Source organism: Streptomyces sp. NPDC004051, from assembly GCF_053604275.1.
Genome location: NZ_JBSGHG010000042.1, coordinates 1 through 56757, shown reverse-complemented (window position 1 = coordinate 56757; position 56757 = coordinate 1). Strand labels below are relative to the sequence as shown.

General features: G+C 71.1%; 51 protein-coding genes and 2 pseudogenes (1 of these 53 only partly in view). 22 read left to right on the top strand and 31 right to left on the bottom strand.

Annotation, left to right across the window (positions count from 1 at the left end):
- On the bottom strand, positions 1 to 534 hold the 5' end (the start) of the coding sequence (locus ACWEQO_RS30080) for an ABC transporter family substrate-binding protein (protein ID WP_452985924.1). The gene continues 1914 nt to the left of window position 1, outside the view; 534 of the gene's 2448 nt are visible here — the first part of the coding sequence; its start codon is at positions 532 to 534; its stop codon lies beyond the left edge, outside the window.
- Between the two features lie 302 nt (positions 535 to 836).
- Here ACWEQO_RS30080 and ACWEQO_RS30075 point away from each other — a divergent pair, with 302 nt between their 5' ends.
- The 4 genes from ACWEQO_RS30075 to ACWEQO_RS30060 are packed head-to-tail and all read left to right on the top strand — an operon-like array spanning position 837 to position 4792.
- Positions 837 to 1130 carry a hypothetical protein gene (locus ACWEQO_RS30075; RefSeq protein WP_109376825.1) on the top strand — a complete coding sequence of 98 codons (294 nt, stop codon included), beginning with the start codon at positions 837 to 839 and terminating at the stop codon, positions 1128 to 1130.
- Positions 1131 to 1178: 48 nt separating this feature from the next.
- Positions 1179 to 2015 (top strand): hypothetical protein, encoded by an 837-nt coding sequence (locus ACWEQO_RS30070; RefSeq protein WP_452985923.1) that lies wholly within the window; start codon positions 1179 to 1181, stop codon positions 2013 to 2015.
- Between the two features lie 18 nt (positions 2016 to 2033).
- The gene (locus ACWEQO_RS30065; RefSeq protein WP_361451849.1) at positions 2034 to 4001 is read left to right on the top strand and encodes a fumarate reductase/succinate dehydrogenase flavoprotein subunit; all 1968 of its coding nucleotides are present in this window, start codon (positions 2034 to 2036) and stop codon (positions 3999 to 4001) included.
- Entirely contained in the window at positions 3998 to 4792 is a 795-nt protein-coding gene (locus ACWEQO_RS30060; RefSeq protein ID WP_452985922.1) for a succinate dehydrogenase/fumarate reductase iron-sulfur subunit, read from the top strand. The genes ACWEQO_RS30065 and ACWEQO_RS30060 overlap by 4 nt, the downstream gene beginning before the upstream one ends.
- 43 nt (positions 4793 to 4835) lie before the next feature.
- Here the strand turns inward: ACWEQO_RS30060 and ACWEQO_RS30055 are convergent, their stop codons facing one another.
- From ACWEQO_RS30055 to ACWEQO_RS30030, 6 genes are all read right to left on the bottom strand, one after another.
- Positions 4836 to 5393 (bottom strand): GNAT family N-acetyltransferase, encoded by a 558-nt coding sequence (locus tag ACWEQO_RS30055; RefSeq protein ID WP_452985921.1) that lies wholly within the window; start codon positions 5391 to 5393, stop codon positions 4836 to 4838.
- A gap of 43 nt (positions 5394 to 5436) precedes the next feature.
- Positions 5437 to 8232, bottom strand: a complete 2796-nt coding sequence (locus ACWEQO_RS30050) for a SpoIIE family protein phosphatase (protein WP_452985920.1) — start codon at positions 8230 to 8232, stop codon at positions 5437 to 5439.
- 292 nt (positions 8233 to 8524) lie between these two features.
- Positions 8525 to 8932, bottom strand: a complete 408-nt coding sequence (locus ACWEQO_RS30045; protein ID WP_361451882.1) for an ATP-binding protein — start codon at positions 8930 to 8932, stop codon at positions 8525 to 8527.
- 141 nt (positions 8933 to 9073) lie between these two features.
- A complete protein-coding gene (locus ACWEQO_RS30040) occupies positions 9074 to 11716 on the bottom strand; it encodes a multicopper oxidase domain-containing protein (protein WP_452985919.1) in 2643 nt (880 codons plus the stop codon).
- A 128-nt stretch (positions 11717 to 11844) separates the two neighbouring features.
- Positions 11845 to 12990 carry a hypothetical protein gene (locus ACWEQO_RS30035; protein WP_452985918.1) on the bottom strand — a complete coding sequence of 382 codons (1146 nt, stop codon included), beginning with the start codon at positions 12988 to 12990 and terminating at the stop codon, positions 11845 to 11847.
- Positions 12987 to 13715 (bottom strand): helix-turn-helix transcriptional regulator, encoded by a 729-nt coding sequence (locus ACWEQO_RS30030; RefSeq protein ID WP_361451831.1) that lies wholly within the window; start codon positions 13713 to 13715, stop codon positions 12987 to 12989. Before ACWEQO_RS30030 ends, ACWEQO_RS30035 begins: the two co-directional genes overlap by 4 nt.
- Before the next feature lie 88 nt (positions 13716 to 13803).
- Between ACWEQO_RS30030 and ACWEQO_RS30025 the strand changes: the two genes are divergently transcribed.
- Positions 13804 to 14595 carry a DUF2249 domain-containing protein gene (locus ACWEQO_RS30025; protein WP_452985917.1) on the top strand — a complete coding sequence of 264 codons (792 nt, stop codon included), beginning with the start codon at positions 13804 to 13806 and terminating at the stop codon, positions 14593 to 14595.
- Between the two features lie 117 nt (positions 14596 to 14712).
- On the opposite strand, the gene ACWEQO_RS30020 is transcribed toward ACWEQO_RS30025, so the two are convergent.
- The 7 genes from ACWEQO_RS30020 to ACWEQO_RS29990 all read right to left on the bottom strand — a co-directional run bounded on the left by ACWEQO_RS30020 (position 14713) and on the right by ACWEQO_RS29990 (position 22266).
- Positions 14713 to 15126 (bottom strand): NUDIX hydrolase, encoded by a 414-nt coding sequence (locus ACWEQO_RS30020; protein WP_361451825.1) that lies wholly within the window; start codon positions 15124 to 15126, stop codon positions 14713 to 14715.
- Positions 15127 to 15196: 70 nt separating this feature from the next.
- Positions 15197 to 15385: an SPOR domain-containing protein gene (locus ACWEQO_RS30015; protein WP_361451822.1), complete on the bottom strand. Its 189-nt coding sequence runs from the start codon at positions 15383 to 15385 to the stop codon at positions 15197 to 15199.
- A gap of 404 nt (positions 15386 to 15789) precedes the next feature.
- Positions 15790 to 16542, bottom strand: coding sequence for a GntR family transcriptional regulator (locus ACWEQO_RS30010; RefSeq protein ID WP_361451819.1), 753 nt, complete (start codon positions 16540 to 16542; stop codon positions 15790 to 15792).
- 147 nt (positions 16543 to 16689) lie between these two features.
- Positions 16690 to 17970, bottom strand: a complete 1281-nt coding sequence (locus tag ACWEQO_RS30005; RefSeq protein ID WP_452985916.1) for a DUF4190 domain-containing protein — start codon at positions 17968 to 17970, stop codon at positions 16690 to 16692.
- Between the two features lie 284 nt (positions 17971 to 18254).
- Positions 18255 to 19838, bottom strand: coding sequence for a S8 family peptidase (locus ACWEQO_RS30000; protein ID WP_361451814.1), 1584 nt, complete (start codon positions 19836 to 19838; stop codon positions 18255 to 18257).
- A 489-nt stretch (positions 19839 to 20327) separates the two neighbouring features.
- Positions 20328 to 21218 carry an SDR family oxidoreductase gene (locus ACWEQO_RS29995; RefSeq protein ID WP_361451811.1) on the bottom strand — a complete coding sequence of 297 codons (891 nt, stop codon included), beginning with the start codon at positions 21216 to 21218 and terminating at the stop codon, positions 20328 to 20330.
- Positions 21219 to 21285: 67 nt separating this feature from the next.
- The gene (locus tag ACWEQO_RS29990; RefSeq protein ID WP_361451808.1) at positions 21286 to 22266 is read right to left on the bottom strand and encodes an SDR family NAD(P)-dependent oxidoreductase; all 981 of its coding nucleotides are present in this window, start codon (positions 22264 to 22266) and stop codon (positions 21286 to 21288) included.
- Positions 22267 to 22514: 248 nt separating this feature from the next.
- Between ACWEQO_RS29990 and ACWEQO_RS29985 the strand changes: the two genes are divergently transcribed.
- Positions 22515 to 22841 carry a plasmid stabilization protein gene (locus ACWEQO_RS29985; protein WP_361451805.1) on the top strand — a complete coding sequence of 109 codons (327 nt, stop codon included), beginning with the start codon at positions 22515 to 22517 and terminating at the stop codon, positions 22839 to 22841.
- Between the two features lie 45 nt (positions 22842 to 22886).
- Here the strand turns inward: ACWEQO_RS29985 and ACWEQO_RS29980 are convergent, their stop codons facing one another.
- The 3 genes from ACWEQO_RS29980 to ACWEQO_RS29970 form a co-directional block, all read right to left on the bottom strand.
- Positions 22887 to 24050 (bottom strand): FUSC family protein, encoded by a 1164-nt coding sequence (locus ACWEQO_RS29980; protein WP_452985915.1) that lies wholly within the window; start codon positions 24048 to 24050, stop codon positions 22887 to 22889.
- Entirely contained in the window at positions 23990 to 24400 is a 411-nt protein-coding gene (locus tag ACWEQO_RS29975) for a helix-turn-helix domain-containing protein (RefSeq protein ID WP_452985914.1), read from the bottom strand. The genes ACWEQO_RS29980 and ACWEQO_RS29975 overlap by 61 nt, the downstream gene beginning before the upstream one ends.
- Positions 24401 to 24547: 147 nt before the next feature.
- Positions 24548 to 26740: a DEAD/DEAH box helicase gene (locus tag ACWEQO_RS29970; protein WP_452985913.1), complete on the bottom strand. Its 2193-nt coding sequence runs from the start codon at positions 26738 to 26740 to the stop codon at positions 24548 to 24550.
- A gap of 166 nt (positions 26741 to 26906) precedes the next feature.
- Between ACWEQO_RS29970 and ACWEQO_RS29965 the strand changes: the two genes are divergently transcribed.
- From ACWEQO_RS29965 to ACWEQO_RS29950, 4 genes are read left to right on the top strand one after another with little or no spacing between them, the layout of a single operon-like run.
- A complete protein-coding gene (locus tag ACWEQO_RS29965; RefSeq protein WP_452985912.1) occupies positions 26907 to 27464 on the top strand; it encodes a gas vesicle protein in 558 nt (185 codons plus the stop codon).
- On the top strand, positions 27454 to 28386 hold the full coding sequence (locus tag ACWEQO_RS29960) for a gas vesicle protein (protein WP_452985911.1): 933 nt from the start codon (positions 27454 to 27456) through the stop codon (positions 28384 to 28386). The genes ACWEQO_RS29965 and ACWEQO_RS29960 overlap by 11 nt, the downstream gene beginning before the upstream one ends.
- 37 nt (positions 28387 to 28423) lie before the next feature.
- Positions 28424 to 28738, top strand: coding sequence for a gas vesicle protein K (locus tag ACWEQO_RS29955; protein WP_361451787.1), 315 nt, complete (start codon positions 28424 to 28426; stop codon positions 28736 to 28738).
- Entirely contained in the window at positions 28735 to 29580 is an 846-nt protein-coding gene (locus tag ACWEQO_RS29950; protein WP_452985910.1) for a GvpL/GvpF family gas vesicle protein, read from the top strand. The genes ACWEQO_RS29955 and ACWEQO_RS29950 overlap by 4 nt, the downstream gene beginning before the upstream one ends.
- A 127-nt stretch (positions 29581 to 29707) precedes the next feature.
- Here the strand turns inward: ACWEQO_RS29950 and ACWEQO_RS29945 are convergent.
- A pseudogene (locus tag ACWEQO_RS29945) lies at positions 29708 to 29920 on the bottom strand (DNA-binding protein); the annotation flags it as partial.
- Between the two features lie 542 nt (positions 29921 to 30462).
- Here ACWEQO_RS29945 and ACWEQO_RS29940 point away from each other — a divergent pair.
- The 6 genes and pseudogenes from ACWEQO_RS29940 (at position 30463) to ACWEQO_RS29915 (ending at position 33466) form a co-directional block, all read left to right on the top strand.
- On the top strand, positions 30463 to 31020 hold the full coding sequence (locus ACWEQO_RS29940; protein ID WP_452985909.1) for a DUF6932 family protein: 558 nt from the start codon (positions 30463 to 30465) through the stop codon (positions 31018 to 31020).
- Entirely contained in the window at positions 31017 to 32006 is a 990-nt protein-coding gene (locus ACWEQO_RS29935; RefSeq protein ID WP_452985908.1) for a hypothetical protein, read from the top strand. The genes ACWEQO_RS29940 and ACWEQO_RS29935 overlap by 4 nt, the downstream gene beginning before the upstream one ends.
- A gap of 71 nt (positions 32007 to 32077) precedes the next feature.
- Positions 32078 to 32206 carry a hypothetical protein gene (locus ACWEQO_RS29930; protein ID WP_361451775.1) on the top strand — a complete coding sequence of 43 codons (129 nt, stop codon included), beginning with the start codon at positions 32078 to 32080 and terminating at the stop codon, positions 32204 to 32206.
- Positions 32207 to 32388: 182 nt separating this feature from the next.
- A pseudogene (locus ACWEQO_RS29925) lies at positions 32389 to 32565 on the top strand (CPCC family cysteine-rich protein); the annotation flags it as partial.
- A gap of 79 nt (positions 32566 to 32644) precedes the next feature.
- Positions 32645 to 32839 carry a hypothetical protein gene (locus ACWEQO_RS29920; protein ID WP_452985926.1) on the top strand — a complete coding sequence of 65 codons (195 nt, stop codon included), beginning with the start codon at positions 32645 to 32647 and terminating at the stop codon, positions 32837 to 32839.
- Between the two features lie 6 nt (positions 32840 to 32845).
- A complete protein-coding gene (locus tag ACWEQO_RS29915) occupies positions 32846 to 33466 on the top strand; it encodes a DUF6000 family protein (protein ID WP_452985907.1) in 621 nt (206 codons plus the stop codon).
- Between the two features lie 160 nt (positions 33467 to 33626).
- Here the strand turns inward: ACWEQO_RS29915 and ACWEQO_RS29910 are convergent, their stop codons facing one another.
- On the bottom strand, positions 33627 to 34199 hold the full coding sequence (locus ACWEQO_RS29910) for a DUF4240 domain-containing protein (RefSeq protein ID WP_361451769.1): 573 nt from the start codon (positions 34197 to 34199) through the stop codon (positions 33627 to 33629).
- Positions 34200 to 34324: 125 nt separating this feature from the next.
- Entirely contained in the window at positions 34325 to 35596 is a 1272-nt protein-coding gene (locus ACWEQO_RS29905; RefSeq protein WP_452985906.1) for an acyltransferase family protein, read from the bottom strand.
- Positions 35597 to 35929: 333 nt separating this feature from the next.
- Here ACWEQO_RS29905 and ACWEQO_RS29900 point away from each other — a divergent pair, with 333 nt between their 5' ends.
- A complete protein-coding gene (locus tag ACWEQO_RS29900; protein ID WP_452985905.1) occupies positions 35930 to 39706 on the top strand; it encodes an nSTAND1 domain-containing NTPase in 3777 nt (1258 codons plus the stop codon).
- A 158-nt stretch (positions 39707 to 39864) separates the two neighbouring features.
- Here ACWEQO_RS29900 and ACWEQO_RS29895 read toward each other — a convergent pair whose 3' ends face one another.
- The 11 genes from ACWEQO_RS29895 to ACWEQO_RS29845 all read right to left on the bottom strand — a co-directional run bounded on the left by ACWEQO_RS29895 (position 39865) and on the right by ACWEQO_RS29845 (position 52228).
- The gene (locus ACWEQO_RS29895) at positions 39865 to 40623 is read right to left on the bottom strand and encodes a hypothetical protein (RefSeq protein ID WP_452985904.1); all 759 of its coding nucleotides are present in this window, start codon (positions 40621 to 40623) and stop codon (positions 39865 to 39867) included.
- 16 nt (positions 40624 to 40639) lie between these two features.
- On the bottom strand, positions 40640 to 40915 hold the full coding sequence (locus ACWEQO_RS29890; RefSeq protein WP_279334138.1) for a hypothetical protein: 276 nt from the start codon (positions 40913 to 40915) through the stop codon (positions 40640 to 40642).
- Between the two features lie 693 nt (positions 40916 to 41608).
- Complete coding sequence (locus tag ACWEQO_RS29885; RefSeq protein WP_452985903.1) at positions 41609 to 43012, bottom strand: M16 family metallopeptidase; 1404 nt, start codon at positions 43010 to 43012, stop codon at positions 41609 to 41611.
- Positions 43009 to 44250 (bottom strand): M16 family metallopeptidase, encoded by a 1242-nt coding sequence (locus ACWEQO_RS29880; protein ID WP_361451754.1) that lies wholly within the window; start codon positions 44248 to 44250, stop codon positions 43009 to 43011. The genes ACWEQO_RS29885 and ACWEQO_RS29880 overlap by 4 nt, the downstream gene beginning before the upstream one ends.
- 73 nt (positions 44251 to 44323) lie before the next feature.
- Positions 44324 to 45808: an MFS transporter gene (locus tag ACWEQO_RS29875; protein WP_452985902.1), complete on the bottom strand. Its 1485-nt coding sequence runs from the start codon at positions 45806 to 45808 to the stop codon at positions 44324 to 44326.
- Positions 45793 to 46842, bottom strand: a complete 1050-nt coding sequence (locus tag ACWEQO_RS29870) for a ThiF family adenylyltransferase (protein WP_361451748.1) — start codon at positions 46840 to 46842, stop codon at positions 45793 to 45795. Before ACWEQO_RS29870 ends, ACWEQO_RS29875 begins: the two co-directional genes overlap by 16 nt.
- Positions 46843 to 46844: 2 nt before the next feature.
- Positions 46845 to 47594 (bottom strand): 2OG-Fe(II) oxygenase, encoded by a 750-nt coding sequence (locus ACWEQO_RS29865; protein ID WP_452985901.1) that lies wholly within the window; start codon positions 47592 to 47594, stop codon positions 46845 to 46847.
- Between the two features lie 87 nt (positions 47595 to 47681).
- The gene (locus tag ACWEQO_RS29860) at positions 47682 to 49655 is read right to left on the bottom strand and encodes a B12-binding domain-containing radical SAM protein (protein ID WP_452985900.1); all 1974 of its coding nucleotides are present in this window, start codon (positions 49653 to 49655) and stop codon (positions 47682 to 47684) included.
- Positions 49648 to 50412: a hypothetical protein gene (locus tag ACWEQO_RS29855; protein ID WP_452985899.1), complete on the bottom strand. Its 765-nt coding sequence runs from the start codon at positions 50410 to 50412 to the stop codon at positions 49648 to 49650. The genes ACWEQO_RS29860 and ACWEQO_RS29855 overlap by 8 nt, the downstream gene beginning before the upstream one ends.
- Entirely contained in the window at positions 50409 to 51995 is a 1587-nt protein-coding gene (locus tag ACWEQO_RS29850; protein ID WP_361451736.1) for an ABC transporter substrate-binding protein, read from the bottom strand. Before ACWEQO_RS29850 ends, ACWEQO_RS29855 begins: the two co-directional genes overlap by 4 nt.
- Positions 51996 to 52078: 83 nt before the next feature.
- The gene (locus ACWEQO_RS29845) at positions 52079 to 52228 is read right to left on the bottom strand and encodes a hypothetical protein (RefSeq protein WP_361451733.1); all 150 of its coding nucleotides are present in this window, start codon (positions 52226 to 52228) and stop codon (positions 52079 to 52081) included.
- Between the two features lie 202 nt (positions 52229 to 52430).
- Here ACWEQO_RS29845 and ACWEQO_RS29840 point away from each other — a divergent pair, with 202 nt between their 5' ends.
- The 5 genes from ACWEQO_RS29840 to ACWEQO_RS29820 all read left to right on the top strand — a co-directional run bounded on the left by ACWEQO_RS29840 (position 52431) and on the right by ACWEQO_RS29820 (position 56455).
- Positions 52431 to 54071: an ABC-F family ATP-binding cassette domain-containing protein gene (locus ACWEQO_RS29840; protein WP_452985898.1), complete on the top strand. Its 1641-nt coding sequence runs from the start codon at positions 52431 to 52433 to the stop codon at positions 54069 to 54071.
- 632 nt (positions 54072 to 54703) lie between these two features.
- Entirely contained in the window at positions 54704 to 55090 is a 387-nt protein-coding gene (locus ACWEQO_RS29835; protein ID WP_403041903.1) for a CPCC family cysteine-rich protein, read from the top strand.
- On the top strand, positions 55087 to 55818 hold the full coding sequence (locus tag ACWEQO_RS29830) for a HEAT repeat domain-containing protein (protein WP_452985897.1): 732 nt from the start codon (positions 55087 to 55089) through the stop codon (positions 55816 to 55818). The genes ACWEQO_RS29835 and ACWEQO_RS29830 overlap by 4 nt, the downstream gene beginning before the upstream one ends.
- Before the next feature lie 3 nt (positions 55819 to 55821).
- The gene (locus ACWEQO_RS29825; RefSeq protein ID WP_452985896.1) at positions 55822 to 56145 is read left to right on the top strand and encodes a DUF6000 family protein; all 324 of its coding nucleotides are present in this window, start codon (positions 55822 to 55824) and stop codon (positions 56143 to 56145) included.
- On the top strand, positions 56102 to 56455 hold the full coding sequence (locus ACWEQO_RS29820; RefSeq protein WP_452985925.1) for a DUF6000 family protein: 354 nt from the start codon (positions 56102 to 56104) through the stop codon (positions 56453 to 56455). The genes ACWEQO_RS29825 and ACWEQO_RS29820 overlap by 44 nt, the downstream gene beginning before the upstream one ends.
- Positions 56456 to 56757: the final 302 nt, after the last annotated feature.

Below are 56757 nucleotides of genomic sequence, written 5' to 3'. Positions count from 1 at the left end.
GTCGTCCTTGCCGCGCTCGATCTTCTCGATGCGGTCGTAGCCGGCGTTGCGGGCGGTCCAGTAGGCGGTGTCCTCGCCGGACAGCGCACGCCACTGGGCGGCGAAGTCGGCGGCGCCGATCTCGCGGCCGTCGCTCCAGACGGCCTGCTGGTTGAGCCGGTAGAGGACGACCTGTTTGGGCTCGGTCTCGACGACCTCGGCGGACTCCAGGTAGTCGGCGTTGCGCACCGGGCGTCCCCGTTCGTCCATCCGGTACATCGACGGCAGGACGGCCTGCGCGATCCGGGTGGTGGTGGCGTCGGCGTCCGACTGGAAGGTGTTCAGGGTGTCCGGGACGGTGTCCACCGCCCAGCGCAGGGTGCCGCCGTCGGCGACCGCCGTGCGGTCGGCGCGTGCGACGTCCCCGGTGGCGAGGGGCCGGCCTGCCGGGTCGTCGGAGCTGCATCCGGCCAGAGCGGGCACCACGAGAACGCCCGCGGTGAGGAAGACGACCGAGCGCATGACCGCGCGCGGGGCGACGCCGTCGTGGGACATCTCTGGTTACCTCCGGGAAGCCGCGGACGCTATGATCACTTTTGTCAGTATTTCTGGTGTTCATCTGATGTATGTGGCCACTGAAGAGGAAAGGGTTCTGCAACCGAGAGCGACACGGCGACCACGAGCGGGAAGCTCACCCGTACGGCGTAGCGCACCGCGCAATGCACCCCTGCGCCTCGGCCAATCGGCGCACATCCCTTCACAGCGCAAGGTGTGACGCGCGACACTCGCAGGCGCACGAACGTCGCCGCCTTGGGCCTGAAGGACCTCGAAGGACCCGCGGGAAGTGAGGGCAAGTCATGTCCGTGCACGACGAACTGGCATCCGTCCAGCGCAGCCTCGACGACCTGATCCGGTCGGTGGGGCGCCTGGAGAAGCAGCTCGGCAGCGGTGGCCTGGAGATGCGCCGCGTCCGATCCGACACCAACCACCTGCGGGAGAGCGTCGCCCTGCTGCGGGAGACGGCCACGGCCGGGACCACCGCGCCGAAGCGGCCCGACCTCGTCACCATCTCCGACACGCCGTACGACCCCTCCCTGTGGGTGGACTCGGACGACGAGGGCCTCGGCGTCCGCGACCGCCGCGCCCCCTGATCCCCCACCGGACCCGCAGCGCCCCCTGACCCCTACCGGAGCGGACAAGTGGCCACTGGTACGGAACCCCCCGCCACCGAACCCCATCCCCGACGCACCGGTGTGCGCACCGGCAGCCGCGCCGCGATCGCCGCTCCTCATCTGCGGACCGACCGCTGGTGGCTGGCCCCGGCCGCCACCGCGGCCGGTCTGCTGGCCTTCGTCGTCTACTCGACCTGGCGGGCCTTCGCGAACGCCGACTACTACGCGGCGCCGTACGTCTCGCCGTTCTACTCCCCGTGCCTCGCGGAGAACTGCGAGACGATGCGCGCCGGACCCAACTGGGAGCTGTTCGGCGGCTGGTGGGGCATCTCACCGGCGATCATCATCCTGATCTTCCCGCTCGGCTTCCGCCTGACCTGCTACTACTACCGCAAGGCCTACTACCGGGGCTTCTGGGCCGCCCCGCCGGCCTGCGCGGTCGCCGAGCCGCACCGGAAGTACTCCGGGGAGACCCGCTTCCCGCTGATCCTGCAGAACGTCCACCGGTACTTCTTCTACGCGGCGCTCCTGGTCGCCGGGGTGCTGACCTACGACACCGTCCTCGCCTTCCGCGACGAGCACTACGCGTGGGGCCACATGGGGCTCGGCACCCTCGTCTTCCTGGTCAACATCGTGTTGATCTGGGCGTACACCATCTCCTGTCACTCCTGCCGGCACATCGTCGGCGGAAAGCTCAAGCACTTCTCGAAACATCCCGTGCGCTACCGGATGTGGCAGTGGGTGAGCCGGCTGAACGCCCGGCACATGCAGCTCGCCTGGGCGTCGCTGGTGAGCGTGGCGGTCGCCGACCTCTACGTCTATCTCCTCGCGTCCGGCGCCTTCGACGATCCGCGCTTCTTCTGATGAGTGGGGCCTTCTGACATGACCGTGGTCGACCGGCAGGAATGGGACGTCGTCGTGGTCGGTGCGGGCGGCGCCGGACTGCGCGCCGCCATCGAGGCACGCGAGCGGGGGGCGCGGACGGCGGTGATCTGCAAGTCGCTGTTCGGCAAGGCGCACACCGTGATGGCCGAGGGCGGCATCGCCGCCGCCATGGCCAACGCCAACGAGCACGACACCTGGCAGGTCCACTTCCGCGACACCATGCGCGGCGGGAAGTTCCTCAACCAGTGGCGGATGGCCGAGCTGCACGCCCAGGAGGCGCCGCAGCGGGTGTGGGAGCTGGAGACCTGGGGCGCGCTGTTCGACCGGACGAAGGACGGCCGGATCTCGCAGCGCAACTTCGGCGGCCACGAGTACCCCCGCCTCGCCCACGTCGGCGACCGCACCGGCCTGGAACTGATCCGCACCCTCCAGCAGAGGATCGTCGCGCTCCAGCAGGAGGACTTCCGGGAGACCGGGGAGTACGAGTCCCGGCTGAAGGTCTTCCAGGAGTGCACGGTCACCCGCGTCCTCAAGGACGGGCCCCACGTCTCCGGCGTCTTCGGCTACGAGCGGGAGTCCGGCCGTTTCTTCGTGCTGGAGGCGCCCGCCGTGGTCCTCGCGACGGGCGGCATCGGCAAGTCGTTCAAGGTGACCTCGAACTCGTGGGAGTACACCGGGGACGGCCACGCGCTGGCACTGCTGGCCGGGGCCCCGCTGCTCAACATGGAGTTCGTGCAGTTCCATCCGACGGGCATGGTCTGGCCGCCGTCGGTGAAGGGCATCCTGGTCACCGAGTCGGTGCGCGGCGACGGCGGGGTGCTGCGCAACTCCGAGGGCAAGCGGTTCATGTTCGACTACGTGCCGGACGTCTTCAAGGAGAAGTACGCCGAGTCCGAGGAGGAGGGCGACCGCTGGTACGACGACCCGGACCGCAACCGGCGTCCCCCCGAGCTGCTCCCCCGCGACGAGGTGGCCCGCGCGATCAACGCCGAGGTGAAGGCGGGCCGCGGCTCCCCGCACGGCGGGGTCTTCCTGGACGTGTCCACCCGGATGTCCGCCGACGTCATCAAGCGCCGGCTGCCGTCGATGTACCACCAGTTCAAGGAGCTGGCGGACGTCGACATCACGGCGGAGGCGATGGAGGTCGGGCCGACCTGCCACTACGTGATGGGCGGCATCGCCGTCGACTCCGACACGGCGGCGACGCGCGGGGTGCCGGGGCTGTTCGCGGCCGGTGAGGTGGCCGGCGGGATGCACGGCTCCAACCGGCTGGGCGGGAACTCCCTGTCCGACCTGCTGGTGTTCGGGCGCCGGGCGGGCTGGCACGCGGCCGAGCACGCGGGGGCGTACACCGCCGGGCGGGGTGCCGGGGCAGGCGCAGGGCGGCCCCGGGTGGACGAGGCCCAGGTCGACGCCGCGGCGGCGGAGGCCCTGCGCCCCTTCTCCGCCGAGGCCGGGGAGGGGACGCAGGACCCGGCGGCCGCTCCGGAGAACCCGTACACCCTGCACCAGGAACTCCAGCAGACGATGAACGACCTGGTCGGCATCATCCGCCGGGAGCACGAGATGGAGGAGGCCCTGCACAAGCTCGCCGAGCTGCGGGGGCGGGCGCGCCGGGCCGGGGTCGAGGGGCACCGGCAGTTCAACCCGGGCTGGCACCTCGCCCTGGACCTGCGGAACATGCTGCTGGTCAGCGAGTGCGTGGCACGGGCCGCGCGGGAGCGCACCGAGTCCCGCGGCGGGCACACCCGCGAGGACCACTCCACGATGGAACGCGCCTGGCGCAACGTCAATCTGCTGTGTGCGATGACCGATCCCACCGGCGGCATCGCGGCCACCGCCCCGGAGCGCGGCCAGATCACCCTGACCCGGGAGACCACCGAACCCATCCGCCCCGACCTGCTCGCCCTCTTCGAGAAGGAGGAGCTGGTCAAGTACCTCGCCGAAGAGGAGCTGTACGAGTGAGCAGCTATGAGGCCCGCTTCAAGGTGTGGCGGGGGGATGTCGAGGGCGGGGGCCTGGAGGACTTCCGGGTCGAGGTGAACGACGGCGAGGTGGTCCTCGACATCGTCCACCGGCTCCAGGCCACCCAGGCCCCCGATCTGGCCGTGCGCTGGAACTGCAAGGCCGGCAAGTGCGGTTCGTGCTCGGCGGAGATCAACGGGCGTCCCCGGCTGCTGTGCATGACCCGGATGTCGGTGTTCGACCGGGACGAGACGATCACGGTGACCCCGCTGCGGGCCTTCCCGGTGATCCGCGACCTGGTGACCGACGTCGGCTTCAACTACACGAAGGCCCGCCAGGTGCCGGCCTTCGTACCGCCCGAGGGCCTCGGGCCCGGCGAGTACCGGATGACGCAGGAGGACGTGGAGCGCTCCCAGGAGTTCCGCAAGTGCATCGAGTGCTTCCTGTGCCAGGACGTCTGCCACGTGGTCCGCGACCACGAGGAGAACAAGCAGGCGTTCGCGGGGCCGCGGTTCCTGATGCGGGTGGCGGAGCTGGACATGCATCCGCTGGACGCCGCCGAGGAGACCGGCCTGGACCGCAGGGCCACGGCCCAGGACGAACACGGCCTCGGCTACTGCAACATCACCAAGTGCTGCACGGAGGTGTGCCCCGAAGGCATCAAGATCACGGACAACGCGCTGATCCCGCTGAAGGAGCGGGCGGTCGACCGCAAGTACGACCCGCTGGTCTGGCTCGGCGACAGGATCCGGCGCCGGTCCGCCGCCGGTCCGCCCGGGCCGCGCGGCTGATCTCGGGGAGGAGGACGGCGGCAGAGGGCCCTCGGCCGCCGTTTCAAGCGACGGCGGGCGCGTGCCGTTCGTGTACGTGCCCGTCCAGGGGGAAGGCGGGTGGTGCGGCCGGGAGGACACCGGTCGGTGCGAAACCGGCCTTCTCGGCGACGCGGCAGGACGCCACGTTGTCGGCCTGGTGCACCAGCTCCAGGCGGGTCAGGCCTTCCCGGACGAAGGCCTCGAACGCCCAGTCGGTCAGCGCCGTCAGAGCCCGGTGGGCCACTCCCCGGCCGCGGGCGTGTGCCGCGGTCCAGTAACCCACCTCGGCCGAACCCGAGCCTCTGGCCGCGTACTTGAGGACGACGTTGCCGACGAGCCGCGGCGTGGATCCGGGAACTCCCGTCTCCCGCACGGCGAACGCGAACCTGTCCCCCGCCTCCCAGCCCCGCTGCTGTGCCGTCACCCAGCGCGCCGCGCTCGCCTCGTCGTGCACGGCGGCGTCCGTCCAGCGGCGCATCGCCTCGTCCTGGAACAGCCCGCTCAGGCCGACGGAGTCCTCCGGACTCCAGGGCCGCAGGGTGAGGGTGCCGGCTGCCAGGCGTAACGGGGTCGAGGACATGGGAGCGAGCATAGAGGAGCGGCGGTCGCTCGACATGTCGGGGTCAGTAGAGGCTCAGCAGGGCTTCGGAGGGGTCGGGGAGGGGGGTTTCCCCGTTGGGGAGGGGGAGTTCGAACCAGACGGTCTTGCCGCGGGGGGTGCGGCGGGAGCCCCAGGCCGCGCTGAGCAGGCCGACGAGCTGGAGGCCGCGGCCACCCTCGTCGGTGTCGCGGGCGCGGCGGCGGCGCGGCTGGACCAGGCCGGAGTCCCAGACCTCGCAGACCAGGGTCCGGTCGAGCAGGAGACGGAGCCTGATCTCTCCCTCTCCGTACCGCAGGGCGTTGGTGACCAGCTCGCTGACCAGGAGTTCCGTGGTGTCGACGAGGGGCTCCAGGCCCCAGGCGAGCAGGCGCGCGCGGGCGTACTCGCGGGCGCGGCCCACGCTGCGGGGTTCACGCGGCAGCGTCCAGTCGCCGACGGAATCGGCGGGCAGCCCCTGGACCCTGGCCATCAGCAGCGCGATGTCGTCCTCGCCGTGATGGGTGTCGAGGGTGTTGAGGACGTGGTCGCAGACCTCCTCCAGGTCCCGGTGGGTGTCGGCGCGCGGTGCCCTCGTCGCGGGGTGGTGGCCGCTCGGCGGGTGGGGCGGGTCGGTGAGGGCGCCCACGAAGGCCCGGAGGCCCTCGTCGAGGGGGTGGTCGCGGCTTTCGACCAGCCCGTCCGTGTAGAGCGCGAGCAGGGCGCCCTCGGGCAGTTCGACCTCGACCTCCTCGAAGGGCTCCCCGCCGACGCCGAGCGGCATGCCCGGCGGCACGTCCAGCATCAGGGCGGCCTCCCCCGGTTCGACCAGGACCGGCGGCAGATGGCCCGCGTTGGCGAAGGTGCACCGCCTGGTCACCGGGTCGTAGACCGCGTAGACGCAGGTCGCCAGGTAGACCTCGGAGAGGTCGGCCTCCCGGGGGCGGCGGGCGGCCCGGGTCGCCTGCTGGACCCCTCCGGGGGCGCCGAGCCCCTGGACGATCTCGTCCAGGTGGGAGAGCACCTCGGCGGGTTCGAGGTCGAGCTGGGCCAGGGTGCGGACGGCGCTGCGCAGTTCGCCCATGGCCACCGCGGCACGCAGCCCTCGCCCCATCACGTCCCCGACGACCAACGCGGTGCGGTGGCCGGGCAGTTCGATGACGTCGAACCAGTCGCCGCCGACCTCCCCGGACCGGCCGGTCGCCGCGCTGCCGGGCAGGTAGCGGCAGGCGATGTCGAGGCCGGAGGCCTCCGGGTCGCCGGGCGGCAGCAGGGACCGCTGCAGCAGCAGGGCGCGTTCGTGCTCGCGCCGGTAGAGGCGGGCGTTGTCGATGCAGACGGCGGCGCGCGCGGCCAGTTCCACGGCGAGGTCGCGGTCGCGCTCCCCGAACGGCTCACTGCCCTTGGTGCGGGCGAACTGGGCGAGCCCGACCACCGTGTCGTGGGCGACCATCGGCACGGCGAGCGTGGTCCGCACCAGCCCGCCCTCCTCGCCCGGCACCAGTCGCGGACGGCCGGTGCGCAGCGCGTCCGCGCACGGCGAGTTGAACGCGTAGTTGTGGACGGCGCCCAGCTTGACGGGCTCGCCGGTGCCGCTGAACGGCGCTCCGGAGACCGCGCTGGCGAAGGCGACGCGGCGCACCTCCGCACTGCCGTCGGCCAGCCCCGGCGGGGTCTCGTCGCCGGCCAGCAGCCCCTGGTAGAGGTCGACGGTGGCCAGGTCGCAGAAGCCGGGGACGACCACGTCCAGGAGTTCGCGGGCCGTGGTCTCCAGATCGAGGGAGTTGCCGATCCGGGCGCCGGCCTCGTTGAGCAGGGCGAGGTTGCGCCGTGCGGCGGCGGCCTCGCGGGCGGCGGCGCGGCGGGCGGTGATGTCGATTCCCAGCCAGGCGATGCCGATGGGACGGCCGCTGCCGCTGTGCACGCGGTAGAGGTTGACCGACCAGTGGCGGTGCCCGTCCGCGTCCGGGACGAATCCGGTGACGTGCATGTCCGTGATGGACTCGCCGGTCTCCAGCACCCTGCGCATGGTCGCGGCCACCCGCTCGGCCTCGGCGCGCGGCAGGTAGTCGTGGACGCCCTTGCCCCGGTGGTCGTCGGGCACGCCGCCGAAGGTGGACGCGAACCGCTGGTTGGCGCGGCGCACCCGCAGGTCGGGGTCGATCAGCAGGAAGCCGAAGGGAGATTGGCCGAATATGGCCTGCGAGGCGGCGAGATCGGTCTCGATGCTGCGCAGGGTGCGCACGTCGACGACGATGCAGACGGCCGCCTTCTCGCCGTCCTCGGTGCGCGTCGGCATGACGTAGACCTCGGCGACCCCCTCCCGGCCGGGCTCGTCGTCCGCGGTGTCGGGGATCCGGAAGGGCACGACTCCGGTCCACTCCCGGCCGTCGAGGATCTCGGCCATCTTGCGCTGGCCCCGCTCACGCCGGTCCGGGTCGACGAACGCCGCGATGGGGTCCATGCCGACGGCCCGTGCCGCCGGGATGCCGAGGAGCTGTTCGGCGCGCAGGCTCCACTGGTCGACCAGTCCGTCGGGGCCGATGGAGAAGGACGCGACCTTGATGTAGTCGTACATGGAGCCGGGAGGGCTGCTCTGCCACATCCCGTCGACGGCCGGGCCACCGGTGGAGGGAGGGATGCCGGGAGGGGTGCCGGAGGAGATGACGGAAGAGGCGCCGCCATCCGCCGCGCCGCCATCCGCCGCGACGGCATCCGCCGCGTCGACAGGAACGGTGCCGCCGGACGCGGGGTCGCCGGAAGTGAGGCCGTCAGTGGCCTCGGTCCTTGCGCCGTCCGACGGGTCCTTGGACTCCGTGGCCTTCGCTGGTATCTCGCTCACGCGAACCGTCCCCTCCAGCTCACCGCGTCCGGCACCGGTCGCCGGGGGCGGCTGCCCGCAGTATCCAGCACTACGGCGCCGCACAACACGGTGTTCACGATCACAGCACGCTTCCGATGCTTTTCGGTCCGGACTGTGAGAACACTCCCAGTCTTCTAACCAGCGGACACGTCATCGAACCCCCTGGCACCGACAACCGCCGGGGGCCGGAACCGGCCGCTCGACAGGAGTGGCCGTCGCGTACACGGGCGAGGCGCGGCACAGCGCCCCGTTTCAGCCGGGCGCGAACGCCTCACCCGGGCACCGCTAGTTCGAACCACACGGTCTTGCCGACCTCGCCCGGCCGGGTGCCCCAGCGGCGGGTGGTGCTGGCGACGAGCTGCAGCCCGCGCCCGCCCTCGTCCTCGGCCCGGGCCACGCGCTCGTGCGGGAAGTCCGGCAGCGGGTCGGAGACCTCGACCCGCAGGACGCCGTCCGGGCCGGAGGGGCGCGACAGGCAGACGTCGATGGGGCCGGTGGCGTGCCGCAGGGCGTTGGTGACCAGCTCACTGACCAGCAGGGCCGCCAGGTAACCGACGCCGTCGAGACCCCAGCCCTGCAACTGCGCGCGGACCGTGGAGCGCGCGAGGCCCACGGCACCCGGCTCCGCGGGGAAGGTCCACGTGACCCGGTCGCCTTCGGTCTCGATCACGCGGACCACTTCCGTCACTCCGGGGCCGACAACAGACTCCCCATATCAGACTTCATGGGGCTAATGGGCTCATACCCGGTATACCGGCCCGAGTACCGCGCGTACGGACATCGGGCCGTCAGCTCACCGGTTCGTCAGCTCACCGGTTCGTCAGTTCGTCACCTCGAACGCGCCGCGGGCCCCGCGCTCGGCGTCGCTCATGATGTGCGAGACGAACGGATAGGTACCCGCCTCGGGGAAGGTCAGTTCGACGAATCCTCCCGACCCCGGGGCCAGCGAGAGGATCTGTGCGCCGCCGTCGCCGGGATCGTCCGGGCGGAGCCGGTGGGCGCCCTCCTGGTAGACCGTGTCGAACTGGCCGCCGACCACGTGGAACGCGCTCGACCGGTTCGGTCCGGCGTCGAGCACCCACACCCGCACCCGCTCGCCGGTGCGCGCGGTCAGCCGGTCGCGGGCGTACTGGTTGGCGTATCCGTTGAAGACGACGGCGTCGGGCCGCTGGGCCGTCAGCTTGTCCGGGTCGGCGGTCCCGCCCTGCGGACCGAGGTAGAGCTCCGACTGGACGAGCAGGTACTCGCGGTCGGCCTCCGACAGGTCCGGCGGATCGATGACGACGGCCCCGAACATGCCGTTGGCGATGTGCAGCGACATGGGCATCGTGGAGCAGTGGTACATCCACACACCGCTGCGGGTGGCGGTGAACCGGTAGGTCAGCGACTCACCGGGCGGGATCGTGCGCATCGGCCGGTCCGGCGCCAGGGCTCCGGCGTGGAAGTCGACGGAGTGGCCGATCGTTCCGCTGTTGACGAGCTCGATCTCGAAGACGTCGCCGACCCGTCCGCGCAGCACGGGCCCGGGAGCGGTGCCGTCGAACGTCCACAGCCGCTGCCCGACGCCCGGGGCGACCTCGCGCACGGCGTCGCGCACGGTCAGGGTCCGGCGGTGCGTCCGGGGAGCGGGGTCCTCGCGTGCGGGCGGCAACTCCGCGTCGCGGCCGGTGAATCCGGCGGGCGGTTCGGCCATGGGGTCGAAGGCCTCCTCGCCGCCGCCCTCGGTGGCCGAAGCGCTCCCCTCGTGACTCTCGTGCCCCTCGTGTCCCTCGCGCCCCGCCGCGTCCTCCGCAGCCTGCCCGGGGGAGCCGGTGGCCTCGACGGTGAGCACCATGCCCATCTGCCGGTGGCCCACCACGGAGCACCATCCGTCCAGGTCCCGCCCGACGACGCCCGCGTCGAGCGTGCCCTGCTTGCCCGGGGCCAGCCGGGCGGTGCGGGCGCCGGTCTCCAGGACCAGGTCGTGCTGGTCGGTTCCGAGGTTGTGCACCTTGATCACCAGCCGGTCGCCCGCAGGCACCTCGACGGTGTCCGGTGTGAAGCGCATGCCGCGGACGGTGACCGTCACCGTGGTGGTCCGGCCGGTGGGCGGCACCGCCTCGCCGTCCTCGGTGGCGGCCGCGGCGTCGTCGGACGAGCCGGTCACGGGCAGGGAGCGTACGTCCGCCGCACCGCCGCCGGCGACGGTCAGCACCGCCACCGCCACACCGACGGCCACCCCGCCCAACACCCGGTACGGGTGCTGCCGCGGCACCACGGGCCGGGCCTCCGGCCGGGCCGCCGACTGGTCCTCCGGCCGGGCCGCCGCCCTCGTCCGTGCGGCTGTGACCAGCAGCGTCAGGAAGGCCACCAGCACCCCCAGCAGCACCGTCGAGCCGATCACGCGCACCACGCTCGGCACCGGCAGCACACACAGCAGCAGCGACAGGTTGACCAGGGTCAGCCGGGCCGGGCCGCCGCGCTCCAGCACCGCGGTGGTGGACCGTACGGCGGTGGGCCCGCCCCCGAGCACCACCGGCACCAGGAAGCTCAGCGCGCCCATGAGCACCTGCGCCATCCAGCCCCCGGCCAGTGGAGCGGTCAGCGCTGCCGTCCGCTCCACCACCGAGGGCCATGACGGCGAGGTCAGCAGGATCGCCGTGAGCGCGGCCAGCGCGCCGAGCAGCCAGACCGTTCCCGCCGCCACCGACCAGGCCGCGAACGACGACGGCGTCCGCACCCGCGCCTCGCGGATCCAGGGCACGCCCGCGAGGACCAGCCCCGCCACGAAGACGCCGACACCGGCCGCGGTCGGCGCCGGCGGCAGCGTGAGCGCCGCGAGGACGGCCGCGCCGAGGCCGCCGAGCAGGACCGGCAGGGCGGTGCGGGCCGCCTTCTCCGCGCCGTCCGCCACCCGGGTGCGCAGCATCGTCGGCCACAGGGTGACGAGGGTCCCGGCCACGGTGAGACCGAGCCAGCCCAGGAGGTTGACCATCTCGTGGGCGATCAGCAGGCGGGCGGCGCCGTTGTCGGAGAGACCGCCGCGGGCCATGACCACGCCCATCGCGGCCCCCGCCGGCAGCAGCGCGGCGGCCGCAACGTAGTAGCGCACGGTCAGGGCGAAACGGCTGGGCAGGGCCCGCCGCAGCAGGCGGACCAGCCAGACGGCGTGGACCGCGACGGCGGTGGCGACCAGCGTGCCGCCCGCGAGCACGAGGGGCCAACGGCCGGTGAGCATGCCGGCGACCACGGCGACGGCCCCGGCGTTGAGTCCGGCCAGCCGCAGCGCCGCCGGGGCTCCCCGGTCGGCCTCGGGCAGCCGCAGTACGGAGGCGGCGAAGTGCCCCGACCAGATGACGACGGCGTTGCTCACCGCCCCGAGCAGCAGCAGATGGACGAGCAGCCAGCGGGCCGCCGGCACGAAGGGGTGGACCAGCGCGGCGACGGCGAAGAGCGCCAGCCAGCCCGCCACCACGGCGTTCACCCGCAGGTGCCAGGAGGCACGGGGTGGTCGCGGCGGCCCGGACGACGGCGACCCGACGGGGGTCCCGAGGGCTCCGGGCGCCTCGGGTGCACCGGGTGTCTCAGGGCTTCTGGAGGAGGGGTTCACGGTCACCGGGCCTGCTTCTCCGCGGGTCGTGGCCCGGTGCGCGGCGCCGCACCGGCGGTCAGGGACAGGGCCGCCGCCGTCCCGACGAACAGCAGGACGGCGACGATGTCGAGAACTCCGCCCACCTGCCAGGCCGAGGTGGAGCCGCGCAGGTCACCGAGGAGGACGCGCAGTGCCAGCGAGAGGTGCAGCAGCCAGGCGGGGACGGCCAGCACCGGGCGGTACGGCAGCGGACGGCGCAGCACGGCGGGCAGGATCACCGGGGCGTGCGCCATGATCATCGAGATGGCGAACCCCAGGAAGACGCAGTGCACCAGGGCGTCGTAGCGGGGGCCGTCGGTGATCGGCCCGTCCAGCAGCCACAGCACACCCGCCAGGCCGAGCCAGGCGTACCCGGCCAGCAGGCAGGCGGCCGAGAAGCGGGGCAGCCCGGTCGAGCGCAGCGTGCGGCGGGCGACGTCGTACGTGGTCAGCCAGGCGACCAGGGCGAGCAGTGCGACAGCGAGCAGCAGGGTGCCGGGGGCGGGCCACAGCAGGGTGGCGGCGGTGCCGGCCAGTACGGCCCCGACGCAGACGAGGAAGGTCTGCTCGGTGCGCGGTGCTAGGAAGGCCACCCGGGCCAGTTCCAGCCGCTCCCCCGCGATGGTCAGCACCAGGAAGGCGACCAGCCAGGGCAGCAGCCGGGGCACGTCCAGTCCGCCCAGCCACAGCAGGGCCGCACCGAGGGCCGAGACCGCGCCCGCGGCCTGGCCCGCCAGGGCGGGGCCGGGCCGGCGGCGCCAGAAACGCACGTACAGGGCGAGCAGCAGGGCGGTGCCGAGGACGAGCAGCCCCTGCCCGACGCGGAGGTCCGCCGGGCTGATCAGCAGCAGGCCGCCCGCGCCCAGCGAACCGGGGGAAAGGTATCCCCAGGGGCGGCCCAGCGCGACGGCCCGTTCGAGCGCGATCAGCGTTCCGACGAAGCCCAAAACCATGAGTACGCCGTGGACCTCAGGCAGCCGGTCGGCGGTGACCGGGGCGGGCAGCCCGAGCAGCAGCAGCGCCGCGTCCAGCCCGGCCAGCAGGGCGAGCCCGGCCGGCAGCAGCAGCACCGCCCGGCGGGCCGGGGCCCGGCGGGCGGCCGGGGCCGGGGCCTCGGTGGCGGTCATCCGAGGTCCCCGTCCGGGCCGGGGGCGTCCTCCGGGCCGGTGGTGAAGTGGAGGCGGCAGGCGCCCGGCTCGGCGAAGGGGTGCAGGGAGACTTCCGCCGGGTCGCCGCCCAGCGCGGCGTAGCCCGCCCGGGCCAGCCCCGCGTGGACGTTGCAGATCACACCGGGGTACTCGAGGGCGACCTCGATGAAGGGGCATCGCGGCAGCCGCACCCGTTCCTCGCCCTGCCGCCGCCCCGCCTCGTCCGCCTCCGGCGCGAAGCCGATCTCGTCGAGCAGCGTCAGCACCCGCTCGCGGGCCTCCGCCGGGCTCGAGGGGGGTTCCTGACCGGCCGTCAGGGCGCGACCCCACTCCTCCCCGGCGGCCAGGGCGTCCGCTCTCGGATCGGCACCGGTCCGGGCGATCTGCGCGGCGAGCACGGCGGCCAGACCGGCGTACTCCCGGACGGCGGACCGCTGCGGCGGCTGGGCACGGTAGCGCCAGGCGGGTCGGCCGCGCCCGGCGGCCGGGGCCCGCTCGCGGACCGCGAGCCCCATCTCCACCAGCGCGTCCAGGTGTTCCCGGACGGTGTTGACGTGCAGCCCGCACTCGCTCGCGAGTGCGGTGGCCGTGGCGGGCCGCGGCTGACCGCGCAGGTACTGGAGGACGGCGTTGCGCTGCCGGGACAGGGGCGGCCGGTCATCGGCGCCACCGCCCGGGAGTGGCGGCTTATTTTCCACGGACATGTCCGTAGTATATTCGAGGCGCAGCGTTCGTCCGGCCGCCCGGCTCGATCCGAGCCGCACGGCGCACCTCAACCGCTGGAGGCTCCGCATGAGCACTCTCACCATCGCGTCGGACCCCGAGGAGGCCGCGGCCGTCGAAGCCGTCGAGGCTCACCACGCCCAGCTGGCAGGCGAGTTGGGCGGGCGGGTCACGATGCTGCTCGACGCGCTGGACCGCGACCCCGCCTCGGCCGAGGACATCCGGGCCGGCCTCGTCGCCTTCTGCGACCGGCATCTCCTCCCGCACGCCGAGGCGGAGGAGTCGGCCCTCTATCCCGCGGCGCACCGGACCGCGGAGGCCCGTCTGCTGATCGAGGGCATGCTCACCGAGCACCGCAGGATCACGGAGCTGGTGGAGGCGCTGCGCTCCGCCCCGTCCCCGGCCCGCGCGGCAGGCGACGCCCGCGCGCTCCAGGTGCTCTTCGAGGAGCACCTGGACAAGGAGAACGACCTGGTACTGCCGCTGATCGCGGCCTCTTCCGGGGTCTCCCTCGCCGGACTGCTCGACGGGATGCACGACATCCTGGGCGGCCATGACGACACCGAGGGCCACACGGCCGCAGAAGGCGGGCAGAAGTCCGGCGGCGCCTGCGGCTGCGGCGGCCACGACGAGGCCGACGTGCCCGAACTGGACGCCCGCGCCGTCCCGCACGCCCTGCGCCACGCCACGGTCTTCGGCGCCCTCGACGCCGTTCCCGCGGGCCGCGCCATGGTGCTGATCGCCCCGCACGACCCGCTGCCGCTGCTGGGCCAGCTCGAGCGGCGCAACCCCGGCGTCTTCGCGGTCGAGTACCTGGAGCGGGGCCCGGAGGCCTGGCGCCTGCTGCTCACCCGCCGCTGAACGGGCAGAGCGACGTCCGGGGTCTCACCGCGAACCGGCGGTGAGACCCCGAACGTGCGCGAAGGGACAGGCGGACGGGCGGGCGAGCGGGCGAAGGGTGCGAGGTCCGGAGGTGAGCTAGGTGAGTTCGCCGGTGGCGGCCAGGTCGTCGAAGAGCAACTGGTCCACGGGCGGCACCCGTTCCCGGTCGGCGTACGAGAACCAGGCCGTCTCCTCGATCTCGCTGCTCGGCTCCGGCTCCCCCTCGCCCTCGGCGGTGTAGCAGGCCATCCGGACGACCGTGCCCTCGGGAGGGCCGGGGATTCCGGGGGTTCTGGGGATCGCCGCCTCGTACGTGCCCACGTGGACGGCCGTGTCCGGGTCGAGTACGACCGCGAGTTCTTCCTTGATCTCCCGCAGCAGCGTCTCGACGTCGCTCTCCGCCCCCTCGCGCTTGCCGCCGGGGATGTAGAAGACGTCCTTTCCGCGCGGGCGCGCGCACAGGATGCGGCCCTTCTCGATCCGCACCCAGGCCACCGTGTCGATCAGCACCGAACCCGTCCCGTTCCGTTCCCGCTCGTCCGAACCGCAGTCCGACGGGACCCTACCGGGACGCGTGAGGTCAGTCGGCGGCCGTCGCGTTCTGCCCGATGCGCTCGACCCAGTACAGCTGCTTGTGTCCGCGGGCGTCGAGACTGTCCGCGATCTTCTGTGCCTCGGCCCGGGTGGCGTACCGGCCCACGCGGTACCGGTTGCCGTTGTCGTCCTGCCGCACCACCAGCCAGGGAAGTGTGGCCGTGCCGTCGCTCATCGCGCCCCTCCACTTCCCGTCCGCGACCTGTGCCGCGCCCAGCCCGGTAAGGAAACCCCAATCCGCATATGCCCGAGCCTACGCCTTACCTTTACGCAGCGAACATGGGTTTGCACAAAGAGGTACGCAACCAGCCAGTACCCAGGGGGCGCACGGGGGTGAACGCGCCCTGTACGAGCCCGACGTATCCGGTCAGCGGCATGCCGCCCCGGCACTTCCGTCCGTGGGCCACCTGCGAGAACGGCCAGATTTCTCCGTCGCCCGACCGGGCACGCCGCCGCTCCCTCCCCGCCCGGACACGGGAACGGGGCGCAGGCGGGGCGCAGGGGGAGCACTTCGAGCCCGGCGATGCCACCGGAACGATCTCCCGGGGCCGCCGCCCGCGCCCTCCCGGGGCGGGGCGGCTACCTCACCGGGAGGTGGTACGCGACCTGGTAGCGGTCGGCGGGGATCACCACGTCGGCCGTCTCGACCGGGCGGCCCGAGGCGTAGTACGTGCGCCGGACGACCAGGACGACGTGGCCGGGGACACCGCCCAGCGACGCCAACTCCTCGGCGAGGCCGGGGCGGGCGCCGACCTCCTCGGTGACGTTGTCCACGATCACGTCGATGGCGCGCATGCGCTCGACCACGCCCATGCCGCCGAGCGGCCCCTCCTCGGGCAGCATCACGGGCGTCCGGCCGGTCAGGGCGAGCGGCTCCCAGGAGGTGGAGAGCATCATCGGCTCGCCCGCCTCCCGGAAGAGGTACCGGGTGCGCATCACCCGGTCGCCCGGCTCGATCTCGAGCCGCTCGGCGATGGCCCCGCAGGCATCGGCCTGCGCACTGCTCGACTCCCAGGTGCCCTGCGCGCTCCCGTCCGCCTGCTCCTGCCGGAACGGGGTGGCGCCGCGCTCCGGACGAAATCCCGAACGGGCGATGCGCCGGGGGACGGGCCGCTCCCGGACGTAGGTCCCCGAGCCGGAGCGGCCCTCGACCAGACCCTCCGCCATGAGCACCTTGCGCGCCTCCAGCGCGACCGTGTCGGAGACGCCGTACTCCTCGCGGATCCTCGCCTGGGACGGGAGGCGGGTGTGCGGTGGCAGCCGACCGTCGACGATCTTCTTGCGGAGATCACCCGCGACACGCAGATATGCCGGCTGCTCACCGAATGTCACTGGCCGCTCCCGTCAGGTTGTACAGATAGCGACAGGGTGGCAACCGCAGGTTGCACCGGGCAAGCAAAGGCCAGAGAATCACCCGAAGTGATGAAGGTGCCGGGCCATGCGCTTCACCCAGGCACTTTCTCCCCGCTGCGGGAGCCGTCACACCTCGATGCTGTCGTCCCCTGCCCCGTCGTCCCCGCCTCCGGTCCCGCCCTCGTCCCCGCTCCCGCTCCCGCTCTCGTCCTCGTCCTCGTCGAACGTCGGCGGGGTGGTGGTCAGGTCCAGGGCCTTGCGCGCGGCGATCGACTTGTGGGGATCGATGAACTCCCAGCCCGGGGCGGAGTACTCGTAGAAGGCGTCCGGGCTGTCGGCCTCGGCGGCCTTCGCCCACGCCGCCTCGGCCTTCTCGAGCTCGCCGGCGAGTTTCGTCACCGGCCCCTCGGCGTCGGTCGGCCACTCGTGCTCCCGCAGCATCCCGCTCTGCTCGGCCAGCGCCTCGGACATCTGCCCCGCCCACTTCCGGTGGCCGGCCAGGTCCTCCTCGGCCTCCGTCATGGGGATCCGGTCCAGTGCCGCGTTCAGGACGTGCGCGGCCTTCAGATAGGCCACCTGGTCCGCGTCGAGCGTGCTCTCGTCCCGGCGCAGCGACCCGGTGAGGGTGGCGTCCGCGTCCCGGTTGCCGAACACACAGATGATCGTGCGGTCGCCGTGGTCCCAGCTGTCCCGGGACGGCGTGATGTGGTACACGTCCACGTCGGACGGCAGGGCCCAGGCGTCCATGGCGTAGCCGTCCTGGAGGGCGTAGCACCGGTCGTCGGCGGTGTCGAAGAGGCTGTCGTCGCCCGGGAAGGCCCCGTCGGGCAGGGTGACGAGGGCGAAGACCTCCCCGTCGTGCTCCTGCGAGCAGGGCACCGGGTCGGCCTCGATCCCCCAGCCCACCAGGCCGTCGGGCGAGTCGAAGCAGTCGCCCTCCTCCAGGACGAGGATCGTGTTGCCGCGCGCCCCCTCCTTGAAGCCCTCCCAGAAGTCGGCCACGGCGCCGGTGGAGAGCGACAGCACCCACAGCGCCAGCCCGAGGGAGGACAGCACGGTCCCGGCGATCGCCATGCCCCGGCCGCGCTCCGGGCGCCGCCGGATCTGCCACAGCGCGATCAGTCCCAGCACGAGCCCGACGGCCGGCAGGAAGCACAGCAGGCCGCACACGAGGGCGGCGATGGCGACTCCGTTAACAGCGCTGCCGGCGGCCGGGGGCTGGAACCCGTAGGGGCCGTACGGTGGATAAGGGCCGTGGGGGCCGTGCGGCCCGTAGGGGAACTGCGGTGGCGGCTGCCCCCCTTGCGGCTGCGGAGCGGCGTACGGGCCCTGGGGCTGCTGCCCCTGAGCGTGCGGGCCCTGGAAGCCCTCGGGCTGACGGGGCCCGGGGGGCGGGGGTATGGACACGGGTGCCGTGCTCCTGGTTCTGCCGTGCTGACGCGGAGAGGTGCGTGCGCTGGACGCGGGCCGACATACGGACGGCTCCGCGCGCATCGTAAGCGGGCCGGACCGGCCGAGCCCACGGGGCCGCGTACCTTCTCAGGACCTCTCAGGACCTCTCTGGACCTCTCTGCACTTCTCACCGGATGCCGCGCGCCCCGCCCCCGCGGCGGGCGGCCGGGTCACCGGCCCGGAGCCCGACCGCGGGGACGAGGCGCGGGAACAGGGTTGACGCGGGGTCAGGCCCTACGTCAGAACTGCAGGGCCCAGCCGTTGAGCCGGCCCGAGTCCAGCCAGGCGTTGTCGCTCACCCGCAGCTTCCACGTGCCGTTCGCGGTCTTCGAGGAGGCGTCGACCGTGTACGTGGTGTTGATGTCGTCCGTGCTGCCGCCGGTGCCGTACGACTTCAGCGTGTACGCCGTGCCGTCGGGGGCGACCAACTGGACCTGGAGGTCACCGATGTAGGTGTGGGTGATGTTCACCTCGACGGCCAGGTCGGAGGGTGCGTTGCCGGAGACGCCCGAGACGGTGATCGGGGACTCGACGGTGGACCGGTCGGGGATGGCTACGCCCTGGGTGCTCTCGAAGCGGTCACCGGGGGGCGGCGGGGTGGTGCCGCCGCCCTCCCCCACGTTCAGCAGGCGGTTGGGGGAACCGCTGCCGGGGTTGCCGACGACGCCGGCGGTGGCGGCGGCCGTCAGCGCGGAGGAGACCTGGGCGGGGGTGGCCGAGGGGTTGGCGGCCAGGTGGAGGGCGGCCGCTCCGGCGACGTGCGGGCTCGCCATGGACGTACCGGAGATGGTGTTGGTGGCCGTGTCGCCGGTGTGCCAGGCGGAGGTGATGGAGGAGCCCGGCGCGAACACGTCGAGGATCGAACCGTAGTTGGAGTAGCTGGCGCGGGCGTCGCTGGAGGTGGTGGCGCCGACGGTGATCGCCTCGGCGACGCGGGCCGGGGACTTGGTGGAGGCGTTGGTGGACTCGTTGCCCGCCGCGACGACGAAGGTGACGCCGGAGGCGACCGCGTTGCGCACGGCCGTGTCGAGGGCGCTGTCGGCGCCGCCGCCGAGGGACATGTTGGCCACGGCGGGCTTGACCGCGTTCCGGGCGACCCAGTCGATGCCCGCGACAACCTGGGCGGTGGTGCCGGAGCCGGAGTTGTTCAGCACCCGGACGCCGACGACCTTCGCCTTCTTGGCCACGCCGTAGGCGTTGCCGGCGACGGTGCCCGCCACATGGGTGCCGTGGCCGTTGCCGTCCTGGGCGGTGTTGTCGTTGTCAACGGCGTCGTAGCCGTAGGAGGCCCGGCCGCCGAAGTCGCTGTGCGTGATGCGGACGCCGGTGTCGATGACGTAGGCGGTCACCCCCTCCCCGGCCGAGTCCGGGTAGGTGTACGAGTTGTTCAGCGGCAGGTTCCGCTGGTCGATGCGGTCCAGGCCCCAGGAGGGCGGGCTGGGCTGGGTCGCGGTGGTGTGGAAGATGCGGTTCTGGATCACCGAGGCGACGGCCGGGTCGGCGGCGAGACGTTTCGCCTCGGCCTCGGAGGCCTCGATCTCGTAGCCGTTGAGGGCCTTGGTGTAGGTCCGCTCGATCTCGGCGCCGTACTTCTTCGCCAGGGCGCGGCCCTCGGCGGAGCCGGCCTTGGCCTCGTCCGCCTTCAGGGTCACGATGAAGCTGTCGGCGACGGCGTTCGCCGCGCCCTCGTACTGGATGCGGCCTTCGGCAGCGGTGGGGGCCGCGCCGGCGGGGAGTGCGGCGACGAGCCCCGCCACGAGCGCCGCGCTGGTCGCGACGCCGAGGGTGGCCATTCTTCGCCGGGGATGACGCATCACTGTCATGTGAGGGTTCCTCTTCAGTCGGTGGTGCGCTGTTGTGGGGGGTGGTGCGGTCGGCGCACGGGCTGCGCGGGTGGCACAGCGGACCCACTATTGACCTGCCCATGACAACTCTCGGTGACCGGTCAACTCCGTGCGTCAGATGAAAGATTGAGGGCCCCACAGGAATCGCACAAGAGGCCTGCACGAACGAAACAGGCCTGCCATGCGCGCGTCATATTCCCACCGGGCTTTCGACGACACCTCTCCGGTGGCGCGCCACGTCAGGCGGGAGGTCTCGTCGAACACCCTTGGGCGAACACACGAAAGCCGCACTTCGCCCGAAGTGCGGCACGGTGAACCCGAGATCACCGCGGGTCTCGCCGGGCTCCGCGAAGAGGCCCGAACGGCTCCGGACGGGTACGGGCGGGTCCGGACGGGCCGCCGTCCCGGGCGGCGACGCGGCGACGTCAGCCCGGGACGGCGGCCGGCCGGAGCAGCCCCGTCACGGGGTCAGGGCAGGGGCGTACCGCCCGTCGCGTTGAGGACCTCCGCGGTGATGAAACTGGCCTGCTCCGAGGCCAGGTAGACATAGGCGGGCGCCATCTCCGCCGGCTGGGCGGGGCGGCCGAGAGGACTCTGCTTGCCGAACTCGGCGGTGTCCTCCAGCGTCGCGGGGATCAGCGGGGTCCACACGGGCCCGGGGGCCACGGCGTTCACCCGGATCCCGTCGGACACGAGCATCTGGGCCAGGCCCTGCGTGAACGTGACGATTCCCCCCTTCGTCATCGCGTAGTCCAGGAGGTGGGGGGTGGGCTTGTAGGCCTGGACGGACGTGGTGTTGATGATCGAGCCGCCCGCCGGGATGTGCGGCAGGGAGAACTTGCACAGCCAGAACATGCCGTAGAGGTTCGTGCGCACGACCCGGTCGAACTGCTCGGTGGAGATGCTGCCGATGCCCTTCGGCTGAGCCATCTGGTAGGCGGCGTTGTTGACGAGGACGTCGATGCGCCCGAACTCCGCCACCGCCCTGTCGACCAGCGACCGGCACTGGGACTCCTCGCGGATGTCGCAGGCGACGGCCACGGCGCGCCGGCCCGCCTCCTCCACGAGCCGCGTCGTCTCACGCGCCTCGTCCTCCTCCTCCGGCAGATGGGTGAACAGGACGTCGGCGCCCTCCCGGGCGAACGCGAGGGCGACCGCCCGGCCGATACCGGAGTCGCCTCCGGTGACCACGGTCCTCCGGTCCCTCAGCAGCCCGCTGCCGCGGTAGGAGTCCTCGCCGTGGTCGGGCGGCGGGTCCATCGGACCGGTCCAGCCCGGGTGCGGCTGGTCCTGCGAGGGAAAGTTCGGCTGCGGGTGCAGGCTGGTGGGGTCCTTCGGTGCGTCGTTCCCGTTCGTCATGGTGTCGCCCTCCTGTGCACGTCGTCCTCCTGTTCATGTCGCCCGCTGTGCGCACCGCACCCTGCCGTCACACGGGACGCTGGTTGTACGCCCGCGACGCGCGGTCGTTGAGCGCGCTGCCCCACGCACGGACCCTGCGCGCCACCGGGTGGGACGGAGGCCCGACCTCGGCGCCCTTCCGGAGCCCCCGACGGCCGTCTCCGGCGGACGGGAGCATGCGGGCGGCCAGGGAGGTGGCCCGGGTGGTGAGCGCCGGTGCCACACCGTGCACCAGGCCGGCCACGCGGGCGGCGGGCGTGAGCACGATCCGGGTACGCCGTCGCTGGACGCCGCGGACGATGGCCTTCGCCGCCCGGCCGGCGTCCATGGACACCAACGGCATGCCCGCCACCGTCGAGAACCAGGCGAACTCCTTCTCCTGCTCGCCCCCGAACACGGCTTGCAGGTGGGAGCCGGTGCGCATGAGGCCCGGGTGGACGGCGGTGACGGAGATCCCGTCGAGAGCGGCTTCGGCGTGGAGCCCCTCCGCCAGCGTTCCCACGGCGGACTTGGCGCAGGAGTACGGCAGCAGATGCGGGGCGGCGAGCAGCCCGCCGACCGAACCGATCAGCGCGAGCCGGCCGCCGGCCGGGCTCCTCCGCAGATACGGCAGCGCCTCCAGCGACGTGTACAGCGCGCCGTAGAAGATCGTGTCCATCGCGGACCGGAACTCCTCGGCGCCGACGGCCTTCACCGGCGCCACCTGGATGATCCCGGCGTTGGCGATCACCAGGTCGACGCCTCCGTGTTCCCTGGCGGTTTCGCCGAGCGCGTCCCGCACGGCCGTACGGTCCCGCACGTCGCACACCGCCGTGCGGATGCGTGCCCCGCGGCGCCGGCGGAGCAGGTCCGCCGCCCGGGTCAGTTCCTCGCCGTCCCGGGCGACTATCGTCACGGCGCAGTGCCGAGCGGCCAGCTCGTCCGCGAGGAGCAGCCCCAGCCCCCGCGAACCGCCGGTGACCACGGCCGACAGTCCCCGGATGGACGGGGAAGCGGTCAGAGGTGACATCACGGCCTCCTTCTACGGTGCGCGGCCCGCGCGGCTTCCTGACGTCGCGGACCGGGGTGCCTCGCGGACGAGTGCCCATGTCGTGCGCGGTTAACGCCCGCGGCACGACGCGGTGCGGCAGCGCGGCGTGGCATGCCGCCGGTCGTGGGTACCCGCAGAGCGCCGGTGCCCGTGTGACATCCGTGCGGGACGCGCGAGATGCACGAGACGCGAGATGCACGAGACAGACGAGACAGAGGAGACACGTCATGCCGTCCGGATCGAACGCCAAGCGAGAGCGGCAGTACGAGCACATCAAGGAGAGCGCCGAGGAGCGCGGCAGGTCGGAGCGGCGTGCGAAGGAGATCGCCGCGCGCACGGTGAACAAGGAGCGTGCGCGCTCGGGTGAGGCCAGGTCCTCGAGCAAAACCTCCACCCAGGACCCGAAGTCAGCGTCGCAGCGGGGCGGAGAGCGTTCCCACAGGGGCGCGCAGGGCCCCACGAAGGACCAGCTCTACGAAGAGGCGAAGAAGAAGAACGTCGAAGGCCGTTCGACCATGAACAAGCAGCAACTGCGCAAGGCCGTCGGGCGCTGACCGCCCTCGTCGGACAGGCCGGACACCATCAGCGCGTGCCCGCCGCTACCGCTCCGGTGCGGGCGCGCGCCGATGGTGTCCGGCCACGTTCGCCAGTTCGCACAGGAGCTGGTGGCTCTCCACGGCGAGTTCGCCTCCCGTGGCGACCGCCGCCCCCTCCTCCCGCCTGATGTCCGTGGTCAGCGCGTCGTGGGCGGCCAGCGCTTCCCGCAGTGCGGCGTCCCGCCGGTCCTGCTGCGACGCGGAGAGGGACCGTCCGGCCTCCTCCAGGACCTCCGCGTCCACGCGGCACACGGTCGCCGCCCGCTCCAGCACGTCGGCACAGCGGACCAGGTACGCGGAGGAGGGGGGCACCAGGCGCGGCTCGTCGCCGGCCGCGCCCTCGAGGGTACGGGTGAGGGCGACGAGATGACCGCTGATCCGCTCCCAGGCCGTGTCCACTTCGGTCGGGGGCAGCGCGGGGGCGTTGCGGCGCATCCGCCACCCGGGGTTGAACCGGTAGCTCTCCGACGTCCACCCCCTGGCGTCGGCCAGGGCCCGCACCGTCCCGCCCAGCCTCCAGGCCCGGTCGTGCCACTCCGCGGCGTCCGACAGCCCGTCCTCCCCACGGAGCCCCTCGGCCACCGCGGCCAGGAGCTCCCCACCGTGGTGGACCAGCGCGTGGAGGTTCTCCCGCACGCTGCGCAGATGCACCGGCGGCAGCACGAACGCGTTGACCGCGATACCGACCACGGCACCGATCAGCGTCTCGAGCAGCCGGTGGCCGACGGCTCCCGCCGTGGACGCGCCGTAGGTGATGACGAACAGGGCCGTGGTGGCGCCGTAGATGCCCTGGTCGCCCAGTCGGCGATGGGTGCCGATCAGCACCAGGGGCGGCAGGGTGAGGGCCATCGCGCCCAGGGTGGAGTTCCCGGTGGCGGCCAGTGCCGCCGAGGCCCACAGCGTGCCCACCACGATGACGGCGAACTGCTGCACCCCTGCGTACACCGACCGGTAGACGGTGCTCGCCACCAGCGCGATGGCGGTCCAGGGGGCCAGCAGGGCCATCGGCGCTTCGAGCCACCATCCGGTCAGCGCCCAGGCGGCGATCGCCGCGCCGGCGGCCTTGAGCGACTGCACCATGGTGTCCCGCTCGGGGCCCGGATGTCTCAGCGCGGAGCGGGCGCTCCGGCCCACCGCGGCGAGCTCCCACCCCAGCAGGCGAGCCATCCTCCGAAACCGTGCCGCCAACCGGTCTTCCTCCCGTCCCGCGTCCGCTCCCCCCGGCCGCCGCCACAGCGCGGCCCCCTTCTTCGCCTCGGCGCGAGTACCCGGCGCGGCACAGGACACGCGCACCCGGCCGGTCGGCGGGACGGTGTGAAGAATTCCTGTGAGCCGGGCGGCACAAGACAGGAGGCAGGACCCCTGGGAGCGAGCACCACGCCGGCCCCGCCGCGTTCGAACAGCGCGAAACCGAGGCGCTCCTCCAGCCCGCGCAGCCGCCGGCTCATGGCCGGCCGGGCGACGTGGAGGGCGGCGGCTGCTCGGTCACGAGCGAACCGGAGGAGACGGACCCGCATGCCTCCGGATCCCTGGTGAGCTGCTACGGACCACACACCCGCGCACCGCTCGCCGCCCCGACGAGGAGGCGGCCGACGCCTTCGACCACACGGCACCGGGACCGGACCGTCGGCGGCCGGGCCGGTGATCCGCCGTCAGCCCCTCTCTCATTCGGGTGCCGCGGGCCGCTCGTCGGTCATGCCCAGGCGTGCCTGTTCCTCCTCGACGATCCGGCGCGCCAGCTCGGTGTCCGAGACGTCGACCGCGTCCGGGGTGGCTTCGGCCACGGCGCTGCGGCGTGCGTAGGCGTCGAACAGACGGGTCTTGTCCTCCAGCATCCTCACCATGCGTTCGTCCACTCCCCCGGTGGCGAGGAGGCGGTGCACACAGACCGGCCTGACCTGGCCCATGCGGTGGGCCCGGGCCACCGCCTGGTGCTCGAGGGTCGGCTTGATCTGGGGTTCGCAGATGACGACGACCGAGGCGGCCTGCATGTTGAGGCCGACGCCCGCCGCCTGGATCTGCGCCAGCAGCACCGCGGGGCCCGGGGCGCCGGTGAAGTCGTCGACGATCTGCTGCCGCCGTCCGGCCGGGACGCCTCCGGTGAGCGGACCGAACACCGCGGCGCCGTCGGCGGGCGCCGTGTCGAGTGCCGTGTCGAGTGTCTCCTTCACCACGCCCAGGACGTCCTTGAAGTAGGAGAAGACCACCGTCTTCTGCCCGTTCTCACCGGCCTCCTGGACGATCTCCCGGAGCCGCTCCAGCTTGGCCGACTTCCCGGGGCGCGCGTACGCGGCCCTGCGCATCGCCATGAAGTTGCCGGCGCGCACGGCCTCGCGGTACGCCTCCTCGTCCGAGACGCTCAACTCCTCCCACTCGTCGGTCTGCTGGAGACTCGGCAGTTCCGTCAGCACGTCCTCCTGGTTGCGCCGCAGGTAGACCGGGGCGACGGTCTTGCGGAAGGCGACCGATCCGGCCGGCGCGTCCCCCTCGCCTAGGGACTCCGCGACCTCGCCGTCGAGCATCCGGACCAGGTTGCGGAACTCCGCGACCCTGTTCTCCATCGGGGTTCCGGTCATGAGGAGGACGCGCTCGCAGCGCTCCGCCCACAGGGCGACCGCCTGGGACCGCTTGGCCTTCGGGTTCTTCACGGAGTGCGCCTCGTCGACCACGAACAGCCCGATCTCGCCTCCGCCCGGCGTGGGGAATCCGCGCAGTGCGTCGAACGTGGTCACCCCGACCCCGCCCCGCCCCTTCCAGTCGGCGAACGCGTCGTGCCGGTCGGGACCGTGGAGCACGCTGACACGCAGGGAGCTGCGGGTCTCGATCTCCCGGGTCCAGTTCACCAGGACGCTCGCCGGGCAGACGACCATGAAGTGGCTCTGTCCCTCGGCGGCCAGATGGGCCAGCACGGCGATCGCCTGGACGGTCTTGCCGAGCCCCATCTCGTCGCCGAGTATCACCTTGCGCTGCGCGAGGGCGAACCGCGCGCCGAACGCCTGGTAACCGCGCAGGGACACCCGCCGGTGGGCGTCGTCGAGATGCTGGGTCCGCACCCGCTCGGCGATCTCGTCGGGCAGGAACCCCTCGGTGGCGGCCGCGTCGGGCGACCGTCCGGAGATCTCGGCGAGCAGGCTGTAGTACTCGGCCGAGCGGAGCTCGAAGTCCACCCAGGCCGCGACCTCGGAGGAAGGCCCCCGCAGCAGGTCCACCGAGGCCTGGGCGAGCAGTCCGGGCAGGCCCGCCCGCTCCTCCTCGTCCACCAGCGTCCGGATACCGGTGACCGCGGTCAGCGCGCGCGCCCTCTTCTCCCGGCCCGCCACGAGCATCCCGAGACGCCTGGCGGCGGGCCCGGCGTCGGTCAGCAGTGGAGCGAGCCGCTCCGACAGTGCGGTGGCCCTGTCGACGGCGCGCCGGGTCTCCGGGCCGGCCTCCACCAGTACGTGCAGGGCCCTGACGAGCGCGGTGGTGCCCGGTTCCGGCCGGTCCACGTCGATGTGGACGGCCACGGTCTCGTGCGCGGCCTCGGAGAGCCGTCGGGCGGCGGCGAGCGTCCGGTCGACGGTGCGCTGCCCGACACCGGGAATCTGCCGCAGCCGGTAGGGGCCCGCTTCGAGCACGCTGCCCACGGTGCGCAGTCCGCTCTTCTCGACTTCCCCCAGCCGGAGCCGTCCTTCGGTGACGTCCTGCAGCCGGGCGACGGGGATGGCGTCGAGCTCCCGCCGCACCGCCGCCTCGTGGATCGGCTTCAGTGCCGCCCGTACCACCTCGACGGCCCTGTCGTGGTCACCGAGCACCGCCCGCGCCGCCTCGTGCAGTCGCGCTCCCCTCGCGACCGTCTCCCGCTCACCCCGCCCCACGCTTCCCGCCCTTTCTCCGGCCCTCCCCGCATCCTCCCACCGCGGCCCCCGGGCCCCGTCGGACGTCCGCGGTGCGCTGTGGATCGTCCCGTCCCCACGCGTTCTCGGCCCGGGCCCGGGTGTGTCCCGGGTGTGTAAGTGACAGGAGAGCGGACAAACGCGCGGAATGAGCAACTATCCCGAGAGGACCGCCCCGAGCGACAGCAGGTCCCCGTCCGCGGTCTCGTGGGGTGGCCCGTCCCGGGGCGGGGTTCCGGGTGCGGGCCCGTCCCCGATGCAGCCCCGGCGGGACGGCGACGGCAGCCTCGCCCACGTGGTGGAAACCCTGCTGGACAAGGGCCTCGTGCTCAACGCCGACATCATGGTCTCGGTGGCCGGGGTGGAGCTGCTGGGCATCCGTCTGCGCGCGGCGCTGGCCTCGTTCGAGACGGCGGCCCGCTACGGGCTGGAGTTCCCGTCCGGCACGGACACCGAGACCGCCGCGTGGCGCCGTGCACGCGAGGAGAAGGAGACCTGCCCGGCCTGCGGCAAGCGCGCCCCGGTCGAGCAGCTGCTGGACGAGTGGTGCCCCTGGTGCGGGTGGCGCAGCGCGCAGGCCCAGGTGCGGAACCGCCCCGAGCACGCACTCCCGGCGGCGGGGTCCGAGCGCCGGGAGGAGCCCGCCGGCACCGCCACCGCCGCCGCCACCGACGACGAGGGTGAGGCGGAACGGCGTGACGGCTGACCCGGCACCGATGCGCCCCACCCGGGACCCGCGGGTCACCCTGGACGACCTGCTGGAAGTCCTGCTGAACAAGGGCGCGGTCCTGCACCTGGACCTGATCGTCGCCGTGGCCGACATCCCGTTGATCGGCGTCTCCCTCCGGGCGGCCGTCGCCGGGATGGAGACGATGCTGGAGCACGGGATGATGCGCCACTGGGACGAGGAGACCCGCGCCTGGGCCGAGCGGTCCGTCGCCCGCCGTGCCCTCGAGCTGGAGGAGGGCGAGAACGTCGTCTGCCGGATGAGCGGCGGCCACCTCCTGACGGAGGGCCTCTACCACGGCTGGCGGCCCGGCACCGTCCACCTCACCGACCGGCGCCTCGTCGTCCTGCGGGACGAACCGCGGGAGATCCTGTGGCAGACCCGCCTCGACGCCGTCACCGCCGTGCGTCTCGCACCGGAGCGGACGGTCGGGGGCGAGGAACGGCTGCGCCTGGACGTCGCGCTGGCCGACGGCGGTCAGGAACGCCTCTCGGCCCGGGAGCCCGGAGAACTGCACGCCCTGATCACCGAGGCGTGCGCGGGCCGCCCGGTGGCCGCCCTCCCGTTCACGCCCCCCGCCGAGGAGGAGCCGCCTTCCGTCGAGGGGCACCTGTGGTACCACGAACCGCGCCGGGGCGGGCCGTTGTGGCGCGGCGGTCGGGGACGGCTGACCGCCGACAGGCTGATCTGGAAGTCCCCCGTGGATTCCCGGCCGGCGCTCGTGCTGTCCACGGCGGACATCACCGCGGTGCGGCGGGTGCCCGCCTACAGCCCCGCCGGGGAGGACGGCGTCCTCGCGGTGCACACCACCGCGGGCGACGAGGTGCGGCTGGCCGCGGACGATCCGGCGGCCTGGACGGAACGGCTGCGCGCGGCGGGGCCCGTGGCGGCGGCCGGATGAGCGAGCGAGCACGACAGCAGGAGGAAGGAGCGCCGACATGCCGTTGACCGTCGACGAGAAGAGCCTCAAACACGGGGTGCTGTCCTTGGTGGTCACCTTGGTGGAGGTCATCCAGGAGGCGCTGGACCGCCAGGCGCTGCGCCGCATGAACGGCCACGACCTGACCCCGCAGGAGGCCGAACGCCTGGCGGACGCCCTGCTGGAACTGGACGAGGCGCTGGAGCAGATCAAGGAGGACCACGGCATCGTCTCCTCGGTCGCCGACCTGCACCGGGGGCTGGACGAGGTGGTCGACGACGTCGTGGACAAGCTGGTCAACCCGCGGCGCTGGGCGGAGGAGGCGGGCCGATGACCGAGCACACCGCGTTGTACGTGTACGCGCTGCTCCCGGACCGGCCGGACCGCCAGGACGCAGCCGACGGCGTCACCGGGATCGACGGTCGCCCCCTGCGGCTGGTGCGCGCGCCCGGCACCTCCGTCGCGGCACTGGTGCACGACGCCCCGCCGTCTCCCCTCCAGGGCGACGACGAGCAGGTGCGCCGCTGGGTGGAGGAGCAGAGCCGGGCGGTGAACACCGTGTGGGAGCGCACCGGCAGCGTCCTGCCGATGACCTTCAACGTCCTGGTCGCCGAGGAGCCGCCGGCCGAAGACCGGCCCGCGGCCGGACGGAGCGCCGAACGGCGCCTGACCGAGTGGATCACCGAGCAGGCGGCGGACATCGCGGGCCGGTTGGAGGAACTGTCCGGCCGGTGCGAACTGCGGGTCGACATCACCGTGGACCGTACGGCCGTCACCACCGGCGAAGCGGGCGGCGCGGGAGAGGACGCACCGGAGGGCCTGCCGGACGACCTGTCACCCGGCATGCGCAGGCTGATGGCCAAGCAGCGGGAGCACCGGGCCCGCAACGCGGCCGGACGGCTCGCCGACACCCTGCACGCCGAGACCAGGCACCGTCTGCTCTCCGTCGCCGAGGACTACCGCGACCGCGGCCCCACCCACCGTGCCGCGGACGAGACGGACGTCCTGTGCGCCGCCCTGCTCGTCAGGCGGGAGGACATCGACACCGTCGGCACCGTGCTGACCGAACTGCGGACCCGCCGACCCGCCGTCCGCATCCGCTTCCTGGGCCCCTGGCCCCCGTACTCCTTCACCGACACCCGACCCCGCCTCCGGGCGGCAGAAACGGCCTTCTGACCGGCACCCCGAACAGCCCTGTTCAACCTCCACGCCCTCGTCAGTCCGCCGACGGGCGTCACGAGCATCCTGCGGACTGTCTCCGGCTCGTCGATGGGACTGCGTGGGTGAGCCGGGCCAAGGGACATCACACCGCCACGAGCCGGACGCGATGGCCGCACAGCTTGACCATGTCGTCGATGTCGGAGGTCACCATGACCACGGGGCGGTGCTGCCGCAAAGCGGCCTCGGCGACCTCAGCATCGATCGCATACCTGCGCCCGTGCAAACCGGCATCCATCAACAACTTCGAAGCCGCCCCCGCCTCCTCGGCGAACACCTGCCGCGCCCCCGCCACCCACGCGAAAGCCGCCCGGGAAAGGCCGGGGAAGAGTCTTCCGCCCGACCCTCTCTCGTCGCGTACTGCACAGTCCACGACTCAGCACAGGAGCCGGCCATCGTCCCGAGCACCATCGCGGTAAAGGCGGTGGCCGCCTCGACGCCCACGATCACGCACTGTGCCACGCCCCGATGACAATCGGTCCGGGCCACCCCGTCGAGACGCCGCTGCCCCTGTCGGACATCCACGCGTCTGCGGTGGCATCGCAGAGACGATGTGCGTCACGGACGCTCACCAGTGACTGCACACGGCGCGCCAACCTGCGGCCCCAGGTCTGACTCGGCACTTCGACGCAATGGTGGGTCAGCAGGCACAGCGGCAACAGCACGGCGAAGAACGCCACCACGAGCACGGGATCGTCCTACCGCCGCCGGCCGACCGTGCTGTCGATCACCATCTCCTGCGGGTCGGCAGCTTTGCCACGCTTTCACGCGTTCGGCCCACACGTCACCGAGAGACCCACTAGGTTTACTCTACGTACACCATTTGACCAAAGGGCCCGCATGTCACCACTGCCCGCATTCGATTCCGTCACGGAGTGCCCTCCTCCGGGTAGGTTTCCGCTGACCTGGGACGAAGTCGAGTCGGAACTGGTGAAGGCGACGTACTTCACGGAATCGTCCACGCGCGGCCGCCTCTTCGGAGAGCTGCAGACCCACTACGCGATGGTGGAACTCACAACCGGAGCAGTGGGTCGGCTCTGGCTCGCCGGAAGCTTCGTCAGCGGCAAAGTGGATCCCGAGGACGTCGACGTCACCTACCTCATATCTCCAGATGCATACGCTCGGGCGATGGCGGACGCCGACACGGTTGACTACCTTGACAATCTGGGTACCAAGGACTGGTGTGCGCGCCATGGCATGCGAGTGGACGCGTATGTCCTGCGCCTTCCCGAGACGGAGGACTTCCGCTCCCTGGGGGTGACCGGGGCCATGGCACCCGGCGACCACAAGGCCTTCGAGAGCCTCGGGGTCTATGACGAGGTCTGGCAGCGCTGCCGGAGCGGGCAGAACGGTGTCCCCGACAGGGCCCGGCGAGGATATGTGGAGGTGCTGCTGTGAACAGTCCGCAGAACCTGCCCGATCCCTCGGACAAGGAAGCCCTGCGGGCCTGGATACAGGCCAACCGTGCCAAAGCAGACGGGCATCATCCGGTGCGGTCAGCAGATGAATTCGCTGCGGCACAGCGACGCAAGCTGCTGAAGACCGTGGGTTGCGCAACCAGCAGCGCCGAAGCCGGTACGGCTCGGCGATCGCTCCGGCTGGCTCTCGAAGGGACGCCCGTCCGGGAACATCGCGTGGAGTCGTCCGTACTCGGACAGTGGCTGACCCTCTTCCAGGAGGCCGTCACCACCGTCGCCCACGCCCTCGACGAAAGTCGCCCCACACACGACTACGGTCCGTTGCCGCAAGCCGTCCGAAAGGCAACTCGGCTCTACGCTGCAGCGAGCTTCCCCTCGTCGTACGGCATGGTCCTGGAGGAAGCACCGGCGGACGAGGTCGAGCCCCCGCTACCGGAGATGGCCCCGACGGAGTCGTTGCTGGACCGCGCGATGGGAACTGTCCTTGACATCACTGACCGGGCGGAGACAGGGCCAGGAGCCATCGACGCGGTGATCGAAACAGCGCTGCCCCTGGGTGGCCGGGTCTTCAACCGTCTTGCCGACCTGACAGAGGTACTCGCTGACTCGGGCACCGATGTCAGCCTGACCTGGAGTTCCCCGTACAACGGTGTGCGTGCCTCCCGCCTCGGCTCGAGGAACGCCCAGCGATGCCGGGACGCGCTGCGCGCCGCGCAGCCCGAGGAGCACTCGGAACGGTTGGCGGGCAGGCTCGTCGGCGGCAGCGTGCTGCGGGGAACGGTGGAGATCGAGACGGCCGACCGGGGCGTGATCACGGCGCGCGTGGATCACGAGGTCACCAGCCTGCTGAGTGCCTACGCGAACCGTCGGATCACCGCCGAAATCCTCGTGTCGACCGTCCGCTCACCGCACGGGCGCGAGCACCACAGCTATGTCGTACTCACCCTGGCCCTGCACACAAGCTGACGCCGTGTTCTCCGTGACCAGTCGGCTGTCAAGTCGGCCCTGCGCCGGATACGACGGAGGCCGTACCGGGCATGTCCCGGACCTCGTACCCGCCCAACGCCTCGGACACCAGTTGCCGCAACCTGGCCTGCACGGCCTCGCTCGCCGAGGTTCCCCCGCAGCAGATCGGGCGGCCTTTCGCCGAACGCATCAGACGTTGAAGCGAATGCCTGATCCCCGATCCTGACCTGCGGCGGAGCCCCATCCAGGCCTCTGACCTGGGGTTTCCGCGTTGGCATGCGTTGACTCCCGACGGCTGTTTACGAGCGTCCTGCGGACTGGCCGGGGCGCCGAACAGAAAAATCCATGGCGCACCGGCCGGACCTGCAACGAGACTGCGCACGTGAGCGACCGCTCCCCCTGCCACGGCTGCGGGCACCGCGTGCTCGACGCCGTGCCCGGCTCCTCCGGGATCTGTCCCGTCTGCTTCTGGGAGGACGACAGGCTCCAGTTCCGCCGGCCGACCATGGGCGGCGGAGCGAACAAGGTCTCCCTGATCGACGCCCAGCACGACTACCGGCACCTCGGCGTCTGCGACCAACCCGGTCGGCGGTACGCCCGCCCTCCGGCCGCGGACGAGCCGCTCGCAGTTCTGGCGGGTGGAGGCCAGTCGCACGTACGGCATCTCCGGCACCGGCCCGGACTGGGAACTCGACTGGACCGCGCCCTGGGAGCACCTGGTCGAAGAGGCCCGCACCTGGTGCCTGCCGGAATCCTCCGAAGCCCCTGCCGGAGACAGCATCTTCGTCACCCCCGCCTGGATCGACCGCACCGACCTGCACCCGGAAAGGTGAGGACCCATGCCGTTCCAGCACCCTGAGGAGATCGGCTTCGGCCATGTGATCAAGCGCTACGTGACGAGGAAAGACTCGCCTCATCCGCGCTACCTCGAACTGAACAGCTACCGGTTCCTACGCCCCGGATGGCCACACTCCAAGCGCTTCACGCGCCGTCTGCTCGACGACGCGGCCACGATCACCGACGCCGAACTGGCGGCTCTCCTCGACTTCGAGTGGCGTGCGCGACTGACTGCGGCCTGGCTGATCGGCATCGACCGCCGCGAAGCGTTCCGCGATCCCATCGGCGATCTGCTCCTGGCCAGTGAGGTCTGCTACTCCGGCCGCGGATACTGCTTCGCCCTCGCCCGCCTCGGCACGCACGCGGACGCCGAGATCCTTACCGCTTACCTCGACCGCTACCTGCCCCGCACCGACCTCCGCTACGACCAGCCCGCAGCCCTCGGCGCTCTCCTCCGTCTCGACGCCCACCTCGGCACCCACCACGCCGACCGCTTCACCCAGCCCGACGGCCTCTGGGACCAGTGGGTCAACGCCCTCGTCCACCTCCGCGACCAGACCGGTTACACCCCCGACGAACAGCGGCGCTGGGCCGATCTCCAGTGCGAGTTCGCCAACGGGTAGTCACGTCTTCGATACCGAGGAGCGCTGCGGGACGCGCCGAAGATGTCGCTTTGCCGGTGCCTGTCGTCCGCCTCGGCTGTCTTCCTCTTCACCAATTCGCCGGAGTGGACCTCGCGTCATGCCCAGGGCACGCGTTCGGTCTCGCCGACCCACCCACCTTTCAGGGGTTTGAGCCAAGGAACAGAGCTGCCAGACGGGGAAGCCGACGGCTCATCTCCTTGTCGTCGTCGAAGTCGAAGTCCTCACCCATGTCAACCGCGTTGTCGCTCTCTGCGTCAGCCCCGCGGAAACTGTGCCAGGCTTCGTAGAAGGCATCCGCATCACCCGTGATCCGCTCGAACGCCCCGCTGGCCGCATAGTTCACGCCCTCGTAGAACAGCACCTCGGAACGGTCCCGGACGTTCGCGGCCTGAACCACACCAGGGTGCGCCGCGAGGCTGTCCGGGTCAGTGGCCACACGCCGGTACCACTGACAGCCTGAAGCGATCACCCCGGCACGGAAGTCCATGAAACTGTCGTCGGAGCACCCGCCCCCGATGAGGTAGGCAGCCGCCCACACGTCCCAGCGGTACAGGGCGTCGTGCAGTTCGTCGAAGCGTTCCGCGTACTCCAGGATCTCCTGCCCCGGTCTGTCCGCGAGCTGCTCGACAAGGACCTCGTCGAATGGCTCGCTCGTTTCGGCCGCCCTGGCTCGCGCGGCTTCGATGACGTTCCAGAACGTGTCGATGTCCATGACCGCGCACTGTGCCACGACCCGATGACAATCGACCCTGGCCACCCTGCCGACACCTGGCGGTTTCTGTCGGGTACACACGCGTCAGCAGTGGCACCTCGAAGGCGGTGCGGTACGGGCGCTCGTCACGGTGGCTGCACGCGGCGTGCCAGCCTGCGACCCCGGGTCTGGCTCGGCGCTTCGATGTAACGGTAAGTCAGCAGGCACAGGGGCAGCAGCACGATCAAGAACGCCACTTCGAGCGCGGGGCTGTCCTGCCGCCGTCGGCCGATCGTGCTGTCGATCACCGCCAGCAGTACCGGATGCACCAGATAGACCGAGTAGCTGATCGTTCCCAACCCGGTCAGCATCCGCGGTATGCGTCGGCGGCGCGACGCCAGTCCGGCTCCGAAGGTGAGCACGGCCAGCAGGAACGCGATGATCCAGCCGCGCCGTGTGAAGTGCTCACCGTCGCCGTACCGGTACGCACTCCCCACGGCACAGGCGACCACGACGACGGCAGCGCCGGCCGCACGGCGCCAGCTGCTCTGACCGTTCTCGGCACGGTAGACGGCGGTGCCGAAGAACATCACGGAGAGGATCACCAGGCCCTCCCACAGCGGGACCGTGCCGTTGAACGAGACCAGGACGAGCGCCGTCACGCCGCCCAGCGCACCCCCGAACCCCCGGAGTACGGACGACCCGGCGCTCGCACAGCACAGGGCGGCCCCCATGGCGATCGAGACAAACGTGATCAGCGGGCCGGTGCCGACCAGACCGGACAGGGCAGAGGACGGCAGCACACCCCCTGCCGTCACGCTCACAGCGGCGAGTACGGCCAGAACGACGGCGACCGCCGCGGACTGCCGGTGGAGGCGGGCCGTGAAAAGAGCGACGACCAGCAGGTAGAAGGCCATCTCGTAGGAGAGCGTCCACAGGACGAGCAGGAGGCTGGGTGTCCCCAGTAACTCCTGGAGCATGGTGGCGTGGGCGACAGCCACGGTGACAGCGCTCTGCTGACCGAAGTCACGTACCTCCGCAACGCCCAAGAGGTTCAGGGCGAGGAGCACCGTGACGACAGCCGCCCACAGTGGGTACACACGGAAGATCCGTCCGATCCAGAACGTCCGGACGCAGCCCCGGCGCTCCAGCGACGCGGGGATGATGTAGCCGCTCACCAGGAAGAACACCATGATGCCGTAGCGGCTGGTGTTGAACTGCGGCATCAACTCCCGTCGGAAGTCCGCCATGAAGGTGTACGACGAATGATCGAACACCACGACGAGTGCGGCGATGCCGCGCAACGCGTCCAGCCAGCCCAACCGCGACGGACCGGCCGTCGATATCACCTTCAGTAATCGATCTGCAGCGGAAGGCGAGGGCGCTGGTGCGGCAGGAACGAGAGGTGGGGATTCCATGCGTGGGCAGAGTCCTCTTCGGTGGGGTGTCGGTCGGGCTTGTCGTGAGGCGGGTGCCGGCGGGGGCCGCAATGGGCGGGGGGAGAGCGCCGAGCCTTCGACCCTGTCGGCGCGCTCGCAGGCCGCGCTGCCGGTCGCCGACGACCGGCAGGGCGTTCCCCGCAGAGCGGTCCCCCGCGCCGCTCACATCACCGAGTTCAGCGGCCGGAGCATTGTTCGGCAGTACCGTTCCGGCGGCCGAACAATGAGACGGGGGCCCGAGCCTTTCGTGTCATAGAGGGTGCATGGATCGACTGCCCGCTCCGACGCGGGGCGGCTGGAGGGGGTGAAGGCGTGGCGGGGCGTCGTGAGGTGCCGGTGGATCCGGCGGCGGGTCCGGTGCAGCGGTTCGCGTTCGAGTTGCGCAAGCTGCGGGCGGAGGCGGACGGGATCACCTACCGGGCTCTGGCCCGGCGGGCGGGCTACTCGGTGACCACGCTGTCGCAGGCGGCGGCGGGCGAGCGGTTGCCGACGCTGCCGGTGGCCCTGGCCTATGCGGGGGCGTGCGGTGGAGACCTGGCGGAATGGGAGGCCCGGTGGAAGGAGGCGGTGGAGGAGTCCGCCGGTGACGGCTCCCGGGACGACGACGAATCACTCGCGCCGTACCGGGGTCTGGCACGGTTCGAGACCGGGGACAGCGGCCTGTTCTTCGGCCGGGAACAGCTCACCGCCGACCTGGTCGACCTGCTGCGCCGGCGGCGGTTCGCCGCGGTCTTCGGCCCCTCCGGCAGTGGCAAGTCCTCCCTGCTGCGGGCCGGCCTGTTACCCGTCCTGCGACGCACTCAGGAGCCGGGCCTGCGCCCGGCCGCGATCCGGATCCTCACCCCGGGCGAACGTCCCGCCCGCACCCATGCACCCCTCCTCGCCCCCGCAGTTCCCGGCGACGGCAGCGCCGGGGCGGACACGTTCGTGATCGTCGACCAGTTCGAGGAGGTCTTCACCCTCTGCCACGATGCCGCCGAGCGTGCCCGCTTCATCGACCTGCTGCTGACGGCCCGGCAGCCCGAGAGCCGCCTGCGGGTGCTGCTGGCGGTGCGCGGCGACTTCTACGGCCGCTGCGCCGAGCACCGCGACCTGGCCGACGCACTGCGCGATGCCAATCTCCTGGCCGGAGTGATGAGCCGGGCGGAGCTGCGCGACGCCGTCGTCAAGCCGGCCACGGCCGCCGGACTGACCGTGGAACGCGTCCTCACCACTCGGCTGGTCAAGGAGGTCGCCGACGCGCCGGGCGGGCTGCCGCTGCTGTCCCACGCGTTGCGGGAGACCTGGCGCCGCCGCCGCGGCAAGACACTGACCATGGCGGGCTACGAGGCGGCCGGATGCCTGGACGGCGCGATCGCCAAGACCGCCGAGAAGGTCTACGGCCGGTTCACCGAAGACCAGGCGGCTGCCGCTCGCCGGGTGTTGCTGCGCCTGGTCGCCCCCGGCGACGGCACCCCCGACACCCGCCGTCCCGTCGAGCGCGCGGAACTGCCCGGCGCCGGCCGGGACGACACCGCCCAGGTGCTGGAGGCACTCGCCGGGGCGCGGCTGCTCACCCTGGACGGTGACACGGCAGAGATGGCCCATGAGGCCCTGATCACGGCCTGGCCCCGGCTGCGCGGGTGGATCGAGGAGGACCGCGAACGCCTGCGTGCGCACCGGAACCTGACCGAAGCGGCCCACGCCTGGCAGGAACTGGGCCGCGAGAAGGGCGCTCTGTACCGGGGAAGTCGGCTCGCCGCCGCCCGGGAACACTTCGGTCGCGCACCGCGCGAGGACCTGACCGACGTGGAGCAAGCTTTCCTCGATGCCAGCCACGGCTACGAGCGGAAGGACCGTCGCCGGTCCCGGCTGCTCCTCACCGCGGTCACCACCGCCCTGTGCCTCGCCCTCGTCGCCGCCGGCCTCGCCATGGGGCAGCGGCAGAGCGCGGTCACCGCCCAGCACCTGGCCCAGTCCCGGCAACTGGCCGCCCAGTCCGGTGCACTGCTGGACTCCGAACCCGACCTCGCCTCACTGCTCGCCGTGCACGCCTACCGCACCAGCCCGACCCGCGAAGCCACCGCCGCCCTGTACGCCGCCGCGGCGCTACCGCTGCGCAAGCGCCTGACCAGCGGCACCGAACCCGTGCATTCCCTCGCCCTCAGCCCGGACGGACGCACCCTCGCCGCCCACGGCAAAGACGGCACAGTGCGGATCTGGGATCTGCCCGGAGGCCGGCTCCGACACACGTTCACCGGCCTCGACCACAGCGGGGTCGCGGCGTTCAGCCCCGACGGACGCACCCTCGCTGTCGCCGGCGTCGGTGGCGACGAAGCGATGATATGCCTGTGGGATCCGGCCACCGGCAGAAAACTCGGCACCTTCACCGTCCCCGACGGTTCGGTAGGCGGGATGGCCTTCAGCCCTGACGGTCGTACCGTGGCCGCCTCCTCCCCGGCGGCTGTACGGGTGTGGGACGTGGCCACCGGCCGCACGCGGCACAGCTTCACCGGTCACCTTGCCCCGCAGGCGGTCGCCTTCGGCCCTGACGGACGTACCGTCGCCGCGGTGGGCCTCGACGGACAGGTCCGGGTGTGGGACGCGGCCACCGGCCGCACCCGGACCACCCACGACAGCCAAAGCGAGGGCCGTGCGGTAACTTTCAGCCCGGACGGCCGGACATACGTGGTGGGCCGCACCGATGGTGTGGTGCACCTGCGGGAGGTGGCCACCGGCATCGTCCGGCGTACCTTCAGGGACGGTTCCGTCGGAGACGGTCCCACCGGGTTGCACGAGGTGGCCTTCGCCCCGGACGGACGGACCCTCGCCATCCCTGGCCTTGGGGACACGGTGCGACTGTGGGACACCGCCTCCGGCACGGAGCGGGCCACCGTGACCGCCGGTCACCACGGGCGGGGGATCATGACAGTGGCCCTCAGCGCGGACGGCCGCACCCTGGCCACCAGCAGCAACTCGGACCCCACCGTCCGCGTCCACCACCTGTCCGCCGATCACCCGCGGACCACTCTGCCCGGCCGTGCCGGCACGTACGTCTCCGACACGGCATTCAGTCCGGACGGACGCACGGTGGCCACGGTTCGCCAAGGGCCGCCCGGCCATGGGTCGGTACAGCTCTGGGATGCCGGGACCGGCGAGCGCGAAGCCACACTGGCGCTCGACACCGACCCAGTGCTCCGGGGAGACCGGCGGCTGCCCCCCACGACTTCCTCCCGCTTCGGGGCTGTGGGGTTCGGCCCGGCCGGGCGCGCCCTGGCTGCCAGGGCCATCAAGAACAGGAGGGTGATCGAGGTCCGGGATGTCGCCACGGGCCGCCTTCGCCAAAGCCGTGCCCTGGACGCCCTCGACACGGCGGTCTTCAGTCCCGACGGGACACGGCTTGCCATCGTCGGCTTGGAGGGCTCGGTGTGGATCTGGCACCTTTCGACCGGCGCACTGCACATCGCCCGCACCGCCGACGGCCAACCCGTCAGAACGGTGGCGTTCACCCCGGACGGCCGCACACTCGCCGTCGTGACCATCGAGGCCGACGGCGAACGGGTCACGCTGCTCGACGCCGCAACCGGCCGCACCCAGCGCATCATCAAGCCGAGCATCGGGAGCGTGCTGTCCCTCGCGTTCAGCCCGGACGGGCACACCCTGGCGACCGCAAGCGGCAGTAACGGAACCGTGAAGACGTGGGATGCGCGCACCGGTCAACTCCAGGACAGCTTCCGGGTCGGCGGTCGGGTGGCCTCGCCGGCTTTCAGCTCCGATGGACGCACCCTGGCCGTAAGCAGCGCGAGAGGGGTCCAACTGTGGGACCTCGCCACCAAGCAGGCCAGAATCACCCTGCCGACCCGCTCGCCCGCAGCAGTGGCGTTCAGCCCGGACGGGCGCACCCTGGCCATCGCCACGGGCAGCTCCGTCGAGCTGTGGAACGTAGACTTGCCCGATCCGGCCCGCGCGATCCGCGCCCTCTGCGAGGCCGTCGACACTCCTCTCACCCCTCGGGAACAGTCCCGCTACCTGTACGGCCGATCCACCGAAACCGGCTGCCTGCCGACCGCACGACAGGACCTCACCGAGCGTTCTACAACCTCACGCTGACGCGTGGTGAAGAACAAGAACGGCCTTGACGACACCGGTGATGCGGTCGGTGCTGGATGAGACTGCGTAGGCGAGCCGTCGGTGTCCCCACCCTTGCTGGGGGCACCTCGTACTCGACGAGATGCCCGGGCATACGTGTTCTCCCCTGCTGTCCTGGATCAGTCCACATGGTCGAGCACTTCGGCCGCCGCTCGCGGATCCATGATGTTGGACCACGCCTGTTCCGCCGGCAGAAGCTCCCTTTCGGGGAGGGCGTATTCCGGGTACCAGCCCTCCACCTCACAGCCAGGAACGTTGCGCAGGATGATGGTCGTGAGGTTCGGCGGCACAGAGCCGGTGATCCGTACGGCAAGGTACGTCTCATGGCCGTCATCGGCGCGGACCTGCAGCCCCAAGGTGAAGGTGTCGAAGTCGACGGCGTGCTCGCGGCCGTCCCGCAGAGTGGCTCGCGCCAGGTCGAGCAGAGTCGTGCGCAGCCGGCGGACGAAGCGGACACCTGCTTCGGCCCGATATCGGATGTGGTCCTCTCTCGTCGGCAGAAAGTGCGCCGTGGACGTGACGGTCTTCAGCGCCTCGGTATGCGTGGCGTTGTACTGCGCACGAGCCGCTTTCCCCTCCGCCTCCAGCTTGGCGTAGAAGTCGTCCCCCGAACCGTCCTCCCGCCTCCCGGCCGCCACCAGCCACGGAAGATCCGCGTCTATCCAGACGGCTCCACGCCAGCGCTGCACCTTGACCTTGAACAACACCTGGTCGTCGATGGCGCGGATGCGCTCGTGCTTGGCCTCGGCATCGGCGAACTGTTCCGCCGCCTTGGCAACGATCGGGTGGTCGGTCTCGTCCAGTGCCGCAGTGACCGGCGGAAGCGGGAGATCGAGGTCCTCCTGCAGACAGCGCAGGGTGGGGCGTGCTGAGCGCATCAGGTTCCCGATTCCGTTACTCGTCGATCCCGCCGACCGCGTCGATCTCCTCCGCAGTCAGCCCGGTCAGCAGCATCACGTCCGACTTGAGCGACCCGTCGAGGACCTGGAGCGCTTCGACCATGCCGGCCCTCAGGTCCTCCCGCCTCTGCTCCAAGTAGACCCGCACGGCCTCAGCGACAAGGTCCTTCTTCGTCAGGCCCAGAAAATGCGCGCCCTGGCTGATCAACTGATCTGTCTCCGGATCCACCTTCAGCGGGGACTGCCGGACCGTCTTCGGCGTTGCCACCATGACTCTCACCTCCAGAGCCATGGTACCCAAGTACCTCATGTGCCTTCTGTCGAGCCCTTGTCGAGCGGCACTGTAGAAACAGTGTGCATACAGCCGTCATCGCAGGTGAACCTGCATGGCGCCGTCAGCACAGGGCGCCAAGAAGGTCGGAACCACCGAGCGGGACAAGAAGGGGCCGGACCTGAGACCCGGCCCCTTACCCAGGGTTTTACACCCTTGACCTGCACCTCGGCAGATCAAGGAATCCACCGCTACACGTTGAAGCGGAATGCCTGCCATCCGATCCTGACCTGCGGCGGAGCCGCACACAGCGCCCTGAACAGGTGTTTCTCCGTTGGCGTGCGTTGGGTCCCGACGGCCGTTTACGGGTGTCCTGCGGACTGGCTGCGGACTGAGCACAGGCCCGGCTCCGGCCCGGCATTGCGTGAGCCGAACCTTGTCCGTCCGCGACGCCAGAGATGAGATGGCCTCCTCCACGGGTCGGACGTGCGCGAGCTCCTTCGAGTCGGCGACCGTCCGCTTGTGCACCGGCACGGGTGAGTCGAAGTCGTGGAACTCGCGCGCCCCCATGGAGCCGGAAGGGCGGGGCAGAGCGATCACGAAGTCCTTGGGGAACAGGTCCTCCTGACCGGTCGGGTCGATCAGGACGTTCGCGAACGGGGTGGCGGCGCAGAGCGGCGAGATCGCACCGGGCTAGCATCGCAGGGTGGTCACAGGAATGTCGGAACGCTCCCGTATCTCGTGTTCGATGCGAGATACGTCGCCGATGGCCACGGTTGCCACGGGGCGCGGCGGAAACGCGGAGCGCAACGCGGCGGAGGCTTCCGCGACCGTGACCGCCGCTGCCCGCGGGAAGACCTCGGTGAGGACCGCCGGGTCGCGCCGGTCGAGGACCAGCAGGGCTATCTCCTCGGCGATGTCGGCGGGGACGAGGTAGCGCAGGGGTGCCGCGTCGACGATCTGGGCGAGTGCCGCCCGGTGTTCGTACGCGGTGAGGTCCTCCTGGGCGAGCGCGCCCAGGATTTCCTCGATGTCCTTCAGGGCCGCGCCGGTGACGGAGGTCTCCACCGCGCCGGTCACGACGGCCAGGGAGTGGTCGACCACACCGACCAGCCGGCTGTGGAAGCCGTAGGTGTAGCCCTTCCGTTCGCGCAGCACCGTGTCGAGACGTGCGTTGACCGAGCCGCCCAGGCAGTGGTTGCCGATCAGCATCGCGTCCCAGGACGGGTCCGCCGCACCGGGCGCGACCCTGCCGAGCACGAGTCGCGTCTGCACCGCGCCTGGGCGGTCGACCAGAACGACGGCGGGTTCGTCGGGGACAGGGGGCGCGGGCGGCGCTTCGGTCGCGTGCTGATCGCCCTCCCAGCTGCCGAGGACCCTGGGCAGCATCGTGTCGACGTCGAACCGGGCCAGGTCACCGGCGACCACCACGGTGGTCGCGCAGGGACGGACGTACCGTGCGTGGAAGGCGACCACAGCGTCCCGGTCGACCCGCAACACGGACTCGGCGTCACCGAGAGCGGGCCTGGAACGTCGGTCCCCGCTGTCGAACAGAGCGCGGTGGATTTCCAGGGATGCCCTGCGCTCCGGGTCGGCGAGGTGGCGCCGGTGGGCGTCGGCCTGCGACCTGGCCAGCCGGCCGACCGCGCGGTGCGGGAACAGCGGCTCGCGCAGAGCGGACACCACGAGGCCGAGGGCCCGTTCCGCCAGGGTGCCGGGTACGTCGAGTGTGACGCGCATGCCCGCGTGTTCCGCGCCCGCCCCCAGGGTGGCGCCGCAGTGCTCCAGTTCCTGGATGAAGTCGAGCGAGGCCAGGGTCGGGGTTCCCTCCGCGAGCGCCCTGGCGGTGATGCCCATGACTCCTTCCAGTTCCCTCGGTTCGAGCGCCAGGGGGACGCCGACGATGATCTCGATGCTCAGCACCTCCTGACCCGGCCGGTCGCAGGTGTGCAGGGTGACGCCGTTGACCAGATCGGCGCGGTGGACGGTGGGGAAACGCCAGGGTGCGGCGCGCACCGGGGCGGGGCGGGCCGGACGGGGCAGGGCGTTCTTCGGCGTTGACGTGCGCGGGATCGGCGTGGCTGCTGTCGGCCTCATGCGGGTGCTCCGTCCTGGCGCGGATCGTACGTCAGCACCGCGCGATTCCCAGGGGTGAGGTACGCGGCTGCCGCTGTCCGTACGTCGTCGACGGTGACGCCCGCCATCTGTTCCAGGCGGTGGTCGATCCCGGCCGCGTTCCCGAGGTACGCCTCCTGGGCGCACAGTTCCTCGGCCCGGCTGCCGGGGTGGGCGAGTCTGTCCAGCCAGTCGCGACGGAGCTGGGCCTGGGCGCCTTTCAACGCCGCTTCGGTGACGCCCGTCTCGACGAGCCGCTCCGTCTCCTCGTCCACCGTCTTCTCGACGAGGGCGAGATCGGCCCCGGGGAGGGCACGGACGTCGAGCCGGCACAGTGAGGGCGCCGCGTACAGCGGCATCAGGGAGGCCCTGGCGCGGTGCGCGAGCTGGTCGGTGCGCACCAGCCGGTGGTGGAGCCCCCTGCTGCTCATACCGCCGAGGAGGGTGACCGCCAGGTCGGCGGCCTCCCCCGCTGGTTCTCCATGCGGGGCAAGCTGATAGGCGGCCATGAAGGCCGGTCCCGGCGCCCCTTCGACGATGCGGCGGCGCGCCTCGGCCGGTGGACGCGCGGTCCCCGGACACGTCACCGTGACGGCTTCGGCCGGGGGCTGCGCCAAGTGGCCGAAATGACGTTCCACCAGGGCGGACACCGCGTCGGGGTCGACATCGCCCACCACGGAGAGGAGGGCGCGGTCCGGGCGGTAGTGACGGCGGAAGAAGGCGCGGCAGTCGTCCTCCGTCACGGTCGCCAGGTCCTCGGGGCAGCCGGCGGGCAGGTCACGGAAGGGGTGACCCGGCGGGAAGGACATGGCGACGAGCTGCTCCCAGCCGGTTCCGTACGGCACGTTGTCGTAGCGCTCGCGGCGTTCGTTGAGGACGACACAGCGCTGGTTGTCGAGGCTCTCGGGGGTGAAGGCGTCGAGCATGCCGCCCAGCCGGTCTGCTTCCAGCCACAGCACGAGTTCGAGCATGTCCGCCGGAACGACTGAGTAGAAGGTGGTGCGTTCGAAGCCGGTGGAGGCGTTGGTGATTCCTCCGCCGTCCTCGATCGCGGCGGTGTGCCCGTTCGCCGGGACGTGCGTCGAGCCCTGGAACATCAAATGCTCGAAGAGGTGGGCCAGTCCCGTCTTCCCGGCAGGGTCGTCGCAGGACCCGACCCGGAGCCAGAGGCAGACGGCCACGACCGGAACCGTGTCGTCCCGGGAGACGATGAGCCTCATTCCACCTGGGAGCGTACGGACTTCGGGTTTCAAGGGCACGTGTGGCTCCTGCCGTGGTTCGGTTCCTGGCTGCTCAGGCGCTCCTGCCGCTTCCTTCATCCTGTGCGGCGCCCGCCTCGTCCGTTTCGCTGTCGGGCAGGGTGATCAGCGTGCGGACGGGGCTGAGGAGCGGCCAGAGCGCCGAGGCGACCAGCCCGACGGACGCCAGCACCATCACTTCGACCAGGCCGAGCCAGCCGCCGAGCCAGCCGCCGAGAAGAGCGCCGATCGGCTGGACGCCCCAGCTGATGAAACGGGTCGAGGCGGTGACTCGCCCCAGCAGGTGGTCGGGGACGAGCGTCTGCTTGACCGTGTCGCTGATGACGAGGTTGACCACCACCGCGAAGGTGTAGCCGAAGGTCGAGACGGACACCAGCACGATGGCGAGCGCCCGGTCGGCGCCAGCCGCGAGCGGGACGAGGACTGCGGCCAGCCCCGGGACGGCGTAGACCGCGATCAGGGCAGGCCCCTGGCCGAGCCTGCGGGTGAGGAACGGGGTGCAGGAGGCGCCGACCAGTCCCGCGGCACCGCCCGCCATGCTGGTGATGCCCAGCAGACCGGGGCTGAAGTCGAGGACCTTCAGCAGGAACAGGACGTTCACCGCGAAGAACATGGAGTGGAAGATGTTGAAGTGTGCTGCGGCGAGCGTCATCGGCCGCTGAATGGGGTCGTGACGCAGTACGCGAAGCCCCTTGAGGACCTCGGCGCGGTGGGTTTCCTTGGGCGGTCCCACCGGTGGGGTGACCGGGGTCAGGCCGGCGGCCGGTCCGTCCGGTTCCTGCTGTACGGGCTGTACGGGTTCTTCCCGTACGGGCGGAACGGGCTTGCCGTCCGCGTCGTCGGCATCCTCGGCCGGATCGGCCGACGGCGGGGCCTTCGGCAGCCGGGACAGCGCCGCGTAGCTGACGAGGTAGCTGACGCTGTCGACGATCAGGGCGATCGGCGCGCTCACGATCTGGACGAGGATGCCCGCGAGGCCCGGCCCCGCGACCATGCCCACCGAAGCGCTGCCCTCCATCCACGAGTTGGCCCGTTCGAGCTGGCTTCGGGGCAGCAGCCTGGGCAGATACGCGGACATGGCGCTGTCGAACAGCAGGCTCAGCGCGCCCACGAGGAAGACGACGGCATAGAGCACGGTCATGCTCAGTAGGTCCAGCCAGAACAGCACGGGAATGGCCAGCACGAGCGCGCTGCGGGCCAGGTTCGCGACCAGCATGATGCGCCGGCGTTCGTACCGGTCCGCCCACACTCCGGCGGACAGTCCCAGCAGCAGCACGGCCGCGGATTCTGCGGCCTCAAGGACGCCCATCTGCCAGGGAGTTGCGGCAAGGGTGGTCACGGCGATGATGCTCATCGCCATGAAAGTGATCTCGGTCCCGGCGAGCGAGACGGATTCACCGGTCCATAAGCGCAGGAAACCGGTGCCCTTGAAGGACTGTTTCCTGGGCGCCTTCGGGGAAGCCGCCGGCTCCTCGACCGCCGACTTCCCCGGCTGCTCGGCCATCAGGTCGTCTGACACGTGCACGTGCTCTCTTCGGTATGAGTGATGCGCTGCCGTGTGAAGTCCAGTGCCGCCCGCCGTCTCGACGTGGGACATGTCTCGCCGCACAGAAACTGGATCATGTCATGGGCGAGCATGGCCGCGACAGCGGTGTTGCTGGGCCCGAAGGAGAAAGGGGCCGGTTCCGTCGAGTGGTCTTCGACCTCGCGTTCCAGTGCGGTCAGCGCTGCCCGCCGGTCCCGTTCGAAGCAGGTCCAGCAGTCACCGCGGGCGGGATCGAGGAGCGGTCCCCAGTACCCCACTCCCACGCCGACGGCTCCCATGGAGAAAGGAGTTCCCGTCGCGGCTGCCCAGCGCCCCACCGTCGCGGGGAGTTCGGGAGGCGAGTCCGCGGCGATGATCAGCAGGTCGAGACACCGGCCGGGGCCGAACACGGACTCCAGCCCGGCCACGTCGGTGATCCGCCGCCGGTGACCGGTGATCTCCGCGCCCGGACGCACCGTCCGCAGGTACCGGGCCAGGGCATCGGTCTTGGGCGTGCCCACGTCCTCCGGCCCATAGGTGAACTGCCGGTTCAGGTTGTGCCGGGCTACCGTGTCGTGGTCGACGAGGCGGAAGCTGCCGATGCCGGCAGCCACCAAGTGCTGGGCCACTATCCCGCCCAGCCCGCCGAGCCCGAGGATTCCGACCCGGGCGGACAGCAGGCGGCGCTGCGCGGCGGCCGTGTCGGGTGTGAACAGTCCCAGATAGTCCAGCTGCCGCTCGTAGGTCTCCCCTTCGAAGGCCCGAAACCTGTCGTAGGGTTCAGCGGTCAGCCAGCCGAGGGCGTCGAGTTCCGTGAGCAGGGCGGTGGCCTCTTCCTTCGCCCAGGTGTGGACCAGCACGTCGGTGTCGGTGCCCCGGCGCAGGCGCCGCAGGGCGTCGCGCAGCGGAGCCTGCAGCGAGGCTCCCTGAATCCGCAGGAGCCGGTCCCCGAGGCTCAACAGCGTTTCGTGCGCGGTTTCCTGGACGGCCACCGCAGGGATCAGCCGTACCGGCCCGCGCCGTCCCATGGTCAGCTCTCCTCCAGGTGCTGCGCCATGGCGATGGTGTAGCGGCCGACGCTGTCGCTGGTGAAGGGTTCGACCCAGTGCCAGCAGTCGTCCCGGATCGGGATGACGGACAGACTGTTGAAGAGCGGTGCGGCGTGGAACTCTTCACCTTTTCCGTTCCGGTAGCCGAGCCGTCCGCCGTGTTCGGGGCGGTAGCCGTCGTCGAGGTAGAAGTTGACGGCGAACACCCGGCCGGGCATGAGGTCCTGATGGTCGCCGAGCCCGTCGGAGTTGCGGTAGGCGGCCAGTTCCATGGCCGTACGTTTGCGCAGCTCCAGGCCCGTCCCCGCCTTCAGCCAGTCGCGGAAGGCGTCGGACAGTACGGTGAAGACGAAGAACTCCTCCAGTGTCCGGCGGTGTTCCGGCGGCAGGACCCCGTCGGAGAAGAGGGCGTGGATGTCGGGGACCCGGAACTGGGAGGCGGTGACGTCCGTTGCGGTATCCGCCTCGGCGCCCCAGTACTCGGTCGGCTCCTGGCCCTTCTCGATCAGGGAGGCGTGTCGCGCCCAGGTGGGCACGGCCCGCAGGGCAGCCGCGAGCCGCGTGGCCAGTTCCGGCATCAGAAAGTCGGTGAGGTGCAGCGGGGTGGCGTGCTCCGCCCGGTACCAGTCGCTCACGGAGTCGAAGGCCGCGCCGGTGAGGTGGCTGGGGGCGATGTACCGGGCGGCGGCCGACACGGCCGCCGACTGCTGGAGGGTCTCACCCGTGGTCATGGTTCTCCTTGGTCGTCGAAGTCGGCCCGGACGTCTTGGTCGTCTCGGCCGTCGAGGGCCGGGTATCGGCCGGCAGGGTCCGTGGGCTCACGCGACGAGGGCCCTGACTCCGACGGCCGTCAACAGCCGGGACTCAATCAGCGCCGCGAGGACCTGCTTCGCCGGTGCCTCCCCGTACACCTCGGTCAACGCGCGCAGTGAGAACGCCGATCCGTCGAGCCACGGCGCCAGGCCGGAGGCCACGGCGGCCGGGAGGACGGTGCGCTCACGCCGGAGCACATGGGTGACCAGGAGTTCGCGGCCGCGCGGCAGAATGTCGAGGTGGCCGACGGCGAGCCGGAACAGCTTGTCCTGGTCCGGGATCGCGGACAGGAACTCCGACCCCGTCTCCCTCATGTGGCCCGAGCCGTGCCGGATGGCGAAGTCCTGGTACATGCGGTGGATGCGGCTCCGCTCCTCGTCGGTCATGGCGGGGTCGATGTTGCCCAGGTGATTCAGCGCGTACTGAGCCTGGTTCGCGAGGCCCGATGCGTTCTCCGCGACGACCAGGCCGAACTTCTCGGGGTTGCGGCCGACTTCGGAGGACCGGGTGGCTTCAAAGGGAAAGATGGAGAACGCCTCCACACAGTCCGCGACTTCAGCGATGTCGTCCAGGGCCTCCAGCGCCTCGTCCAGTGTCGTGGACGGCAGGTCCGGAATCAGGTTGATCCGCAGGTTCACCCCCGCTCGGTGTGCGTCCCGGATGAAGCGGAGGTTCTCCTCACGGTCTGCGGACTTGTGGACCAGTTTCAGCACGCGCGTGTTGGTGGTCTCCATGCCGATGACGAGGAACGCGCAGCCGGCGCGGGCCATGAGTTCGAGCGTCTCGGCGTCGAACCGCCGGTCCACCATGGCGAACGAACTCCAGGAGATGTTCAGCCCCCGTTCCAGCACCTCCTGGGAGAAGCGGCGGGAGAAAGCCGGCGGAATCGACTCGGTGATCAGCTCGAACTGCCGGACACCGTGGGTGTCGACCTGGTGCTCGATCTCCGCGACGAAGGACTTCACCGACCGGCCCCGGTAGGCGGGGCTTCCGTCGTACTGCTCGACGAAGTCGCAGTAGTCGCACTTCCCCCAGTAGCAGCCGCGCGCCTGCACGATGCCCAGTTCGGCGTCGGCGAGACGGCCCAGCAGCCGCGGGTCGTACTCCGCGTGCGGCAGTACGTTCGGGTGGAGGCCAGGGCCCGGGGCGGTGTGCACGACACCGCGCTCCTCGGTCAGGGCCGAGACGCCCGCGACCCGCGTCGGCTGCCACTCGCCGCCGGGCGCGACCTGTTTGCACAGTGCGGCGAGCGGGAGTTCGCCGTCGTACCTGATGACCGCATCGATCTGCCGGTGTGAGGTCAGCAGGGTGGTCAGGAGCTCCTCGTCCATGAGCGACACCGTCGGGCCGCCGAGCACGACCTTGATGTCCGGCCGGACGCGCTTGACCTCGCGGGCCAGGACCAGGCCGGGCACGAGCTGTGGTCCCATCGGCAGGGAGATGCCGAAGAGGGCGGCGTCCACGGGAATGCGCGAGGCGAGATCGAGACTGTCGAAGTAAGTGCGGTAGACCAGAGTGCGGGCGGATTCGAGCAGGGCCGGGTCGCCGAGCCACTCCGGTTCCGGGTCGATCAGGTACGGCCGGGCGAGCGCAGTGAGCAGGTACGCGGGGCCGGTGACCGAGGCGAAGTCGTGGCGCCCCTCCGCGTCGAACAGCTGGTCGCGGTTGTCCGTGAGCCAGCGGCCCGCGACCGCGCTCATCTCCTCCAGGTGGTCGCCCTCGATGCCGGTCGGACGTCCCTGCCCGGCCGCCCGCAGGTGTGCGGGCTCCAGCAGGTGGAGAGCGAACTCCTCGTTGAGGTCCCACTGGTGGGAAGTGACGTCGCGGCTGCTGAGGAAGCCGCCGAGCACCGCGAGGGACGGGAAGTAGCGGCCGAAACTGAGCTCGACCAGTGGCGGGAAGCTCAGTACGACGGAGAACGGGGCCGCAGCCACGCCGGGCACCTCGGGCACATCGAGCATCACAGGTGTCTCAGGCATGCCGGACCGCCGCTTCCGCAGGCGCCGCCACCGGGCTCGCGGCGAGGCTTGCCGTATGACGGCCGGCGCTGTCGCGGTGCCACGGGGTCACCCAGTGCACGCAGCCGGGACGGATCGGCATCACCGAGAGGCTGTTGTATCGCGGGGGCATCAGGAATTCCTCGCCCTCTTCGTTGCGGAAGCCCAGAACGCTACCGTCGCTCTCCTCGTACGCCTCGTCCAGATAGAGGTTGAGGACGAAGAGAGTGTCGGAGTCCGTGTCGGAATGCTCGCCGAGGTAGTCGTCCCTGCCGTACCGGGCGAACTCCACGTTGGTGGTGACCGGGTTCCCGGGCGCGACCCACTGGGCCAGCAGGTCCACCAGCACCGGTCCCATGCCCGCGAAGACGAAGAAGTCGGAGAGACTCTTCCGATGCAAGGCGGAGTAGCTCGAGCCGTCGTCGAACAATGCCGGTATGTCCTGAGCCACTTGGCGTCTCGCGGCCTGGAGGCGGGGTGGTGCGTTGCGGAACTCCTCCATGGTCACCGGGGTCGTCTCCCGCAGAGCATCGTCCCAGAGCACCGGGGAGAGGGCCCAGTGCGGCATCGCCCGGAGGGCGGCGGCGAGGCGGTCGGCCTGGTCAGGGGGCAGGAAGCCGTCGAGGTGGACTGGCCGGGCGGGCGTCCTGGTCAGCAGTTCACCCAGGGCGGCCAGTTCCTCGGGAGCCCGCAGGGCAGGCAGGTACGGTGAGGCGTGGTGCGTGGTCGTCCGGCTCATGCGGGTGCCGCCCTTCGTGCGGTCGGGTTCGGGTTCTGAGAAGGCCGGTTCTGAAGGGGCCGGTTCTGAGGACGCCGGGGGCCAGGACTCATGCGCTCCAGTCCGACGAGACCGGTGGACGCGACTTCCGGGGCGGCCGGTCCTCTCGGGCAGAGGGTGATGCTGTTGGCCTGGAAGAGCGGCACGACGGGGGCCCGCCGCAGCGCGATCTCCTCGGCCTCCCGCCACGCCTCGGCGCCGCCCGCGTCCTCGGGAGTCCGCAATGCCCGCTCCAGTGCCGCGTCGACGGCGCGGTCGCACAGCCCCAGGGCGCGGGCGCCCGGGGTGGCGCTGTGGAAAGGGGTGAGCAGGCTCGCCGGGTGGGCGAAGGGAGCCGGGCTGATGCAGTGGAGCAGTTCGTAGTCGACAGCGACGACCGCGGCGGCGAACGCCGCGAACTTCAGAGGCCGCAGTCGGACCTGGTGGCCGAAGCGGCTTTCGATGTCGTGCGCGAGGGCACGTGCCACGGAGCCGTTCGGAGGGAAGTCGGCGTATGTCAGGGTGAGTTCGGTACGGGATCCCCTCGGCGCCCGCAGCGGAACGGTTCCGTGCCCATACTCGCTGGGCCCGCCGTCCGGGGTGGTTCCGGGCCACAGCTGTCGGTATCCGTGCAGGGGCAGCACGGTGCCCGACAGGGCGGTGCTGAGTGCCTCGCGGTTCAAGCCCGCGCTGAGTTCGCCGCGGCCCTCGGGAGTGTCCAGCAGGGAGTCGATGCCCGGCCTGACCCACAGCCGGCCCGCGAGGGCCAGTGGACGGACCGTGGCGTCGGCGCGCCCGGCCAGTTCAGCGAACGCCGATGGTTCCAGGCCGGTGCTGAAGCACACGTCCAGCTCTCCGGCATCGAACGCGGCGACGGCGTCGGCACGTTCCCCGTAGACCTGGAAGACGATCCGCTCGGCGGCGCCCGGGTGGGCGCGGGACCTGCGGGACTGTGTCCGGTGAAGTTCGATCCTGCCCCGTTGCCGGTCGGCCCGCACGGGCCGGTAGGGGCCGCTCGCCGTCCAGCCGCCCTCGCCGATCTCGCGGACCGGGGCAGCCCCGGGAAAGGCGAGGAGTTCGGGAAGGTAGGGCAGCGGAATCGGCGAGGTCAACTCGACGAACGGTCCGTCCGTGTCGTCCCGCACCCTGGTCCGCGGTCCTTCAAAGGCATCGGGCAGGGTGAAGGCGGTGGGACCCCAGGCCCGGTGCACTCCGGTCGCGATCTCGGTGGGCAGTACCGGCGATCCGTCGTCCCAGGTCTGCCCGGGGGCAGGGCGCAGCCGCCAGGTGTGTCCGTGGTCGTCGCTCTCCAGAGACTCCAGTGCGCCCGACACGGTCCGTGCCGCGTTTTGCCCCCCGGTCCGCTCCGAGCGCTCCTCGCGAGTGAGGGGGTCCATCAGTGTGTCGAGCACCAGGGCCTGGTTGAAGTCCACAACGTGGTAGGGGTCGAGGCTGAGCGGCCAGTCGTCGAGATCCACCGTGAGCTGCCCGCCGATGCCTTCGCCCGCCCCGCCGTTCCCGCCCCCTGTGCCGGCCGATCGTTGATCAGGAGTTGCTGCCACCACGTCCCCCAGACTGGTGCGGTTTCGCACGGTCACCGCGGCGGGCGCCGGCCCGGTGGAGTCGGCCGGCGCCCGCCGCCGCCACATCAGGTGCGGACGCGACCGCCGAGGAACTCGTTCAGCAGTTCACGCTTGAAGACCAGGCCATCGGTCTCCAACTCCGGACGAAGGGTGTCACTGTCGTGCTGAACCTCGGCGGACTCGTCGTGCACCGGGCGCTGCGCGTTGTATTCCATGTCTTTCCCCTCTCCTGACGGTGGACAGGGAGCGGTCGACCGCAATAACACGCGACACACTCGATGTCCATCACCTACCAGGACTTTATGCCCTGATTGCCGTGCACCCCGACCTTCACACACGAAGCTCACGCCTCACAAGAGAGAAGTGTGAGAAGTTAAAACCGGCCATCGCGGCACACCAACAAGGGCACAGGTAAACATGGGATTCATCGAAGTTTCCGATCTCCAGTACAGAATGGCTGACGGAAGGGTGCTGTTTCAAGACACCTCGTTCAAGGTGGGAGAGGGAGACAAGTTGGCCCTGATCGGCGCAAACGGGACAGGGAAGACAACCCTCCTGCGCCTGATCGCCGGAGAGTTGACGGCACACTCAGGAGCGGTACGCATCACGGGCGGCCTGGGAGTGATGCCGCAATTCATCGGTTCCGTACGAGATTCGACATCGGTCATCGAATTTCTCGTTTCGCTCTCTCCACCAGAAATACGAAAGGCATTCTCCGCCGTCGAGAAGGCGGAAGAAGAGCTCATGGAGAACGATGACGAGCCCACTCAGATGACATACGCCGAAGCGCTTTCCGACTGGGCCGAAGCAGGAGGTTACGATGCCGAAGTCGAATGGGACCGGGTAACCTCCGCAGCCCTTCGCCTTCCTTTCGACAAAGCGAAGTACCGGCCGCTGAGCACCCTTTCCGGTGGCGAGCAGAAGAGGCTCGCGCTCGAAGCGCTGTTCCGGAGCGACGCCCAGGTCCTCCTGCTCGACGAGCCGGACAACTACCTCGACGTACCTGGAAAGCGGCAGCTGGAACAGATGATGGCAGCCTCCCGCAAGACCATCCTGTACGTCAGTCACGACCGCGAACTCCTGGCGGCCACCGCCACTCGTGTCCTCACTCTGGAGGCAGGCACCGTCTGGGTCCACGGCGGCGGGTTCGCCACCTATGACGACGCCCGCAAGGCCCGCCTGGAGCGACTCGCCGAACTGCACCGCCGCTGGACCGAGGAGCACCAGCACCTCCAGGAACTGGTCCGCACACTTCAGCAGCAGGCAAAGGCGTCCGCGTCCATGTCGGGCAAGTACCACGCCCTGCAGACCCGGTTGAGGCGCTTCGAGGAACTCGGCCCACCGCCGGAGCGTCCCGTCGAACAGAATGTACGGATGCGGCTGCGCGGCAGCCGCACCGGAATGCGCGCCGTGCGCTGCGAGTCACTCGAACTCGCAGGCCTTACACACCCGTTCGACCTGGAAATCTATTTCGGTGAACGCGTCGCCGTCCTGGGCGCCAACGGCACCGGCAAGTCCCACCTTCTGAGGCTGCTCGCCGCTGGGGGCAGTGAACAGCACCTCCTCGATCCCGCCAGGCACGGCGACCCCGTCGGGCACACCGGCACCGCCCGGCTCGGAGCCCGGGTCCGACCCGGCTGGTTCGCGCAGACGCAGTCCCGGCCCGATCTCCACGACCGCACGCTGGTCGAGGTGCTGGGCCGGGGCGACGGGGACCGGGAAGGCCGTGACCGGGGCCCGGCGGTCTCCGCACTGCGCCGGTACGAGCTGCAGACGCACGCGGACCAGACGTTCGGCTCGCTCTCCGGCGGCCAGCAGGCCAGGTTCCAGATCCTGCTGCTCGAACTCCAGGGATCCACTCTGCTGTTGCTGGACGAGCCGACGGACAACCTGGACCTGCACAGCGCGGAGGCACTGGAGATCGCACTGGAGCGGTTCGAGGGGACCGTCCTCGCGGTCACCCACGACCGCTGGTTCGCCAGGAGCTTCGACCGCTTTGTGGTCCTGGAAGCGGACGGCCGGGTACGGGAGGCGAGCGAACCGTACTGGGACCGGTGAGGTGTACCGGTTGCACGAATGTCGATCCGGCGGCGGGACGGTGCATTCCGGAGATGGTCGGGTGGTCCTCGCTCGGTGCGCACGACCAGACAGGACCGGAGCTGCAACGCTTTCCCCCTTCGGCCCGACCCAGCCGTACGCGGGTATCGGTGGTGCGCCCCCCGGCAGGAAAGAGGAAGGGTTGTGGGGGCCGCCTGATTCCCTCTCGCCGACCGCCGCGGTGCACAACGCGGCACAGAGGCCTCACCGGCCTCCCGGCACGAGCCCAGCACGGTAGGGGTGAGCAGGGGTGATGGCGGGTGACGAGGGGCCAGGTTTCCCGGCACCATCCCGGCACGGGAAAAATCAGGGGCCCGACCCTGGAAAGTCGGGCCCCTTCTGACCTGGCTGTTTGCCAGATCGGTGACGTAGTGATACATCACCCGCTAGACATTGAAGCGGAATGCCTGAGGGCTGATCCTGACCTGCGGCGGAGCCCTATCCAGGGCTCTGAACTGGGGTTTTCTGGTTGGCATGCGTTGGCTTCCGACGGCCGTTTACGGGTGTCCTGCGGACTGGCTGCGGACCGGCCGGGCGGGCGCAGGCCGAGAAATCCATGGCGCACCGGCGGGACCGGCAAGGAGACTGCCCGGGTGAGCGACCGTTACCCCTGCCCGTGCTGCGGGCACCGCGTGCTGGGCACGATGCCTGGCTCGTACGAGATCTGTCCCGTCTGCTTCTGGGAGGACGACGGCGTCCAGTTCCGCTGGCCCACCATGGCCGGCGGAGCGAACAAAGTCTCCCTGATCGAGGCCCAGCGCAACTACCAGGACTTCGGCGCCTGCGACCAACACGGCCAGCGGTACGTCCGCCCTCCGGCCGAGGACGAGCCGCTCGACCCCGCCTGGCGCCCCATCGACCTGAAACGGGACTCCTTCGAGGACTGGGCGGCCGAGGACCGCGCCCCGTGGCCCGACGACCGCTCCGTGCTCTGCTGGTGGCTCCCCACTTTCTGGCGCCGGGACTACTCCCCGTCATGACCTCCCACATCGAGACACTCGTCCAGCAGCTCGACGGCAAGGCCGACAAGTCCTACGACGCCCGTGCGGAGCTGATCTGGATCGGCGCCGACGCCATACCCGCCGTCATCAACGGCCTGCCTTCCCTCGGCGGCTTCGGTCAGCTGACCGCCATCGAGGTCTTCGAGGAGGTGGGCGATCCCCGTTGCGGCCCCGCTCTCATCGGCCTGCTGGACAGCGACAACCCAACCGTCCGCGAATGGGCGGCCATGGCCCTGGCGAGCCTGGAGATCTACGGCGCCGTTGAGCCCCTGTGCCGCGCCTACCGCGCCTGCCTGGAACGGGCGACCCCACCGGACTGGACCGAGTCTGTCGGCATCCGCTGGGCGCTGACCGAACTCGGCGCCCGCACCCCTGTCGTCCCACCACTCACCGCACATCTGCGCGCCACCGCTGCGGAAGACGCCCCCGGCTGGCCCTCGGCCCACTTCACCGAAATCATCAACGACCTCGCCGACCACGCCCAGGTGATCCTCTACTCCCAGTTCTGGCGAGTGGACGCCGGCCGCACGTACGGCGTGTCCGGCACCGGCCTGGACTGGGAACTCGACTGGACCGCGCCCTGGGAGCACCTGGTCGAAGAGTCCCGCACCTGGTCCCTGCTGGAAGCCTCCGAAGCCCCCGTCGGCGACGACATCTTCGTCGCCCCCACCTGGATCGACCGTACCGACCTGTACCCGGAGAGGTGACCGATGCCGTTCCAGCACCCCGAGGAGATCGGCTACGGCTACGTGATCGAGCGCTACGCGGCAAGGAAGGACTCAGGCCACGCGCGCTACCTCGTCCTGAAAAGTGGCCGATTCCTGCGGCCCGAGTGGCCTCACGGCGAACGTTTCGCCCATCACCTCATCGACGACGCGGCCACGATCACCGATGCCGAGTTGGAAGCCCTCCTCGGCTACGAGTGGCGCTCGCGCCTCACCGCCGCATGGCTGATCGGCGTGGACCGCCGCGAACGGTTCCGCGAACCGCATCGGCGACCTGCTCCTGGCCAGCGAGGTCTGCTTCTCCGGTAGCGCCTACTGCTTCGCCCTGGCCCGCTTCGGCACCCACGCGGACGCCGAGATCCTCACCGCCTACCTCGACCATTACCTCCCCCGCACCGACCTCCGCTACGACCAGCCCGCAGCCCTCGGCGCCCTCCTCCGCCTCGACGCCCACCTCGGCACCCACCACGCCGACCGCTTCACCCAGCCTGACGGTCTCTGGGACCAGTGGGTCAATGCTTTGGCCCACCTCCGCGACCACCCCGCATGCACCCCCGTCGAGCGGCGCCGCTGGACGGACCTCCAGTGCGACTTCACCGACGGCTGGTCCCGCCCATAGCCAGAGCGGGTGAGTGAGCAGGGCATGCCGGCCGACACTCAGACGCCGCCAGCGGGCATCGATCTCCCAGTGGCACTGACGAAAGCTTGGCGGTCAGGAATCACAGGGCCAAGCTGGACAGGTCCACGCCCGACGGGTAGTCGGGCAGACAAAGCCTCTGGTGAATCCGGATTGCTTGGTCGAAAACCCCTCTACCAGAAGCTTCGCCTACTGAAGTTGAACTCGTGGTGTCGTAGGGGCTGACGGTTCGTCGCCCGTGCGGTATCACCGGGGCATGCGGTATCCACAGGGAGGCGGGCTGA

What these genes read in the sequence shown, in the direction of transcription:
- ACWEQO_RS30075 (WP_109376825.1), top strand. Translation starts at nt 837, where the DNA reads ATGTCCGTGCACGACGAACTGGCATCCGTCCAGCGCAGCCTCGACGAC.
- ACWEQO_RS30065 (WP_361451849.1), top strand. Translation starts at nt 2,034, where the DNA reads ATGACCGTGGTCGACCGGCAGGAATGGGACGTCGTCGTGGTCGGTGCG.
- ACWEQO_RS30055 (WP_452985921.1), bottom strand. Translation starts at nt 5,393, where the DNA reads ATGTCCTCGACCCCGTTACGCCTGGCAGCCGGCACCCTCACCCTGCGG.
- ACWEQO_RS30035 (WP_452985918.1), bottom strand. Translation starts at nt 12,990, where the DNA reads ATGACCGCCACCGAGGCCCCGGCCCCGGCCGCCCGCCGGGCCCCGGCC.
- ACWEQO_RS30030 (WP_361451831.1), bottom strand. Translation starts at nt 13,715, where the DNA reads ATGTCCGTGGAAAATAAGCCGCCACTCCCGGGCGGTGGCGCCGATGAC.
- ACWEQO_RS30025 (WP_452985917.1), top strand. Translation starts at nt 13,804, where the DNA reads ATGAGCACTCTCACCATCGCGTCGGACCCCGAGGAGGCCGCGGCCGTC.
- ACWEQO_RS30015 (WP_361451822.1), bottom strand. Translation starts at nt 15,385, where the DNA reads ATGAGCGACGGCACGGCCACACTTCCCTGGCTGGTGGTGCGGCAGGAC.
- ACWEQO_RS30000 (WP_361451814.1), bottom strand. Translation starts at nt 19,838, where the DNA reads ATGACAGTGATGCGTCATCCCCGGCGAAGAATGGCCACCCTCGGCGTC.
- ACWEQO_RS29995 (WP_361451811.1), bottom strand. Translation starts at nt 21,218, where the DNA reads ATGACGAACGGGAACGACGCACCGAAGGACCCCACCAGCCTGCACCCG.
- ACWEQO_RS29990 (WP_361451808.1), bottom strand. Translation starts at nt 22,266, where the DNA reads ATGTCACCTCTGACCGCTTCCCCGTCCATCCGGGGACTGTCGGCCGTG.
- ACWEQO_RS29985 (WP_361451805.1), top strand. Translation starts at nt 22,515, where the DNA reads ATGCCGTCCGGATCGAACGCCAAGCGAGAGCGGCAGTACGAGCACATC.
- ACWEQO_RS29980 (WP_452985915.1), bottom strand. Translation starts at nt 24,050, where the DNA reads ATGGCTCGCCTGCTGGGGTGGGAGCTCGCCGCGGTGGGCCGGAGCGCC.
- ACWEQO_RS29975 (WP_452985914.1), bottom strand. Translation starts at nt 24,400, where the DNA reads ATGCGGGTCCGTCTCCTCCGGTTCGCTCGTGACCGAGCAGCCGCCGCC.
- ACWEQO_RS29965 (WP_452985912.1), top strand. Translation starts at nt 26,907, where the DNA reads ATGAGCAACTATCCCGAGAGGACCGCCCCGAGCGACAGCAGGTCCCCG.
- ACWEQO_RS29955 (WP_361451787.1), top strand. Translation starts at nt 28,424, where the DNA reads ATGCCGTTGACCGTCGACGAGAAGAGCCTCAAACACGGGGTGCTGTCC.
- ACWEQO_RS29950 (WP_452985910.1), top strand. Translation starts at nt 28,735, where the DNA reads ATGACCGAGCACACCGCGTTGTACGTGTACGCGCTGCTCCCGGACCGG.
- ACWEQO_RS29940 (WP_452985909.1), top strand. Translation starts at nt 30,463, where the DNA reads ATGTCACCACTGCCCGCATTCGATTCCGTCACGGAGTGCCCTCCTCCG.
- ACWEQO_RS29930 (WP_361451775.1), top strand. Translation starts at nt 32,078, where the DNA reads ATGTCCCGGACCTCGTACCCGCCCAACGCCTCGGACACCAGTTGCCGC.
- ACWEQO_RS29915 (WP_452985907.1), top strand. Translation starts at nt 32,846, where the DNA reads ATGCCGTTCCAGCACCCTGAGGAGATCGGCTTCGGCCATGTGATCAAG.
- ACWEQO_RS29910 (WP_361451769.1), bottom strand. Translation starts at nt 34,199, where the DNA reads ATGGACATCGACACGTTCTGGAACGTCATCGAAGCCGCGCGAGCCAGG.
- ACWEQO_RS29905 (WP_452985906.1), bottom strand. Translation starts at nt 35,596, where the DNA reads ATGGAATCCCCACCTCTCGTTCCTGCCGCACCAGCGCCCTCGCCTTCC.
- ACWEQO_RS29895 (WP_452985904.1), bottom strand. Translation starts at nt 40,623, where the DNA reads ATGCGCTCAGCACGCCCCACCCTGCGCTGTCTGCAGGAGGACCTCGAT.
- ACWEQO_RS29890 (WP_279334138.1), bottom strand. Translation starts at nt 40,915, where the DNA reads ATGGTGGCAACGCCGAAGACGGTCCGGCAGTCCCCGCTGAAGGTGGAT.
- ACWEQO_RS29885 (WP_452985903.1), bottom strand. Translation starts at nt 43,012, where the DNA reads ATGAGGCCGACAGCAGCCACGCCGATCCCGCGCACGTCAACGCCGAAG.
- ACWEQO_RS29880 (WP_361451754.1), bottom strand. Translation starts at nt 44,250, where the DNA reads ATGAGGCTCATCGTCTCCCGGGACGACACGGTTCCGGTCGTGGCCGTC.
- ACWEQO_RS29870 (WP_361451748.1), bottom strand. Translation starts at nt 46,842, where the DNA reads ATGGGACGGCGCGGGCCGGTACGGCTGATCCCTGCGGTGGCCGTCCAG.
- ACWEQO_RS29865 (WP_452985901.1), bottom strand. Translation starts at nt 47,594, where the DNA reads ATGACCACGGGTGAGACCCTCCAGCAGTCGGCGGCCGTGTCGGCCGCC.
- ACWEQO_RS29860 (WP_452985900.1), bottom strand. Translation starts at nt 49,655, where the DNA reads ATGCCTGAGACACCTGTGATGCTCGATGTGCCCGAGGTGCCCGGCGTG.
- ACWEQO_RS29855 (WP_452985899.1), bottom strand. Translation starts at nt 50,412, where the DNA reads ATGAGCCGGACGACCACGCACCACGCCTCACCGTACCTGCCTGCCCTG.
- ACWEQO_RS29845 (WP_361451733.1), bottom strand. Translation starts at nt 52,228, where the DNA reads ATGGAATACAACGCGCAGCGCCCGGTGCACGACGAGTCCGCCGAGGTT.
- ACWEQO_RS29840 (WP_452985898.1), top strand. Translation starts at nt 52,431, where the DNA reads ATGGGATTCATCGAAGTTTCCGATCTCCAGTACAGAATGGCTGACGGA.
- ACWEQO_RS29830 (WP_452985897.1), top strand. Translation starts at nt 55,087, where the DNA reads ATGACCTCCCACATCGAGACACTCGTCCAGCAGCTCGACGGCAAGGCC.
- ACWEQO_RS29825 (WP_452985896.1), top strand. Translation starts at nt 55,822, where the DNA reads ATGCCGTTCCAGCACCCCGAGGAGATCGGCTACGGCTACGTGATCGAG.